Source organism: Lysinibacillus sp. NPDC093692, assembly GCF_050280125.1.
GTDB lineage: Bacteria > Bacillota > Bacilli > Bacillales_A > Planococcaceae > Lysinibacillus.
Window position 1 is genome coordinate 57,672 of the sequence record NZ_JBNNUW010000014.1, and the last position, 57,671, is coordinate 115,342.

Annotated in this window: 51 protein-coding genes, 8 pseudogenes and 1 riboswitch (2 of these 60 cut by a window edge); of the genes and pseudogenes, 53 read left to right on the plus strand and 6 right to left on the minus strand. The window is 36.6% G+C overall.

All coding sequences use genetic code 11. The features are described from left to right. The 15 genes and pseudogenes from ACQKN4_RS15565 to ACQKN4_RS15635 form a co-directional block, all read left to right on the plus strand. Nucleotides 1–263: the 3' end of a hypothetical protein gene (locus tag ACQKN4_RS15565; protein WP_427484137.1), read on the plus strand. Its footprint begins 604 nt before the window's first position; the window shows 263 of its 867 coding nt (coding positions 605–867); the start codon falls outside the window, past its left edge; it ends in the stop codon at nucleotides 261–263. A 435-nt stretch (nucleotides 264–698) separates the two neighbouring features. Continuing rightward, complete coding sequence (locus ACQKN4_RS15570; protein WP_427484138.1) at nucleotides 699–905, plus strand: DUF7716 domain-containing protein; 207 nt, start codon at nucleotides 699–701, stop codon at nucleotides 903–905. An 87-nt stretch (nucleotides 906–992) separates the two neighbouring features. Beyond that, a complete protein-coding gene (locus ACQKN4_RS15575) occupies nucleotides 993–1,400 on the plus strand; it encodes a hypothetical protein (protein WP_427484139.1) in 408 nt (135 codons plus the stop codon). Nucleotides 1,401–1,789: 389 nt separating this feature from the next. After that, nucleotides 1,790–1,948 (plus strand): competence pheromone ComX, encoded by a 159-nt coding sequence (comX, locus tag ACQKN4_RS15580; protein ID WP_079562919.1) that lies wholly within the window; start codon nucleotides 1,790–1,792, stop codon nucleotides 1,946–1,948. Nucleotides 1,949–1,998: 50 nt separating this feature from the next. Beyond that, on the plus strand, nucleotides 1,999–4,275 hold the full coding sequence (locus tag ACQKN4_RS15585; RefSeq protein WP_427484140.1) for an ATP-binding protein: 2,277 nt from the start codon (nucleotides 1,999–2,001) through the stop codon (nucleotides 4,273–4,275). 306 nt (nucleotides 4,276–4,581) lie between these two features. Further along, on the plus strand, nucleotides 4,582–4,872 hold the full coding sequence (locus ACQKN4_RS15590; RefSeq protein WP_427484141.1) for a serine hydrolase: 291 nt from the start codon (nucleotides 4,582–4,584) through the stop codon (nucleotides 4,870–4,872). 119 nt (nucleotides 4,873–4,991) lie between these two features. Further along, a complete protein-coding gene (locus ACQKN4_RS15595) occupies nucleotides 4,992–5,372 on the plus strand; it encodes a hypothetical protein (protein ID WP_427484142.1) in 381 nt (126 codons plus the stop codon). Nucleotides 5,373–5,759: 387 nt separating this feature from the next. Then, complete coding sequence (locus tag ACQKN4_RS15600; RefSeq protein WP_427484143.1) at nucleotides 5,760–6,449, plus strand: endonuclease V; 690 nt, start codon at nucleotides 5,760–5,762, stop codon at nucleotides 6,447–6,449. A gap of 77 nt (nucleotides 6,450–6,526) precedes the next feature. After that, nucleotides 6,527–7,006, plus strand: coding sequence for an SMI1/KNR4 family protein (locus ACQKN4_RS15605; protein WP_427484167.1), 480 nt, complete (start codon nucleotides 6,527–6,529; stop codon nucleotides 7,004–7,006). A gap of 224 nt (nucleotides 7,007–7,230) precedes the next feature. Continuing rightward, entirely contained in the window at nucleotides 7,231–10,095 is a 2,865-nt protein-coding gene (locus ACQKN4_RS15610; RefSeq protein WP_427484144.1) for a hypothetical protein, read from the plus strand. A gap of 525 nt (nucleotides 10,096–10,620) precedes the next feature. Next, nucleotides 10,621–11,925 carry a hypothetical protein gene (locus ACQKN4_RS15615; RefSeq protein WP_427484145.1) on the plus strand — a complete coding sequence of 435 codons (1,305 nt, stop codon included), beginning with the start codon at nucleotides 10,621–10,623 and terminating at the stop codon, nucleotides 11,923–11,925. A 450-nt stretch (nucleotides 11,926–12,375) separates the two neighbouring features. Beyond that, on the plus strand, nucleotides 12,376–13,602 hold the full coding sequence (locus ACQKN4_RS15620; protein WP_427484146.1) for an MFS transporter: 1,227 nt from the start codon (nucleotides 12,376–12,378) through the stop codon (nucleotides 13,600–13,602). A gap of 16 nt (nucleotides 13,603–13,618) precedes the next feature. Then, nucleotides 13,619–14,275, plus strand: a pseudogene (locus tag ACQKN4_RS15625) (amidohydrolase); the annotation flags it as partial. Nucleotides 14,276–15,215: 940 nt separating this feature from the next. Further along, nucleotides 15,216–15,974, plus strand: a pseudogene (locus tag ACQKN4_RS15630) (amidohydrolase); the annotation flags it as partial. Nucleotides 15,975–16,114: 140 nt separating this feature from the next. Continuing rightward, entirely contained in the window at nucleotides 16,115–17,086 is a 972-nt protein-coding gene (locus ACQKN4_RS15635; protein ID WP_079562968.1) for a glutaminase, read from the plus strand. Between the two features lie 166 nt (nucleotides 17,087–17,252). Here ACQKN4_RS15635 and ACQKN4_RS15640 read toward each other — a convergent pair whose 3' ends face one another. Next, a complete protein-coding gene (locus ACQKN4_RS15640; protein WP_427484147.1) occupies nucleotides 17,253–18,593 on the minus strand; it encodes an amino acid permease in 1,341 nt (446 codons plus the stop codon). Nucleotides 18,594–18,754: 161 nt separating this feature from the next. Beyond that, nucleotides 18,755–18,831: riboswitch (glycine riboswitch) on the minus strand. A 533-nt stretch (nucleotides 18,832–19,364) separates the two neighbouring features. Further along, the gene (locus ACQKN4_RS15645) at nucleotides 19,365–19,751 is read right to left on the minus strand and encodes a rhodanese-like domain-containing protein (RefSeq protein WP_079562970.1); all 387 of its coding nucleotides are present in this window, start codon (nucleotides 19,749–19,751) and stop codon (nucleotides 19,365–19,367) included. A 613-nt stretch (nucleotides 19,752–20,364) separates the two neighbouring features. Between ACQKN4_RS15645 and ACQKN4_RS15650 the strand changes: the two genes are divergently transcribed. The 5 genes and pseudogenes from ACQKN4_RS15650 to ACQKN4_RS15670 all read left to right on the plus strand — a co-directional run. Next, nucleotides 20,365–21,195: a lipoate--protein ligase family protein gene (locus ACQKN4_RS15650; protein WP_170939020.1), complete on the plus strand. Its 831-nt coding sequence runs from the start codon at nucleotides 20,365–20,367 to the stop codon at nucleotides 21,193–21,195. Nucleotides 21,196–21,397: 202 nt separating this feature from the next. Beyond that, nucleotides 21,398–22,189: pseudogene (locus tag ACQKN4_RS15655) on the plus strand (ribonucleotide reductase N-terminal alpha domain-containing protein); the annotation flags it as partial. 345 nt (nucleotides 22,190–22,534) lie between these two features. Then, nucleotides 22,535–23,188 (plus strand): annotated as a pseudogene (locus tag ACQKN4_RS15660) (vitamin B12-dependent ribonucleotide reductase); the annotation flags it as partial. Between the two features lie 198 nt (nucleotides 23,189–23,386). Further along, nucleotides 23,387–24,322: a restriction endonuclease gene (locus ACQKN4_RS15665; protein ID WP_427484148.1), complete on the plus strand. Its 936-nt coding sequence runs from the start codon at nucleotides 23,387–23,389 to the stop codon at nucleotides 24,320–24,322. A gap of 61 nt (nucleotides 24,323–24,383) precedes the next feature. After that, nucleotides 24,384–25,511 (plus strand): annotated as a pseudogene (locus ACQKN4_RS15670) (hypothetical protein); the annotation flags it as partial. A 158-nt stretch (nucleotides 25,512–25,669) separates the two neighbouring features. On the opposite strand, the gene ACQKN4_RS15675 reads toward ACQKN4_RS15670, so the two are convergent. Beyond that, nucleotides 25,670–26,581, minus strand: a complete 912-nt coding sequence (locus ACQKN4_RS15675; protein ID WP_427484149.1) for a DNA-3-methyladenine glycosylase family protein — start codon at nucleotides 26,579–26,581, stop codon at nucleotides 25,670–25,672. A gap of 191 nt (nucleotides 26,582–26,772) precedes the next feature. On the opposite strand from ACQKN4_RS15675, the pseudogene ACQKN4_RS15680 reads away from it, so the two are divergent. From ACQKN4_RS15680 to ACQKN4_RS15710, 7 genes and pseudogenes are all read left to right on the plus strand, one after another. Next, nucleotides 26,773–27,204: pseudogene (locus ACQKN4_RS15680) on the plus strand (2OG-Fe(II) oxygenase); the annotation flags it as partial. Nucleotides 27,205–27,394: 190 nt separating this feature from the next. Continuing rightward, nucleotides 27,395–27,676, plus strand: a pseudogene (locus ACQKN4_RS15685) (2OG-Fe(II) oxygenase); the annotation flags it as partial. A gap of 88 nt (nucleotides 27,677–27,764) precedes the next feature. After that, nucleotides 27,765–28,385, plus strand: coding sequence for a bifunctional transcriptional activator/DNA repair enzyme AdaA (locus ACQKN4_RS15690; RefSeq protein ID WP_427484150.1), 621 nt, complete (start codon nucleotides 27,765–27,767; stop codon nucleotides 28,383–28,385). Beyond that, a pseudogene (gene adaB / locus ACQKN4_RS15695) lies at nucleotides 28,369–28,903 on the plus strand (methylated-DNA--[protein]-cysteine S-methyltransferase). The gene ACQKN4_RS15690 and the pseudogene adaB overlap by 17 nt, the downstream one beginning before the upstream one ends. 31 nt (nucleotides 28,904–28,934) lie before the next feature. Continuing rightward, nucleotides 28,935–29,753: a radical SAM protein gene (locus ACQKN4_RS15700; protein ID WP_427484151.1), complete on the plus strand. Its 819-nt coding sequence runs from the start codon at nucleotides 28,935–28,937 to the stop codon at nucleotides 29,751–29,753. Nucleotides 29,754–30,129: 376 nt separating this feature from the next. Next, nucleotides 30,130–30,441 (plus strand): hypothetical protein, encoded by a 312-nt coding sequence (locus ACQKN4_RS15705; RefSeq protein WP_427484152.1) that lies wholly within the window; start codon nucleotides 30,130–30,132, stop codon nucleotides 30,439–30,441. A 70-nt stretch (nucleotides 30,442–30,511) separates the two neighbouring features. Then, nucleotides 30,512–31,420: an NAD(P)H-dependent flavin oxidoreductase gene (locus tag ACQKN4_RS15710; RefSeq protein ID WP_079561824.1), complete on the plus strand. Its 909-nt coding sequence runs from the start codon at nucleotides 30,512–30,514 to the stop codon at nucleotides 31,418–31,420. 80 nt (nucleotides 31,421–31,500) lie between these two features. Here the strand turns inward: ACQKN4_RS15710 and ACQKN4_RS15715 are convergent, their stop codons facing one another. Together ACQKN4_RS15715 and ACQKN4_RS15720 are read right to left on the minus strand one after the other, a co-directional pair. Beyond that, nucleotides 31,501–31,698 (minus strand): hypothetical protein, encoded by a 198-nt coding sequence (locus ACQKN4_RS15715; protein ID WP_079561823.1) that lies wholly within the window; start codon nucleotides 31,696–31,698, stop codon nucleotides 31,501–31,503. A gap of 140 nt (nucleotides 31,699–31,838) precedes the next feature. After that, complete coding sequence (locus ACQKN4_RS15720) at nucleotides 31,839–32,810, minus strand: DUF1385 domain-containing protein (RefSeq protein WP_170938974.1); 972 nt, start codon at nucleotides 32,808–32,810, stop codon at nucleotides 31,839–31,841. A 131-nt stretch (nucleotides 32,811–32,941) separates the two neighbouring features. Between ACQKN4_RS15720 and ACQKN4_RS15725 the strand changes: the two genes are divergently transcribed. From ACQKN4_RS15725 to ACQKN4_RS15795, 15 genes are all read left to right on the plus strand, one after another. Then, the gene (locus ACQKN4_RS15725) at nucleotides 32,942–33,367 is read left to right on the plus strand and encodes a hypothetical protein (protein WP_079561821.1); all 426 of its coding nucleotides are present in this window, start codon (nucleotides 32,942–32,944) and stop codon (nucleotides 33,365–33,367) included. A gap of 60 nt (nucleotides 33,368–33,427) precedes the next feature. After that, the gene (aroQ, locus tag ACQKN4_RS15730; protein ID WP_079561820.1) at nucleotides 33,428–33,862 is read left to right on the plus strand and encodes a type II 3-dehydroquinate dehydratase; all 435 of its coding nucleotides are present in this window, start codon (nucleotides 33,428–33,430) and stop codon (nucleotides 33,860–33,862) included. A 2-nt stretch (nucleotides 33,863–33,864) separates the two neighbouring features. Next, nucleotides 33,865–34,926 carry a M24 family metallopeptidase gene (locus tag ACQKN4_RS15735; RefSeq protein WP_079561819.1) on the plus strand — a complete coding sequence of 354 codons (1,062 nt, stop codon included), beginning with the start codon at nucleotides 33,865–33,867 and terminating at the stop codon, nucleotides 34,924–34,926. A gap of 17 nt (nucleotides 34,927–34,943) precedes the next feature. After that, nucleotides 34,944–35,501, plus strand: coding sequence for an elongation factor P (gene efp / locus ACQKN4_RS15740; protein WP_079561818.1), 558 nt, complete (start codon nucleotides 34,944–34,946; stop codon nucleotides 35,499–35,501). A gap of 164 nt (nucleotides 35,502–35,665) precedes the next feature. Beyond that, the gene (locus ACQKN4_RS15745; RefSeq protein ID WP_427484153.1) at nucleotides 35,666–36,670 is read left to right on the plus strand and encodes an NAD(P)H-dependent flavin oxidoreductase; all 1,005 of its coding nucleotides are present in this window, start codon (nucleotides 35,666–35,668) and stop codon (nucleotides 36,668–36,670) included. Between the two features lie 292 nt (nucleotides 36,671–36,962). Further along, nucleotides 36,963–37,172, plus strand: coding sequence for a hypothetical protein (locus ACQKN4_RS15750; protein WP_012295089.1), 210 nt, complete (start codon nucleotides 36,963–36,965; stop codon nucleotides 37,170–37,172). 4 nt (nucleotides 37,173–37,176) lie between these two features. Next, nucleotides 37,177–37,554 (plus strand): hypothetical protein, encoded by a 378-nt coding sequence (locus ACQKN4_RS15755; RefSeq protein ID WP_079561815.1) that lies wholly within the window; start codon nucleotides 37,177–37,179, stop codon nucleotides 37,552–37,554. A gap of 12 nt (nucleotides 37,555–37,566) precedes the next feature. Beyond that, nucleotides 37,567–38,478 (plus strand): stage III sporulation protein AE, encoded by a 912-nt coding sequence (locus ACQKN4_RS15760; protein WP_079561814.1) that lies wholly within the window; start codon nucleotides 37,567–37,569, stop codon nucleotides 38,476–38,478. Nucleotide 38,479: 1 nt separating this feature from the next. Further along, nucleotides 38,480–38,623: a hypothetical protein gene (locus tag ACQKN4_RS15765; RefSeq protein ID WP_170938973.1), complete on the plus strand. Its 144-nt coding sequence runs from the start codon at nucleotides 38,480–38,482 to the stop codon at nucleotides 38,621–38,623. A gap of 64 nt (nucleotides 38,624–38,687) precedes the next feature. Further along, nucleotides 38,688–39,107 (plus strand): hypothetical protein, encoded by a 420-nt coding sequence (locus tag ACQKN4_RS15770; protein WP_079561813.1) that lies wholly within the window; start codon nucleotides 38,688–38,690, stop codon nucleotides 39,105–39,107. Continuing rightward, a complete protein-coding gene (locus tag ACQKN4_RS15775) occupies nucleotides 39,108–39,668 on the plus strand; it encodes a SpoIIIAH-like family protein (protein ID WP_079561812.1) in 561 nt (186 codons plus the stop codon). Nucleotides 39,669–39,870: 202 nt separating this feature from the next. Further along, the gene (gene accB / locus ACQKN4_RS15780; RefSeq protein WP_427484154.1) at nucleotides 39,871–40,371 is read left to right on the plus strand and encodes an acetyl-CoA carboxylase biotin carboxyl carrier protein; all 501 of its coding nucleotides are present in this window, start codon (nucleotides 39,871–39,873) and stop codon (nucleotides 40,369–40,371) included. 13 nt (nucleotides 40,372–40,384) lie between these two features. Further along, nucleotides 40,385–41,743 carry an acetyl-CoA carboxylase biotin carboxylase subunit gene (accC, locus tag ACQKN4_RS15785; protein ID WP_427484155.1) on the plus strand — a complete coding sequence of 453 codons (1,359 nt, stop codon included), beginning with the start codon at nucleotides 40,385–40,387 and terminating at the stop codon, nucleotides 41,741–41,743. Nucleotides 41,744–42,487: 744 nt separating this feature from the next. Beyond that, nucleotides 42,488–43,210: a hypothetical protein gene (locus ACQKN4_RS15790; RefSeq protein WP_427484156.1), complete on the plus strand. Its 723-nt coding sequence runs from the start codon at nucleotides 42,488–42,490 to the stop codon at nucleotides 43,208–43,210. A 921-nt stretch (nucleotides 43,211–44,131) separates the two neighbouring features. Further along, a complete protein-coding gene (locus ACQKN4_RS15795) occupies nucleotides 44,132–44,542 on the plus strand; it encodes an Asp23/Gls24 family envelope stress response protein (RefSeq protein ID WP_079561806.1) in 411 nt (136 codons plus the stop codon). A gap of 86 nt (nucleotides 44,543–44,628) precedes the next feature. Here the strand turns inward: ACQKN4_RS15795 and ACQKN4_RS15800 are convergent, their stop codons facing one another. Further along, nucleotides 44,629–45,798 (minus strand): MFS transporter, encoded by a 1,170-nt coding sequence (locus ACQKN4_RS15800; RefSeq protein ID WP_079561805.1) that lies wholly within the window; start codon nucleotides 45,796–45,798, stop codon nucleotides 44,629–44,631. 667 nt (nucleotides 45,799–46,465) lie between these two features. Between ACQKN4_RS15800 and nusB the strand changes: the two genes are divergently transcribed. From nusB to ACQKN4_RS15855, 11 genes are all read left to right on the plus strand, one after another. After that, nucleotides 46,466–46,846, plus strand: coding sequence for a transcription antitermination factor NusB (nusB, locus tag ACQKN4_RS15805; RefSeq protein WP_053483714.1), 381 nt, complete (start codon nucleotides 46,466–46,468; stop codon nucleotides 46,844–46,846). A gap of 33 nt (nucleotides 46,847–46,879) precedes the next feature. Further along, the gene (gene folD, locus ACQKN4_RS15810; RefSeq protein WP_427484157.1) at nucleotides 46,880–47,746 is read left to right on the plus strand and encodes a bifunctional methylenetetrahydrofolate dehydrogenase/methenyltetrahydrofolate cyclohydrolase FolD; all 867 of its coding nucleotides are present in this window, start codon (nucleotides 46,880–46,882) and stop codon (nucleotides 47,744–47,746) included. A 139-nt stretch (nucleotides 47,747–47,885) separates the two neighbouring features. Then, on the plus strand, nucleotides 47,886–48,701 hold the full coding sequence (locus tag ACQKN4_RS15815; protein ID WP_427484158.1) for an undecaprenyl-diphosphate phosphatase: 816 nt from the start codon (nucleotides 47,886–47,888) through the stop codon (nucleotides 48,699–48,701). A gap of 472 nt (nucleotides 48,702–49,173) precedes the next feature. After that, the gene (xseA, locus tag ACQKN4_RS15820; protein ID WP_427484159.1) at nucleotides 49,174–50,526 is read left to right on the plus strand and encodes an exodeoxyribonuclease VII large subunit; all 1,353 of its coding nucleotides are present in this window, start codon (nucleotides 49,174–49,176) and stop codon (nucleotides 50,524–50,526) included. Nucleotides 50,527–50,528: 2 nt separating this feature from the next. Further along, nucleotides 50,529–50,762 carry an exodeoxyribonuclease VII small subunit gene (xseB, locus tag ACQKN4_RS15825; RefSeq protein WP_427484160.1) on the plus strand — a complete coding sequence of 78 codons (234 nt, stop codon included), beginning with the start codon at nucleotides 50,529–50,531 and terminating at the stop codon, nucleotides 50,760–50,762. A gap of 3 nt (nucleotides 50,763–50,765) precedes the next feature. Beyond that, nucleotides 50,766–51,647: a polyprenyl synthetase family protein gene (locus ACQKN4_RS15830; protein WP_079561800.1), complete on the plus strand. Its 882-nt coding sequence runs from the start codon at nucleotides 50,766–50,768 to the stop codon at nucleotides 51,645–51,647. A 164-nt stretch (nucleotides 51,648–51,811) separates the two neighbouring features. Further along, nucleotides 51,812–53,713 (plus strand): 1-deoxy-D-xylulose-5-phosphate synthase, encoded by a 1,902-nt coding sequence (gene dxs / locus ACQKN4_RS15835; protein WP_427484161.1) that lies wholly within the window; start codon nucleotides 51,812–51,814, stop codon nucleotides 53,711–53,713. Continuing rightward, entirely contained in the window at nucleotides 53,713–54,531 is an 819-nt protein-coding gene (locus tag ACQKN4_RS15840) for a TlyA family RNA methyltransferase (protein WP_427484162.1), read from the plus strand. The genes dxs and ACQKN4_RS15840 overlap by 1 nt, the downstream gene beginning before the upstream one ends. Nucleotides 54,532–54,631: 100 nt before the next feature. Continuing rightward, nucleotides 54,632–55,081, plus strand: coding sequence for a transcriptional regulator AhrC/ArgR (gene ahrC, locus ACQKN4_RS15845; protein WP_427484163.1), 450 nt, complete (start codon nucleotides 54,632–54,634; stop codon nucleotides 55,079–55,081). A 35-nt stretch (nucleotides 55,082–55,116) separates the two neighbouring features. Continuing rightward, entirely contained in the window at nucleotides 55,117–56,808 is a 1,692-nt protein-coding gene (gene recN / locus ACQKN4_RS15850) for a DNA repair protein RecN (protein ID WP_427484164.1), read from the plus strand. A gap of 121 nt (nucleotides 56,809–56,929) precedes the next feature. Next, nucleotides 56,930–57,671, plus strand: the 5' portion of a protein-coding gene (locus ACQKN4_RS15855) for a SpoIVB peptidase S55 domain-containing protein (RefSeq protein WP_079561795.1). Its footprint extends 206 nt past the window's final position; 742 of the gene's 948 nt are visible here — the first part of the coding sequence; its start codon is at nucleotides 56,930–56,932; its stop codon lies beyond the right edge, outside the window.

Genomic DNA, 57,671 nt, shown 5'->3' on the forward strand with positions numbered 1-57,671 from the left:
ATAATGAAAAAGGACTGTTAATTCAACTAGCTTTTAATTGTAAAGAGGAAGTTTTTATTGATAATAAATTGGTATCAAAGCTCGGATCTAAATTGGATAGTTTAAAAAATGAAGAGTATTTTATAAACAGAAACTATAAAATATATTTCAAGTTTGGAATTGCATTAGATAATTTAGGAAACCTATCTTCTAATGATTTTATTTATATTTTTTCAGAAGAGATGATTCCTTATTGGAAAGATATATATCGCCCTTTAATCTAACGAATCATCAGAAGTGATGTGATTACTTTTTTATGTGCCTGGTAATTGTAACAAATGCCACATTTTTAGAAATCGATATACAAAACTTGATAGGAAAGTTGGATGCCAATCGAGTCGAGAACTTAACGACTTGGTAGAAAAGGGGAGCAATGTGTCTGCTCTTTTATTTTTGCTTGGAGAGATGGGCGACGTCATTAGATTAGTAAATAGAAAGTGGCTAGAAGAAAATATTGAGAATTATATAGAGCAGATTCCTATTTAGAATCAGATGATGAAGAATGGAAATATAGAAGAGTTGCCGAATTATATGTTCATTTAGGATTAAAAAAGTTATTAATTAGTCATTTATCTTTTTGTAATAAGCATGATTCACTGGAAATAAAGGAGATTGCTAGGGATTATGGATTTTCAATTTAAAAAAATTAATAGTTGATATTGGATCTCAATCCAACGATTACAGATGATGACGAGGAAGTATACCCGGATTGTGTAATTAATGAATCACTAGAATTCTTTTATGACGGACAACAATTTGAAGATGTGATAATGAATGTCTTACACCAGAAAAAACAAGCTTCAATTGATGACTTTATAATGGGGATAAATTATTATATGGAACAAGATACGTTTATGGATTTTTAGTCTACTGTATTTCAACATTTTCAATGATTAGCTCAACGGTTGCAAGAAGGATTTCATTGGATTGTAGGTATAAAAGGAGATTTCGTTATGGAAATATACATAAAAGTTTTTGAGAATATGGAGTTTTTTTGTAATACTAAATTGATTGAGATAATTAAAGGTGTTTCGCAAGAAGAATGCGATGATATCCTTGATAGCAGAAATAGTGATGAGTTTTCAAATAAGTGGATGGAGGTATATGCTGAGGTAAGAAAGAAGTTAAAAAATAGTACAGTCGATACTTGGTATATACAAAAAATTGAAAGCTTAAGGGAGAGAACTTTTAAAGCAATATTTGAGCACTCAAAGTCATCCGATCTTGCGGCTTATTTATCAGATGATATTGCATTATTATTAGAGGCAGTGCTTTGTGATATTAATAATAGTTGGTTAAATGGACTCTGGAAAGAATATTGTGCAGGAATAATCCCTTGTGGGAAAATACTCTTAGGATAAATCCATAAGACAAATTGAATCATTGGGGGAAATTGGACAAGTACTAAAAGTAGTTCCTTTTAATAAAGATAAATTATAAAAACATTGGCTTATTCCAACTTTAAAAGAGTAGAAGGAATACGCTTTTTTATTTTGAAATAATATCAAGTTATGGAAGGTTAAAATAGTGTTAAAACAAAATATTCGGAAAATTAGTACATTTTGTGAAAATGATACATAATCTATCGTTTATTTAGCGAATTGTAGAAAATATTGTTGATTAAACGTAAAGAGATAGTATAATGGGGGTATAGTTACATTTATGGTTATTAATCCCTTGGTAAAAGATTGGCAAAAGGTGTATTCCAGAAAGTGTAGCTATAAAAAAACTAATGAAATGAGGAGATTTTATGATTAATACGATCCAATATTTAGAGCAAAATCCGTCGATGGTAACTTTATTAAAAGAAAAAAAGGCTTCTCTACTTGGTGTTACAGAAATTGAACAAAAGGCAATTCTGGATTCTTTTGATGAAGAGCTGTGTGTTGAAAATCGCCTTTGGTATTAAGTAATATTAAAAGTATGTGGTTTTGGCTTGCTATAGGTATTTATTTAATAATGGGTTTTTACTTATTATATGTAACTTATAGCAAGCCTTTTATAAATATCGAGCTTAAGGAAGAAAATGGAGAATGGTTAGTGGTAGATTCATATTACAAAGATTGGGCTACTGAACAACAAATAGAACCCGGAGATATTATTATAAATGTAGATGGAACAGAGATTAATAATATTTCTAATATCAAATATGATTTCGTATTACGAGCAGCCAATGATTTAACGATAAAGAAATCTAATAGTAGTTTAATCCATATACACATAAAACCACTAGATATTCCCCAACAATTTTATTATGTACTAATAGCACCAACTTTTTATTTTTTTCTTACTCTTCTAATTTCTTTATTTTTGTATTTTAAACAAAAGAATAACCCTTTAGTGAATATACTAATATTTTTTATACTCACTGTTTCATTAGCATATGTTAGTATAGGCGCGTCAGGCAAGATGGATAATGTTGGTATTATAATAAATCGTAGTAGTATGATACTTTGCTTAGTCTTATTAATTCATTTTCTTAGGAAATACTTTTTATTTATGAATTTAAAATGGATTTTTATTGACAATATTAAAGTATTTTACTTACTGCCTTTAATTGCTTTTTTTTCAAGCATTTACAGTGTTTTATATCCTTTCATCAATCCTATATTCTCTAGTTTAACCCTTTGGATATTTTTTATTTTGCTAACCGTAATTCTAGGTATATTGGGAATAAGTTACTTGAAATTTAAAACACCACAATTAAAAATATTTTTAAGTAGTATCATCATCCCGTTTCTACCGTTTTTGTTGCTATATGCGTTGCCAGAAATAATCTTCAATAAACAAGTGCTCTCTGCGGATATTAGTTCTTTATTTCTAATGTTAATACCTTATAGTTTTATTTGCACACAGCTCACTGAACGTATATTTGATATGGAGTACTTTATTACCCGTTTACGCCATTACTTTAATTTTTCATTTGTTTTTACTAGTTGGCTGTTAATGGGTCTTTATTGGCTTACTGATTTGTCTATGTCAAGAATGACGGAAATTTTCTTTTTTACATTCTTTTCTTTAATAGCACTTTTCTACATTAAAGAGAAAATAGATTATCATAAGCGAAAAATTCTTTTTTCAACAAAAGGGGATTATATCCATCGATTGTATACGACAGTTGATAGTATCGGAAGGGTCGTAAAAATTGAAGACTTACTTGAGAAATTTGTTCGAGAAATCGCGGTACACCTTGAGATTAAACATGTTTACATATTAACCTACGATTTGCAAACACATCAAATTACTTCCACAAGGACATCCAAAGAATATACTCAAAATCAAATGAACGAAATAGAGCTTGAGCAACTCCGCTTGGGAGATATAAAGAAGACAGAGCATTTTTATATTGCTTTTATCCACCAAGATATGAATTATAAAAGAATACTAGTCGTAGACCACAATAAATCTATTCATCTAAAGGATGAGGAATTATTATGGCTTGAATTATTGCTTTTATATGTAAATAATTTTATTGAAAATACGAAAATGGTGGAAGATCTATTAGAGCAGTTAAAGCATATGAAAGAGGCTGATAGAAGTCAGTTACCGTGGCTTAATAAGTTACTTTGGCTACGATTTGAACAAGAAAAATATCAATTAGCACAAGAGCTTCATGATACGGTTTTACAAGAGCAACTCCATATTGCTAGGGAGATGGATGTATTTATCCACGCGAAGAAAAAGACGGATATTCAATCGGGTCTTGGTAAGATCCATGAACATATGATTACATCTTTAAATGATTTAAGAGGCTACTGTGAAAATTTGAAGCCGCCATTATTAGATACATTAGGCTTAAATGCTGCGCTTGAGAAGCTTATTCAAAAAGTTCATAAACGTTCTGATTTTGTTTTAATTTATACAATTGATCGTCTATATTTAGAGGATGAGCGTTTAAACTTAATGATTTATCGGCTTTTCCAAGAGTTGTTAAATAATGCTTTAAAACATTCGTATGCCAACACTGTCGAAATTCATCTATTAGAAACAGAACAGGGCTTTGAAATTATTTATGCTGATGATGGTGTAGGATGTAAAATGGAGGAAATCATAATTGCTGATTCAATGGGCATCCGGGGAATGCAAGATAGGGTACAGGCCTTTAATGGTCAGTTTTCTATCAACACCAATGTAGGAGAGGGAATGTCCATTCGAATTAAAGTAATTGAAGCGGATCATACCCATTCTTATGACTACGATACTTATAATAGAAGACCAATTCCTAGTAGAGGATAATATATGAATAGAAAGAAAGACATGAGCTATTTTCGTACCTCCTAATCTTTTCGTAATGTGTAAAATTCACAGTATGAATATGGATTAGGAGGTTTTGCTTTGAAGTATATTTATATAGAGAGGATTTAATATCTTCACGGATATAGAAGAAATGATCCTAAGGTATACATCACAACAAATGAAATTGATTTGAAAAGGATAGCCGTTTACTAATCTATACAAGATATGCGGATTTAGTAACTCTTCAGGTAAGGAAAATCCATCAATATAAAGAAAGATTAATTATTCTAGTAAGGAGAAACTCACATGCTTTTAGAGGAACGGTTAAATAATTGGATAGATTCTTATAATCGAAACGGTTATTTGAATGGTACTTTATTAATTGCATCCAATGAGAATATTCTTTTAAACAGAGGTTTTGGTATTGCGAATTGGGAGCATAGCGTTCCGAATGTGCCAACAACTAAATTTCGTATTGGGTCACTTACGAAAGCATTTACAGCGTTGGCTATATTTCAATTGCATGAAAAGCAAAAATTGTATATGGATGATTACGTAGGAAAATTTCTACTTGATTATCCGAATGGCAACAAATAACAATCTATCATTGTTTAACTAATAGTTCCGGAATACATCATTTTGGAGATATTAGCGGTTTTTCAAGTGATTTCCTTAGATTTATTGATGATCAAGTTACGATTATCTTTTTAAGTAATATGAATGTTACACCTGTCATGCATTTAAGTAGAGAGATTGCAAAAATTGTTTTTGATAAAAATGTATCTTCACCAGCACCTGCAGTTCCGATAGCATTCATAAAGAAAGATTCAATCGTTGGGCAATATGTAATAGAAAATGAAGACAAAGTACTTACCATTACTATTAAAAATAAAGAACTTTATCTAACAGTCCCCAAGATGTATGGAGCTTTATATAAATTTAAGCTTATACCATTTAGTCATGACGCTACGAAAACGGCTTTTTTAACCGAGATGATTTATGAACGATTGATATTTACTTATTCATTATCAGGCGAAATAGAGCGTGTGCAATACGTCGATTGTTATGAAAAAACTTATATGCTTTATAAGCAATAGATGGAGCATCAATATTATATTTTGAAACTTAGAATGAGGCATCCCAACTCATTAGTTGAGATGCCTCATTGAATTTATTCATTAAATACGCTTGGCGTGAACACGAAGATACTTTTCGACATCATTGTAAAGTCCTGCTTGGTTTGCGTATTTCACGTGGTTTTTTGCGGTTCTTATGACTTCGATGCGTATCATAGAAGGCCAACTTACTCATAGAAAAAAGACATGAGCTATTTTCATACCTCCTAATCTTTTCGTAATGTGCAAAATTCACAGTACGTGTATAGATTGGAGGCTTTTGCTTTGAGGTGCAACATTTCCATTAACAAATACCCCATTATTTGTATGTCGTGATAGTATATTTATATTAGAGGAGATGAAATCTTCATGGAAATGGAAGACATGATCTTGAATTATACTTCGCAACAAAATGAATTAAGGAAGCGTATTTCACTACAAAACAATTTTTCAGCCGATCAAATTAAACTCGTTGCAGGAGTAGATATTGCCTATTGGGATGAAAATAATAAAGAATATGGAGCTTGTTGCATTCAAGTTATTGATTTTAATTCCAAAAAGATAGTTGAACAAATTGAGTACATAAATGAAATTACAATTCCGTATATTTCTGGTTTTTTAGCCTTTCGTGAATTGCCTCTTGTATTAGAGGCTGTTAAAAAATTGAGTACGAACCCAGACCTTTATATGTTTGATGGAAATGGGTATTTGCATAGTCGTCATATGGGCATTGCTACCCATGCCTCATTCTTCTTGGAAAAACCTACAATTGGTGTTGCCAAAACTTATTATAAAATAGAGAACACTGATTTTATAATGCCGGAAAATATAGCTGGAGCGTTTACTGATATTGTGATTGATGGGGTAGTGTATGGTCGTGCTCTAAGAAGTAGAAAGGATGTTAAACCGATATTTGTTTCATGTGGTAACGAGATTGATTTAGATACGGCAACTAATATAACGATGCATTTTATTGAAAAAGATAGCCGTTTACCAATCCCCACAAGATATGCTGATTTAGCAACTCATCAGGCAAGAAAGCTACAACGAGATTATTAAAATGAGAGGGATAAAATTTGAAAAGTGAAGCCGAAATTCTATGGAATCGTATCATTGAAAAAAATTCGAAGTTAGAAATGAATGGTAGAGAAGCATTAAACCTTCAGCCTGGTGCAACAGCTGAAGAATTTCAACTAATCGAAACTACATTAGGTATTACTCTCACTGAAGAGATGAAAAGTTTTTATAGTATATTTAATGGGCAAGACTGGTCGCAAGGAGTACTGCCCTTTGCTAGAAATTTAACACTTTCTCCTATTTCTGAAATTATTGATAATTGGGAGTTTCTACAGGAGGAGATTGATCCAGATGATTTGTTTCCAGATATAGAGTATGGTGTTGAGGTTAAACCAACGCTTTGGAATAAAAAATGGATTCCGATTGCTGAAAATGGTGGAGGTGATTATCTTTGTCTTGATACAGATCCAACAAAAGAAGGAGTAGTGGGTCAGGTCTTGTATTTTTGGCATGATTGGGGAAATCGAACAATTGAGGCAAAGGGTCTTTTTGAATTTATAGAAATCTGTTTAAATGAAAAAAATGATTCTGATATTTAATAAGGAGATAAACGACGATGATTCAGTTGATGAAGCGGCAATAGATTCTTCAGTATATAGAGAGTGAAATAAATAGTGTGAAAATCAATGTGAAATCAAAATAGTATTATTTTCTGTTTTGGAATAGGAGGAAATACACTTTTTAGAATTAATCTATAAAATGAAGAGAATTATTAAAAATGTAGCCGATATAATTCAATAGATGATAGAGGAGGTATGGAAATTTGAATAAAAAATTACTTTTTACAGCAGCAGCTATTCCAGCGGCTCTATTTGTACCAACAGTTGCAGGAGCGGCGGGAACCGATACAGTTACAGTTACAGGGAAAAATACAGTAAATGAAACGTTAAAAGCTTCTATCGAAAACTTACCAGCAAGTTCAATTGTTAAAGGTTATCAATGGTACTATGTAGGTGGCTCTAATGATTCAACGAATAAACCAATCTCTGGTGCCACAACAGCGTCATTTACAGTACCAGTAGAAGCAGCAGGCAAAGCAGTTTTCGTGGAAGCGACTACAACAGAAGGCAATAAGTATAAGAGTGAACCCCGTTCGATTAATGAACTAAAACTTTCAATAACTAAACCTAGAATTGAAAGTAGTTCAAAATATGCAGTACCTGGTGAATCGGTACAAGTAGGAGGAGCAATTGTAACCGATGATGCTGGGGCAAAGTTACAAAGCAATCAAATTACATATAGCTATCAATGGTTTTATAAAGTTGGTGAATCCTTCACAATAATTGATGGAGCTACTAAAGACACATACAGAATTCCTAATAATGCTTTAACAGATGGCATTACAGATATAATGGTCAAAGTCCAGGCAAAGGTAGGCATTTCTTTGGTAGAATCTGCCGAGTCTGATGTGATAACAATATCTAATGAACCATCCGATTCAATGATTGAAGAAATTAAAACTTTATTAGTAAATGACAACACATATAATGTAACAAGTTTAGAATCTTTTAAGGCTAAAGTAACGGAATTAGAAAGTAAATATGAGGCACTATCGGCTGCAGCAAAGGCGAATGTGAAAAATTATGATGTATTAAAGAGAGCTGCTGTAGATGTAGATGTAATAAGCAAGTTAAATGAGAAAGTAGATAAGGTAAAAGAGATTAATGAAAAAGACCTACCGAAGTATTTAAAAGAAATCGATGAGGCCTATGACAAGTTGGATTTATTACAACGCAGCTTAGATCTAAACGATGCCTTATACAATAGCATTAAAAACATTTTGAAAGATCCTACAGATATCGAAGAATTTAAAGAAGTTAGAAGACTAAATCAGGCAATTGTTGCATTATTAGACTATAAAAGTTCTTTTGTTACGTATGTACCTACTAGCATCGAATCTTTAAAATCAGCAGTAGAAACAATAGAAAAGGATATAGCAAAATTATCTCAAAATTACCGAGCAACTGTTCAAAATCAAGTGATTTTAAGTGATGCTAAATCGGATATCAAAAAGGTCGAACAATTTATTAAACTTTTCGATAAGCTGTCACCTAAAGATTCACCTAGCAAACAGGTGACTACAGCAAAATCAATACGTACGGCTTATGAAAAACTAACTTATAAACAGCTACAACTAGTACCAACGGAATATAAGCATACATTACTTCAAGCTGAAAACGCAGAAAACAATCAAATAGACAACTTAAATAGAGAGATTGACAGTTATGTAGGCGATGTGGATGACAGTTACCCAATAGATCCATCAAAAGATTCTTGGCAAGGACATGTCAATAATGTAAACCGTATTATTAATGAGTATAAAGGTTTAACGAAAAATTCAGCGGCTAAAATTGTCGGGTATGATAGCTTGATAACTTTACAAAAGGATTTTAAAGCAGCTGAAAAAATTATTAAAGACATGGACGCTTACCAAAAGCTTTCAGAAACACCGGGGGTAGCTGAGAGTAAGTTAAAAACGAACTACACAAATGTATTGAAAGCTTATAATAAGTTAACTAGTTTACAACAGTCACTTGTTTATAATGCAAACGATTTTTTATTAAATACGCCAACAATTACAGTTAACGTAAATGGTAAGGAACCTGCTGATAAAGCGGCTGCATTGGCTTTAAAAGCCGAAGTTGAGAAGCTTGCTAATGTAACGAAATATACATTTGCACAATTCGAAAGTGCTGTAAATGTAGCAACAACAAAATATAAAAACCTATCTTCGGGTGGACGAAAGTATGTTACAAACTATTATTTATTAACAGCCGCCAGTAAAGATCTTTCTGGTGTTAAGTCATTCCATAAAAAAGTGCAAGCAGCACGACAAGAAACAGATGCTGCGAAACAAGCGAAAAAAATTCAAACCGTACAAACTGCATATGCTAAGCTACCAGCAAATCAACAGCATTTAGCCAAACAGCAATATGAAGATTTGCTCAATAATCGTCTAGAAGACGCACCAGATGTCACAACATTAAATAATGAGATTGCAAAAATTGTCTCAAATGATAATGAGACGTATACAGTTTCAATAGAAAAGATTAATGAGCTTTCAATTGAATATAAAAAGCTGAGCTCTAGTGATAAAAAACGTATTACGAATGCGTCGATCTTAACAACAGCGGTTTCTGATGTGAAAAAAGTAGAATCATTTATGAAGACGTATGACAAATCATTTACGAGTAACCCAACAACTGTTATTAAAGCTTTTAATAAGCTAACTTCAAAACAAATGAGTTTAGTTAGTCCAGAAATACGACAATCCATTATCGATAAGGATAAAGGTCAACAACAGTCTAATGAAAGTGCTTTGAAATTAGTTGAATCAATTAATTCACTGCTCGTAAATGGTGAATATATTGATGACTTGGAAACGAAAGTAAAAGAAATTCGTACAGCATATGATGCCCTTAGTTCTTCAGAAAAGAGTGTCGTGAAAAATTATTCTAAACTAACACAGGCCGAGAGTGACTTGAAAAAGGTAGCTGATGTACATGCGCTTTACGTACCTTCGACAGACGATAATGCAGCAGCTCGTAAAGCTTGGCAAACTGCGTACGGTAAGCTCTCGAAAAAATTAGAAATTTTATATAATAAAATGTATGTAAACGATTTATAAAACTGTTTAAGCCTAAACCCCGAATAACGAAATTATTCGGGGTTTTAGTATGCGCGATTGGCTTAGTTAGGTGATAAAGCATAAAAGTTTATCGATAAAAATCAAAAGTTAGGCGATAAAACGTGAAAGTTTATCGATAAAAATCAAAAGTTGGGCGATAAAACGTGAAAGTTTATCGATAAAAATCAAAAGTTGGGAGATAAAATATGAAAGTATTCCGATAAAATTAAAAGTTGGATGACGAAACGTAAAAATGTTTGCTACCGCTACGCTTCGGGCAAAAACCATCTGCCACTACCGCTACGCTTTCGCGCAAAAAAACATCTGCCGCCCAACGCCCCACAAAAGCAACCCGCTTAATTTGACACACTTAATTCATTGATATAAAGTCCACTGGTTAAATTTATCTTATTTATTTGTGTAGAATATCAATTCTTCGATATACTATTTATAGTTAATCTGTATAATAATTAAGAATTGTTTGTCATAACGAAAGTAGTTTGACATAGAAGGTAGGTACTAAAGATGTATAAAATAGGTGTTGTTGGCCCAATAAAATCCGTAAAAAAAATTATCGAATTAGCACATGAAATCGAAGAGGATATGGAGTTTATCCCATATATTTATACGATTGCTACAGAAACGCAACATCTTGTGGAAACCTACAATCAAGATGTTGATTTTTGGCTATTTTCGGGATACATACCTTATAAAATTGCTAGCCAGACAAGTGTTTCACAGGATAAGCTGGCACATATCATCTTTTCTGAGGCGGCTATTTACAAAGGCTTTTTTGAGCAATCCTATAAAGTAGGGAAAGTTATTGAGAATGTCAGTATTGATATTGTTTCATCACCTGCACAAATGTTGTTAGAAGGGGTAGCAGAGATCGAGAAAAATGTAAGGGACATGTATGTAAAGGAATTTGATGTGGCCATTGATCCGAAAGAATTATTTGATTTCCATTATGACCTATGGCTGAAGGGGAAAATCGATTTTGCGATCACATGTTACCCGTCTGTCGATGAAGAGCTGAAAAAGAGGGGAGTTCCCTCCTATTGGGTATCCCCTACAAAAACAGAAATTTACCATACCGTTCAGCTATTTACCGAAAAAATTAAAACGTCGTATTATAAAGAAACGCAAATAGGTGCTGTCATGCTCGAAATAAAAGAATTCGATTCATTGAAGGAAAGAATGAAACAAGGATATCGTATTCAATATTTAGAATTGCGCATGAAGGAAAACTTACTGCAATTATGCGAACAGATTGATGGTTCCTTAATCGAGGAAGGGAATGGGAGATATACTATTTTCAGTACGAGGGGAGCAATCGAAGGGCAGATTCAATTCATCAAGGAAAAGATGTACCAGCTGTCCATTGAAATGGAGGCAAAGGTTACAGCAGGAATAGGCTTTGCGCAAACGGTATTTAATGCCGAAGTAAATGCGCATAGAGCTTTACGTCAAACGAAAGAACATGAATCGATTGATATTGTCATGATTCAAGATGATGGTACAATGATTGAATCTGTCGGAAATAGCGAGGAGCTATCATATTCCTATCGAGCTGATGATCCTACTATCCTTGAAAAATTAAAAAAAGGCAATGTTAGCATTAAAAACTATACAAGAATACAAGCGCTAGTTCAAAAAATGAGTTGGAAGCATTTTACGACAAAGGATTTAGCCGCACAGCTTCAAATGAGTGAACGAAATGCACAGCGCATCGTGGCAGATTTATGTAGTGTAGGTTTAGCGGAAATTTGTGGAGAAGAATTACAGCATACACGTGGTAGACCAATAAAAATATACCAGCTTGTGATGTAGGTCAAGCGTATAAAATGTCCTAAACCAATGAATGGTTTAAGGGCATTTTTTGTTTGGCGGAAATTTGCGAAATAGAAAATACAGAATTTTTTTAGTTATTATTTGCTTTTGATGAATGTTTAAAAAGTGTAGACAAATCAACAGTTTCCAAGTTTCTATGACGTATGTTAGACACCTTTTTTTGTGCGATTATTTATTAAAAATTTTCAAAATAATATTGTCAATTCATAAAAAGTCGATTATTATACGAATATATAACGAAAATGTCGCTATATATAGGGGCCGATTTTAATAGGGAGAGATAAAAAATAGTATAGGAAAGTTGCAATAGGTATCGAGATGGAAGAATAAGAATTTTAGTTGTCGCAATATTCGAGTAAGTAACTGAATGTCTTTTTCCTTTAATACGATCAATTGCAGCAACGCAGTTTAAACATGGGAGGGATAGTAATGACAACGAATGAAGTAACCAAAAAATCCAGAAATTTAATCCTTGCACTCTTATTTTTAGGATGGTCATTAGGAAATCTAGATCGTTACATCATGAACTATGCAGTGGTATCGATTACGGGTGATTTAAATTTAGATGCTTCTTCCACTGGAATTATTTTAAGTGCTTTCTTTTTAGGTTATGCGATTATGCAAATACCTGGCGGCTGGTTGGCTGATAAATTTGGCGCTAAAAAGATCTTACTTTTTTCAGTAATTATGTGGTCGATATTCACAGGTTTGACGGCAATAGCTTGGTCTTTAGTTGCGATGATTATCATTCGATTTTTATTTGGTATTGGGGAAGGTGGGTTCCAACCATCGAGCTCTAAAATTATTGCGACGATTTATCCGAGGGAAGAACGAGGGCGAGCGATGTCAATTATGCTTTCCTCTGGAGGCATTGTTTCGTTAATCGTACCTTTACTCGCAGCTTATTTGTTAGGAACAATCGGCTGGCGTACGATGTTTGTTGTCATTGGTGCGATCGGAGCCATTATTGCATTTTTATATTGGAAATATATAAAACTTCCACAAGAGGAAGTAGTGGAAAGTAGTAATGGTAAAGAAAATACTTCTACGAAAGTAAACTTTAAGGAACTTTTTAAGACGCCGCTTATGTGGAATTTAATGATTGCTTATTTCTGTATTTATGCGGTGAACTGGGGATTAGTTTCTTGGATTCCAACATACCTTCAAAAAAATCGTGGACTCGATTTAATGTCTATTGGTTGGGCGCAAACAATTCCAGCTATCACTACTATTATCGGTATTTATGGAAGTGGTTATCTCATTGATAAGTTACCACGAGGAATGGACAAAATCTTAGGTTCAATTTCTTGTGGATTAATTGGTATTTTATTGTACTTCATGTTTACAGCGGAGTCGGTAACGATGTTTATTACGTATCAAACGGTCGTTACTTTATTTATTGCATTTGTTATTACATTACTACCTGCCATTGTGTTAAAGAAATTACCTTCTTCTATTACAGGTTCCGCAATGGGAGTTGCTAATACAGGCGGGCAATTAGCTGGATTTGTAACACCGATGGCAATCGGCTTTATGGTAGATGCTTTTAACGGTTCCTTCGATGCAGCATTTTGGATGTTAATTGGATTTGCAGTTATTTGTATTATTTCGCTTTTAACGTTAAATGATCAAAAAGGAAGTCTTTTGAATTCATAATAGGGGGTATAAAAAGATGAGTGTACATGAAAAAATTTCTTCATTAGTCGAGTCAAAAAGGGATGCTAGTATTCAATTAAGTGATGCTATTTGGGCAGTACCTGAACTTCACTTTCAAGAAAAGAAATCTGTTCAATATATGAAGGCAGCTTTAGAAAAAGAGGGCTTTGCAACAGAACTTGGCATTGCAGGCCTTGATACAGCACTAGTAGGAACGTATGGATCTGGAAAGCCGGTTATTGCCTTTCTCGGTGAATATGATGCACTGCCTGGTTTGAGTCAAAAAGGTGGGGCTACTCATTTCGAACCATTAGAGGACGGAGAAAGTGGCCATGGTTGTGGGCATAACTTATTAGGTACAGGAGCGTTCTCCGCGGCTGTTGCGGTGAAAGATTATTTAGAGCAAAATAATCAATCAGCGACAATTCGTTTCTACGGTTGTCCTGCAGAGGAGAATGGTTCAGGGAAAGCTTATATGGCGAAGGCTGGTATTTTTGATGATGTCGATATTGCAATATCCTGGCATCCTGGTACTTTTACGACTGTAATGACTTGCACCTCTCTTGCAAACTATGCAGTTACGTTTAAGTTTACGGGAAAAAGTGCACATGCAGCAGCAGCGCCACATTTAGGACGAAGTGCATTAGATGCAGTTGAACTTATGAATGTTGGGTAACTAAACTGTTACGATAAATTCAGACAAAACTATACAAATCTGTATAGAAGCATAAATTTATAACAGAATACCCTTCGTATCAAGCAATTGGTGCGAACTCCACGTTAATTGCTTTTAACTCCTAAAGCCTTGTGACCAACGCGGAGCTGGAAACGGCAGACGTAACGGTGCGAAAGCAGAAAAAACAACAAGGATGGCATAAGCTGAAAAAAAATCACTCAGTGTCCGTAAAAGATCATCGTGACAACGGAAAACGGTGGCGCTAAGTGCTTTGGCAATGGATGTTTAGCAGCGAAAGTCCTAAGTCTCTTATGAGACATGGAAGACGTTCAACGACTATCTCCTTGAGGGAGAGTAAAACCGCAAGCGAATGGCGGAAGAAAAATGTGGCTCTTATTAGAAGATAAGATGAAGATATAGTCTGCGCTTATGTGAAAGCATAAGAGGTCTACTCGTGAGAGAAAGACTGCATGAAGGGTTGCGCCTTCGTGTGAACAAGAAAAATATATACAACTATAAAAATGTTAACAACCTCTCTAAACAGGGTAATGTGATTTTATCATAGTGAAAGAGAGGTGGTACACATGGAGTTAATGTCCATTGAGAAATTTGCTAAACAAAAGTTGGTAATTGGTTATTGTCGAGTCAGTACACCATGTCAAGATGAAAAACAATGATCTGGATAAAGATTTGAATGCAAGCATTAATTTAGCAAATTATTCAATCTAAGGAGTTTAACTAAAAACTAAACCTTAGATGTGTACGCTACGATACTGCGGAATTTAAGCCTTTGGAGAGTCATACCAAATGGCAGTAGCTTTTTTGCGAAACCAGACTCGGAGAATAAGGAAGACACAAAACGAAATTCGAAAGATATAAGTTGTGTCACAGTAGAGCTGTTTACATTTTTTAGAAATGTATATGTTTTTCGTATCGGGTGAACTATTTACGCGAACATATCATTCCAGAAGCGCGTGTGCATTATGCGGTTACAAACACAGGGGGATCATCTCCAAATGTCGTTCAACCGTATGCAGAGGTGACATACTTAATTAGAGCACCTAAAAAGCATCAAGTACAAGAGATTTATCAACGTGTTGAAAATATTGCTAAAGGTGCAACATTGATGACTGAAACATCGTTAGAAATCGCCTTTGAGGGAGCAGCGTCCAATCTTATTCCAAATAAAACACTTTATGGTGCGATGCAAAAACAAATAATTGATTTAGGAATGCCTACTTATACAGGAGAAGATGAACAGCATGCCCAAGCTATTTTTAATACATTTACGCCTGAAATTCAGGCATCAGCATTAGTAGGTCTAAAAAAAGATGATGCTATGCAGTTACAAGGTAAAGTTATTGCTGACCACATCCCAAGTGTCCTACCTGAATTTATATTAGGTGGATCAACGGACGTTGGAGATGTAAGCTGGAATGTCCCAACTGTTCAATGTACAACTGTATGTATGGCACTAGGTACACCACTTCATACTTGGCAGGTTGTATCACAGGGTGTTATGCCAATAGCACATAAGGGGATGTTGCAGGCAGCAAAAATTATGGCTTGCACTGCTGTGGATCTAATTGATAATCCAGCACTGATTGAAGAAGCTAAAAAAGAATGGAAGGAACGTCTGGATGGGGAGACTTATGTTTCACTAATTCCAGAAGGTAAAATGCCTCCAAAATTTTAAAAAAGTTATACCAAAAAGAGTCTTCGTAGGGTAAACTATGGAGACTCTGTTTTTGCCTATTATTAAGTTTTTTCTTAGTTAAGTGTACTTATTGAGTAGTTATTGGCGTAAAATGCCGTTTTTTGAAAGGAGATTAGAAAATGCCGACAGAACATAACAATCATAATAATAATCAACTTGCGGCAGAATGGGTGGAACAGTTTCGTCCTTTTGCTAAAGAGGGGCAATGTGCAAGTTATATTCCTGCTTTAGCTGAAAAAGATCCAAATCAATTGGCGATTTCGATTATCGGTACTAATAATGACGAAATGAAAGCCGGAGAGACAACTGAACTATTTACGCTGCAAAGTGTTTCAAAGGTCGTTACATTTATTTTAGCGTGTATGGAACGAGGATTACCTTATGTTTTAGAACGAGTTGATGTTGAACCTACAGGTGACACCTTCAATTCAATCATTCGTCTAGAAAGCCATCAGCCTGGGAAACCTTTTAATCCAATGATTAATGCTGGAGCCATTACAGTATCCTCTATGCTTGACGGAAATTCTCCGCAAGAAAAGGTTTCAAAAATCCTTAATTTTTTAGAGCAAATGGTTGGCAAGGAATTAAAGGTGAATGAAGAGGTTTATCAATCTGAGTGGCAAACAGCAAATCGAAATCGGTCATTAGCCTATTATTTAATGGATTCTGGCTTTTTAGACTGTCCTGTAGAGGAAGCATTGGAGGTTTATTTAAAACAATGTGCGATTGAAGTAAATGTTTCAGATTTAGCAATGATTGGTTTAGTAATTGCCAATGATGGCTATCATCCTCTAACAAAAACACAACTTTTTCCTAAGCAAGTAGCAAAATTAGCAAAGGCATTGATGGTTACTTGTGGTATGTATAATGCTTCTGGTAAATTTGCTGCATTTATCGGGTTACCCGCTAAAAGTGGTGTTTCCGGAGCGATATTGGCGGCTGTACCAAGTCATGCAGGCTTAGATTCACCTTTTCCTGCTGGGAGCGGTATTGGCATATATGGACCAGCAATTGATGACATCGGGAACAGCGTAGCTGGCGTGAATTTACTTAAGCATATCGCTACCGAATGGAATATGAATATTTTTTAATCAATAAAAGAAAGATGACTTCAGTAAATGAAGTCATCTTTTTTACTTCTTTCCGCGGCTTTCTAAACATCCGCCAAGAAAATGCCGTTAATTTGTAATAAAAAAAGCCCTGAATAGCTTCACTTTGCTTAAAGTGTCACTATCCAGGACAATATAATTTAGCGTATTACTTTCTTTTTTTCTTATAAAGAATTAGCAGCAATATAAACCAAATTGGTGTCAATAGTAATGCCGTACGAGTTGCCTCTGAAATGAACATTACTACTAATAGAAATGCAAAGAAGGCAAGTACTAAATAGTTCACGAACGGTGTGAAAGGTGCCTTGAAAATTGATGCTTCATGAAGAGCACGATTTTTACGTTTATAGATGATATGAGAGATTAATATAATACTCCATACCCAGATAAAGCAAATGGCACTAATCGTTGTCACAACACTAAAGGCGTTTTCAGGCATTAATTTACTTAGTAATGCACCTACGGATACAACAATTGCAGATACAACAAGTGCGTTACTTGGTACACTGTTTTTATTGAGCTTTGCAAATGTTGGTGAAGCTTGCTTGTTGTTTCCAAGATTAAAGAGCATGCGGCTTGTAGAAAATAAACCACTATTACCAGCCGAGGCAGCAGATGTTAGAACGACAAAATTAATAATCCCTGCAGCAATTGGAATACCAGCTAGTGTAAATACTTGTACAAATGGACTACTAGAGGCAGACATTTCATGCCAAGGATTAATGCATAAAATAACAAATAGCGCCCCTACGTAGAATAATAAAATGCGTAATGGAATTTTGTTAATGGCAGAAGGAATATTCTTTTTAGGATCGGCCGTTTCAGCAGCGGAAACCCCTACTAGCTCGACACCAACAAAAGCGAAAACAACCATTTGGAATGCCATTAGGAACCCGTGTAGACCATTCGGGAATAACCCGCCATATGCCCAAAGATTTTCAACGGAAACTGTGCCAGCGCCTGTTTGAAAGCCTGTAAATATCATGAATAGTCCAATCACAATCAGTGCAACAATTGTAATGACTTTTATAAGTGCAAACCAAAATTCTAGTTCGCCAAATAGTTTTACAGTTAATAGATTCAACATTAGCAACAGGACTAAACAGCCAATTGCAGGCACCCATTGTGGAATGTCAAACCAATATTGTACATAAACGCCGACAGCAATAATATCTGCCATAGCGGTCATAATCCAGCAGAACCAGTATGTCCAACCGGTAATGTAACCTGCCCAAGGTCCTATGTATTCGGATGCAAAATCAGTAAATGATGTATAGCCAGCATTCGATAATAACAGTTCACCTAACGCCCGCATGACGAAAAATAAGGCAGTTCCGACAATTAGATAGGCGAAGATGATGGAAGGTCCTGCTAAAGCAATGGCTTTACCGGAGCCTAAAAATAAACCAGTACCGATTGTTCCGCCAATCGCAATGAGCTGCACATGGCGATTTTTTAATTCGCGTTTTAATTGTTGTTGTTGTTCCACGTTGCTCCCCCTCAAAGATACGTAAAAACTATGACTGGAAATAAAAAAGAGACTAGTAGTGACACTAGTCTCGTAAACGACAGAATAACAAATACCCATAGCGAATGTTGTATGTAAAAAAGAAAACATTCGTGTGGTATAGCTTTCATGATGAAAGTTAATATTACTCCTCTGTCCTTTTGCCTGAGATAGTGAACCCTTCGGCGACGCAAAATGCGCTCTCTCCAGAACTGCTCCTGCTATAGTTTTATCCATAGCATTCATAGCTTGTATTGTATGTCTTGATGACATTATTTTAAGATATTATACATCCTATCAGTGCTACCATAAATATTCAAGGGTAAATTTCTGTCTTTTTCAGAAAAAAAGAAGATTGGAGTTCGTCTAGGTAAAAATTACACGAAAAATAGTATTTTTAGACATACGTTAAAATAGGGATAATATTTAATGTTTGGTATAAAGGTTAAAAAAGGCGAGGGGCGAGTGAGGGAAGCAGCTAGAACTTTGATAAAGGAAGTTGAATGTGATGTGAGCAGTATATTGCCGCACGCGCTACTTTTTTCTGTTCAATAAGTTGTCAGACGTTAAACAATAAATATAATATAGTAGAAACTCAGAATTTTTTGCAAAAAGTAAACCATCTCATAGTCATTTGAGATGGTTTCTTCCTGTTTAAAACAAAGTGAGATAGGTATATATAAATAAATTACCTTAGATTTCGCGAGTATATTTATTTATAGTAGTCACTTATGCCTTAACGATTTTTTGAAATTATTTTTTAGACTTTATTTTACCTGTCCAAGTACGGAAGCCGCCTTGAAGTTGGTAAATTTGGTTGTAGCCACGTTTTTTAAGAAATAGAGCAGCACGTGCGCTACGGCCTGTATTTTGACAGTATAAATATACTGGTAAATCTGGGCGAATTTCTTTGTGACGTTGACGTAGAGTTGTTGAAGGAACATTACGTGCACCAAGAATGTGACCTGCATCAAATTCTTTTTGCTCACGTACGTCGATAAGCTGCGCTTTACGATAGCCCTCAATAAATTGTTCTTGTGTTAGGTTTGTTACGGCTTTTTTTAGTCGTAGGGCATTGATACCGATATATGCAATTACGACTACTAAAATAACACCGATTGTGATAAGTATGTTTAACAAAATGTCTTACCCCTTTCTATCTTCTTTATTATTATAAAAGATGCGCTAGCGATAGTCCAATGAGTTTGATAAAATTAATTAGATTGTGGCTAGAATTAATCTATCTATATGTATGGATGTTATTAGTGAAAGGTCACAGAATCATTCTACTCCATTTATAGATTTGGGTGGATGATACTTCAATAAAGAATAGAACTAAACGCAGAGTGTCAAAATTTTGAGAAACACTAATTTTTGGCTCATCACCATGAGTAGGATGGCATTTGCTAAAACGTATGCGATATATAGGTTGATTGGAGTGAAGGCAGGGCGACTCCTCGGGGATTAGCGATAGGGGAACGAAGGCTAAGAGCATCACATCCTGTGATAACGCCTTCGTGACCAACATCCTGTTGGCCCAAGCGGCTCATCGGTCGTCCCCAGAGAAAGAGCCCGGCCGGAACGGAAATCAACCACTCGCTATAGGGATGAGCCTTATTTTGTACACATTCGCAAAAGGTAAAGCCTCCGGCGGATGTCACGGAATCGAAAAGGATTTCTTTGTGCAAGCACAAAGCCGATTCCCGACGCATTTATGCCGAGGCATAAATGATTAATTGTAGGAGATGAAAATATGACAACTTGGTATTTTCTAAATTCAGGGAAATGTAGCCCATCTTTTAATATGGCATTAGACGAAGCATTACTTGATTGGCATAGTGAAGGTTTAATTCCACCGGTTATTCGTTTTTATGAGTGGGAGCCAGCAACTCTTTCGATTGGCTATTTTCAACAAGCGAAAAGAGATATCAATTTAGAGGCGGTGCGAGAACAAGGGCTAGGCTTTGTTCGTCGTCCAACAGGTGGTAGAGCCGTTTTACATGAACATGAATTGACATATAGTGTCATTGTTTCAGAAAGCTATCCAGATATGCCTGAATCAGTGACAGAGGCATATAGAGTGTTAAGTGAAGGGATATTGCAAGGGTTTCATAATCTAGGTATGGATGCTTATTTTAGTGTTCCTAATACTGAAGAACAAAGAGCGGACTTAAAGAAACCTAAAAGTGCAGTTTGCTTTGATGCGCCAAGCTGGTATGAGCTTGTAGTAGAAGGTAAAAAAGTGGCAGGTAGTGCACAAACTCGTCAAAAAGGTGTTATTTTACAGCACGGAGCTATTTTACTTGATTTAGATCAAGAAAAATTATTATCTGTCTTCAATTTTTCAAGTGAAGAGGCGAAGGCACGTATGCGTAGAAAGATGCCTGAAAAAGCGGTTGCTATCAATAACCTTGTTAAAGAACCTGTGACTATTGCACAATGTGTGACAGCTTTTAGAGATGGTTTTGCAAAATCGTTGCAAATTGATTTAAAACCATTTACACTTTCTGAGGAGCAATTAGAATATGTACATGCACTAGAAGAAAAAAAATATGCATGTGATGATTGGAACTTCAAAAAATAAAAAATGGTATAAGAAAAATATTTTTTTAGCGTTCAACCCTTGTAGTAACAAGCAGTTCGCATTCTGTTCGAAATTGCAAGAGTTGAATTAAAAAACTAGATATAGTATCTTTTTTTAAGAAACATACACAATATGTAGTGTTTAACGACACATGATATTGTGTATTTATATTTGTAAAGCAGAAAATAAGGGAGGCAAAACGATGGTACTCACAAATCATCAACCCGAAGTAAACAAATTTGAACAGTTAAACAAAGATATTGAACAATTTCCACAGGTTCATCCCGTAACACCTGATATGCACATTACGCATAAAGGTGTATCAAGACTTGTAATGATCGATCGCTACTCGTTTAAAGATACGGAAAAGAAAACGTTAAAAGCCGGTGATTTCGTCGTATTAACAGTGAAGGCAGATCCAAAATTCCCTGCACGTGGTTTAGGGACAATCCAAAAGCTTGATATGTCTACAAAAACAGCAGAAATTTTGATTGAGGAAGATTACCGTAGTGCTATAGATGATCCGAAAGAGCAAGAAACGGGTGTGATTACGCGTTCAATTGACGTGCTAGAAAAGCCTCTTGAAATATTTTATGAACAAATCGCAAAACGAAATGCAACAGGGCTTGCTGCTGTTGAAAAAACACAAGAGAAACGCCAAGAATGGTTTGAGAAGTTTTATGAGCAACTAGTTTCATTAAAATTCATTCCAGCTGGACGAGTTATTTATGGAGCTGGATCTGAAACGGATGTAACTTTCTTCAACTGTTACGTAATGCCATTTGTAGCAGATTCACGTGAAGGAATAAGTGATCACCGTAAGCAAGTGATGGAAATTATGAGCCGCGGTGGTGGTGTAGGGACAAATGGTTCAACATTGCGTCCACGTAACACTTTAGCTCGTGGTGTAAATGGTAAATCATCTGGCTCTGTATCATGGTTAGATGATATTGCGAAACTGACTCATCTTGTCGAACAAGGTGGTTCCCGTCGTTAAGACTCGGCGACGTAATCTCGTGAATTGCTGGAACACCCTGAGAGCTTTTCTTGCTACAACGTAAACTGTGAAGTTAGGCGTGAATGCTTGAAAAAAGAAAAGATTGGGCAATCAGCAGCGAAGCGTCTATGGAAACGTAGATGAACGTTCAACGACTATTGAAACTTTCTAAGCTTGGCAAAGTATGAAAGAAGTAAATCATATTAGGCGGTGACGCTCTTATGAGGCACGAGACAAAGAACAGTATTCTTTGATGATATAGTCTGATCTTATGTGAAAGCATAAGAGTATGGCAGAAATGACCATACCAGAAAAATTAAATTCATTATTTTTCTGTAACAAAAAATGGGAGCACAAATGATTATGCTGGCAGATTGGCATCCTGATATCGTGGAATTTATTATTTCGAAAATGCAAAATCCACGTATTCTACGATACCTAATCGAAAATACAACGGATAGAACAATTATTCGTCTAGCAAAAGAAAAATTAAACTTTAAACCTCTTTCAACTCAAGAGGAAGCTATGTACCAAGGTATTGTTAACTATAAAGGTATCGAAGGCTTAGGTGGTTTTGATACAGCTATTATTCGCGAAGCGGAAAACAAACTACGCGATGGCGGTACTTATACTGTTCACAATCCAGAGTTTTTAACTGGTGCAAATATTTCTGTAACATTAACAAAAGAATTTATGGAAGCAGTTGAAAATGACGCTGAATTCGAGCTTCGTTTCCCAGCTGTTGAAGAATATACAAAAGAAGAAATGGCTATTTACAACAGTGAGTGGCATAAAGTTGGAGACGTGCGCGAATGGGAGAAAATGGGCTATAAAGTACGCACATACCGTACGATTAAAGCGCAGGAATTATGGAATTTAATCAACGTTTGTGCAACGTACTCTGCAGAGCCAGGTATTTTCTTCATCGACAACGCCAATGACATGACTAACGCAAAAGCTTATGGTCAAAGCGTTGTAGCGACTAATCCGTGTGGTGGACTTCGCCTCACGTTAAAAATTGCGGGATAAAGCGGGAAGGCTGAGATGCTAATCCGAACCGAAGGCTAAAGGTAAAACTTCAGTCAGGGGCAACGCATACCCGGTGATCCTACTTAGTAGACTATAACCCGGGCACGAGACCGCAACATTACACATAACAATAGACTGGCCTAATTAGAGAAAGGCTGTAATCAAATGAACAGAGGTTATGCAGGTTTTTATAAATCATACTATTTAAGAAGTTCATATGAGTATGCATATGCCAAATTTCTAGATTATCATTCAATTTCTTGGGGCTATGAAGACAAAGTATTTAATATTGGATTCAAATTTTATAAACCTGATTTTTTCTTCTATAATGATAACGGTGATATTATAAAGATTGTTGAAATTAAGTCTCGCGATATTACGGCGAAAGAAAAAGCTCTAGAAGCTTTAAAGGTTATTGAGACAACTTATGATATTAATTGCGAATTAATTTCTTATGAAGAATTGCTCGAAATGTATAAACTTGTACCATTTTCGTTAACTTCAACGATAACAGAATGGATAGAATCAAAAAATACAACAATAAACAAAGCTAATTATGGTAAGTTCAAAGCTCATTTCAATCAACAACATAATGAGCATACTAAAAAAATAATTGGACAGCATACAAAGCGATTGTGGGAATCTAATAGTCCGGCGAAAGCAAGAATGATTGAAGGTTTAAGAAAATCTGGCTTGGCTCAAAAGGGTAAGCAAAAGAAACCTAGGGAACAAAGAATCTGTAAAAGTTGTGGGAGCAAGTTTGAAGTTATTGTTTCTTCATCCAAATGGTTTTGTACTCAATCATGCGCTGAAAGTTCAAATATTCAAGTTGCCACACAAACTTATGTTGAAAAGCGAGCAAAAATTCATCAAGAAATTAAACAGACAGTAATTAAATGGGCAATCGACAATCAAGAAATTATAACTGCAACCCCCTTTAATCAAATAAAATCAACTCTCCAACCATTAATCGAAAGCATTTATCAAGAATTTGGAGTTAAAGATTTTAGAGTAATTTCGAAATCAATCTTTGGGGAAGATAGAGGAAGAAAAGAACTACTTAGGTTTATGAAAAAAGTGTGTAATGAAAATGTATGCTGAACTTACAGGAATTGAACTGTAAGAACTAGAGGATAAAAAGCCTTTAGGATAACAATAATTGGAACAACCACTCGCACCATATTCTGTGTGTAACTTAGCAGCTGTGAACTTAGCACAGTTTGCGAATAAAGAAGATCAAACGATTGATTTCGAAGCACTACGTGAAACAGTTCGTGTTGGTGTTCGTATGCAAGATAATGTTATTGATGCTACACCATACTTCTTAGAAGAAAACCGTGTACAAGCTCTAGGAGAGCGTCGTGTTGGCTTAGGCGTAATGGGCTTAGCGGACTTACTAATTTATTGTGAGAAAGAATATGGCTCAGAAGCGGGTAATGAGCTAGTTGATGAAATCTTTAAAACGATTGCTGAGACTGCTTATGAAGCTTCCACAGAACTTGCTAAAGAACGCGGCAGCTTCCCATTCCTTGTAGGAGCAACAGAGGAAGAGACAGCACGTTTACGTAAAGCATTCACTGAAACTGGCTTTATGCAAAAAATGCCTGCGCATATTAAAGAGCAAATTTTAGCAACAGGTATTCGCAACTCACATTTACTAACAGTAGCTCCAACTGGTTCGACTGGTACAATGGTTGGCGTGGCAACAGGTCTTGAGCCATACTTCTCATTCACATATTACCGTTCTGGTCGCCTAGGTAAATTCATCGAGGTAAAAGCAGAAATCGTACATGAATATTTAGAACGTCATCCGGAAGTAGATGAGAATAACCTTCCTGATTGGTTCGTTACGGCGATGGAGTTAAAACCAGAGGCACATGCTGATGTACAATGTATCATCCAAAAATGGATTGATTCATCTATTTCAAAAACTGTAAACGCACCAAAAGGTTATACAGTACAACAGGTTGAAAAAGTATACGAGCGTTTATATAATGGTGGCGCTAAAGGTGGTACGGTCTATGTAGATGGTAGCCGTGATTCACAAGTACTGACACTAAAGGCTGAAGAAAATGATATGGATCAACTGTCATTTGAGGAAGATTTAGTAGAAGTACCAACGAAGCGTCCAGTTGTATTAGTAGATACGATTCAAGCATTAGAATCGACAACAGTTATTGGTTCGGATGTAGGGAATACTTGTCCTGTATGCCGTAAAGGAACTGTAGAAGAAATCGGTGGCTGTAATACATGTACAAACTGTGCAGCACAGTTAAAATGTGGCCTATAAACCGTTTATAAAAAAGATGCGGTGTTTAAAATAAACTCGCGAAGCTTTGCCCCTTTGGATATGATTATCTAAAGGGGCGTTTTTGTGTCGAGTTGGTTTAAAGAGGGTCAAGGAACAGTCAGTGGGGCAGATGATCCGCCTTGGTTTAAAATTAAAGATCAATAAAGGACACGCCATAAATAAAAGGTAGCGTATGATTCCCAGTTTTCCCATGGAAGCGATAATTCTAAGATTTCAACTTTCGTAGGCTTTCGCTCCATATTACGTAATATTTTTATCGAATTAATAAGGCCTACATCATCGATTGGAAAAGCTGTCTGGAACCTGAGGCAGCGCATTAAAACATAATTGGCTGTCCAAGGACCGATTCCTCGTATTTTAATTAAGTTTTTTTCAGCATCTTTAAAGTTCATTTTTATTAGTTTTTCCCTCGATAATTCTCCACTTGCCATTAATTTAGCAATTCCAATAATATATTCACTTTTTTTTACCGTCATTTTAATATGTGCTAGGTCGGTAGGTGTTAATTGTGCAATTCGTTCGTACGTTGGGAACACCCAATACTTTTTACCATTCCAATCGATGGAATCGCCAAATCTTTCTACAAATTGCTTCTTTAAGGAGTACGCGAAGGCTAAGTTAATTTGTTGCCCTAAAACGCCCCAACATAAAGCTTCAAATAAATCGGGAATGCCGATAACTCGCAATCCATAGAATTTTTTGGCAGGCATTTTAAGTAATGGGTCTACTTTTGCCATTTCATAAAATGGCGTTAAATCGTTATCAAGATCAAACCATTCATAAATATATTTTACAATCTCTTCCCGTTTCCACTTTTCAATAGGTCTCGTATCATTTAGGAATTGAACAACCATTTGTTTATTATTGATTACGCTTACCTGTACTAAGGATCGAATTTCCCCAATGGCTATAACTTTTGTAATGATATCGTTCTCTATTTCATACATGCATTCATTGTTTTCTCTTGTTAGATAGCCTACGTTAGCATTCATGTCGAAGTTTTCAGGTAATGCAATTACAATAACATCATTGATTTCATGCCATATCACTTTTCATTCTCCTCATCTTATTCCGATTTTTTTATACTGTAGAAAACTCACACTGACTGTAATTTTACTTTATCACATAATAATCTTCCCTAATTTTGTTATCTTGCTATTACATTCTAAACACCTTATTTTTTTTTATTTATGAGGTTATAGTGTTAGTTATCAAGAATGCAAAATAGGAGTTGATAAAAATGGTCCAACATATAAAAACACGTGTCGAGAGCTTAAATTGGGATTCAATTCAACATGAATTAGATGAGCAAGGATTTGCAAAGCTTCCAGTGATTTTAACGAAAGAGGAATGTGAATTCTTCAAAGGATTGTATTGTGAGGAAGAGCCATACAGAACGACAATCAATATGACGAGATATCGCTTTGGAAATGGGGAGTACAAATATTTTTCCTATCCATTACCTGAAATCCTCCAAAGTTTAAGAGAGTCCTTTTATGTAGAGTTGGCCAAAACAGCTAATCGCTGGTTAGGTTATTTAAAGAAAACAGAACAGTTTCCAGATCATCTTCAAGATTTTTTGAACACCTGTGAAAAATATGATCAAACTAGACCGACACCTTTACTATTAAAGTATGAAACAGGCGGGTTTAATTGTTTGCATCAAGATTTATCTTTATTCAGCAGAATACTCCCACCTCTATAGGTGGTGAGATAAATGCGATTTTGGTACCTATTCAGTGGGTGTCCAAACACCTACTGAATAAAGATAAATGCCTCCGGCGGATGTCACGGATTTTCAAAGGAATGAATTGTGATGGCACAATTCAAAATCCGGACGCAATTACGCCAAGCGTAATTGATATGGAGACATATTTTTCCCGTTTCAAGTAGTATTTGTATTAAATCAACGTGAAAAGGACTTTTGCGGTGGAGAATCTCTGTTAGTGGAACAAATTCCTCGTGCTCAGAGTAGGGGACATGTCATTACTTTAGAACAAGGTAGTGCGCTGATTTTTCCTACTAACTATAGACCTGTTCTAGGTAAAAAAGGATATTATAAAAATACGGTTCGTCACGGAATAAGCACGGTTACTTCTGGAGAACGATACGGTCTTGGAATTATTTTTCACGATTCTAAATAAAAAATAAACTTCAATATATTGCTATCCCATTCCCAGAACTATACATTCTGAATTTATAGGGAGTATATTGTAAGGAGAGGTGAGCTCAATGCCGGAAAGTATTAATAACGGACATAGAATTTCAAATGATGTAGAAATGATAACAGATGAAAAGTGGCAAGCAATTATAAATAATGATGCAGCGTTCAATAATCAATTTTTCTACGCTGTAAAGTCGACAGGGATATTTTGTAAACCATCCTGTAAATCTCGCGTTCCGAAAAAAGAAAATGTATGCATTTTTGCAAACGCAGAACAAGCTCTCCGCGCAAATTTTCGTCCTTGTAAACGTTGCAAGCCCACTAATGAAAATCTACCTGATAGCGAGTGGGTTGATTTAATTACTGAATACATTAATAAAAATTTCACAGAAAAATTAACGCTAGAATCGATAGCAACTATTTGTCATGGGAGTCCGTATCATTTGCATCGAACATTTAAAAGGATTAAAGGCATTACGCCGGTTGAGTATATACAACAAGTTAGAGTACACGCGGCTAAAAAGTATTTGATTCAAACAAATAAAGCGATTGGAGATATCGGCATATGTGTGGGTATGACTAACACACCTTATTTTATAACTTTATTTAAAAAGAAAACAGGACAGACACCAGCGCAATTTCGACAAATGAGTAAAACGGAGGAAGAGTACTATGGAAACAAAGAATAAAGCAACCCTTTATTGGTCTTTACTAAAGTTTAAGGATTGGAATTTTTATATTGCTTCAACTTCAAAGGGGCTTGTGTTTGTAGGTTCACAGAACAAACCATTCGAGGAATTGTTCGAATGGGCTAAGAAACGCCTTCCAGGAAGTCCTCTTGTTGAAGATGATGCAAAGCTTGAACCCTATGTCGTTGAAATCACTCAGTATCTAGAAGGGAAGCGGAAAACCTTTACTGTTCCATTTGAGTACGTAGGTACGCAATTTCAGCTAGCAGTCTGGAATGCACTTTGTGAAATTCCTTATGGACAGACGAAATCTTATTCCGACATTGCACATGATATAAATAAACCAGCAGCTGTTCGTGCTGTAGGAGCGGCTATTGGGGCTAATCCGGGTATTAATTACTGTACCATGCCATCGTGTAATAGGGAAGAATGGCTCATTAACTGGCTATCGGGGAGGAATAGAAATGAAGACATTGCTACAGGATCTAGAAAAGCAAGCTTCATCAAGCAATGAGTAATTATTGCCGTACAATGAATGGAGGTTTCGTCATGAAAAGTGAATTATTCTATAAAAATCCTAAAACGATTCTGAATAAAGGAACTGGCTTCCTTTCTGAATATACGCATTCACTAAATCCTTATACAGGCTGTTCATTTGGATGTTCCTATTGTTATGTACGCGAAATGCCTGTATCTCTTTTTCGAGAAGGGGAATGGGGAAATTGGCTCGATGTTAAAAACGGAGCTGCGAATTTATTAAAAAAGGAGCTTCGTCGCGCCAAAGCCAAAGGGAATGTAACCATTTTTATGTCATCAAGTACAGACCCGTATCAACCAATAGAGCATAAGGAGAAAGTGACGCGATCTTTATTAGAAGTTATGGTAGAAGATCCTCCTGACTTCCTATTAGTACAGACTAGAAGCCCACTTGTAAGTCGAGATATCGATTTGCTGCAACATTTTAAAGATAAAGTTCGAGTAAGTATGACTATTGAGACAGATTCGGAAACAATCCGTAAACATTTTACGCCAAAGGCACCTCCAATCCAGGCGCGCTTTAAGACATTGGAACAATTAGCGGCTGCTGAAATACCGACCCAAGTTGCTATAGCCCCCATCTTACCGAGTGGAGAATATCTCCCTATGAAATTAAAGCCATTCGTCGATCGGATTTGTATTGATGACTACTTCATGGGCGATGGTAGTGGTGGCAGACGCACAAGAAAACTAGGTCTTGAAAAAAAATATGCCCAACTTGGTTTAGAAGAATGGTATGGACCACATGTGATTAAAAAAGTATATAACCGATTTATTGAAATCTTTCCGGAAAATAACGTTTATGTGAGCCAGGCTGGGTTTGAGCCGTGAAAAAATTTGTTTTCGGCCCTCAATATGACAAATCTCTACTTTCATGATCAGGCACGATTATAAAGTGGATACGGATTATATGCCGCAGCAAAACTTCAGGATGTTTCATAGTTAGGAAGGTCCGCTTGTTTAAAGATTTTAAAACAAATAGACAGCATGAATTTATATCAATTTAATAAAAAACCATTTGATTATGCATTTAACAGGCCTAAGTATCAGCATCTTGCTGGTGCTTTTTTTAGTGATGTGCGTAGCTTGCGCATGAACTTTAGGGTGCAGGTTCCAATCTCTGAAGGAAGTAACACATCTGTCCGAGGAACACTACTACATATATAAGGCTAGATCCGATTGAGTAAGAGAGAGGAGGGGTCCCAAATTGTATATTGGTTTTGGTTTATTACTAGGCACGATTTTTACGGACAAACAGGTAGGGGGTATCTTTGTGCTATTTGTCAATTTATCAACTTGGTTTAGTGGTACATGGTTTAAGCCTGACATGATAGGTGGTACATTTCAATCTATCACGCAATTTTTGCCATTTGTCCATGCTGTTCATGCGGCGCGTGCAGTACTAGGTGGAGCATATTCAGATGTTTTCGTGCCACTTGCTATCGTTTTAGGGTATACGGTCATTATTTTTATGATCGCTACTCTGTTATTTCAACGGAAGATGCGAGGTCAAATCTGAAATTTGAATTTAAATAGTAGGATTTTCAGGAAATCTCTCGAAATATTATAAGTATAAAGGGGGAGGGTGTATGTCTAGTTTACCAATTATGGTTGCTCCGATGTTTTTAGTTTCTAATCCTAAGATGGTTATTGAGGCTAGTAGAGCAGGGGCTATCGGTTCATTTCCGTTATTAAATGCAAGACCGGCTTCAACTTGTGCAGAGTGGCTTGAAGAAATAAAAAAGGCGCTACCTGCTGAGCTATGGGCAGTCAATTTTATTTGTCATCCTGTAGCGAATACACGTTTTGAAGAAGATTTACAGTTAATTGAACAATTTCAGCCACCAATTGTCATTACTTCACTCGGTAATCCAAAGAGAGTTATGGACATTGTGCACGGCTATGGTGGGAAGGTCTATGCAGATGTTGCGAACGTCAAGCATGCCGAAAAGTCTGCTGCAACGGGTGTAGATGGTCTAATTCTTGTATGTGCAGGTGCTGGCGGTCATGGTGGGCAACTAAATCCATTTGGCTTTGTATCTGCGGTTAAGAAATTCTTTACGGGAACGATCATTTTATCTGGCTCCATCTCTAGCGGTGCGGACGTACTAGCTACTCAAATAATGGGAGCAGACTATGCCTATATGGGTACTCGATTTTTAGCTTGTGATGAAGGAGATGCACCTGAGGCGTACAAAAACATGGTAATTGAAAGTGGCACTTCAGATATTTTATATACCGATGCTTTTAGCGGTGTCCATGTCAATGTGTTAATTCCATCCTTATTAAAGGAGGGAATTGATCCAGCGACATTGAAGCCAAGAGAAGATGTTGATTTAACACATCTTGTTAATATCAAGGCATGGCGAGATATTTGGTCAGCTGGACATGGCATTACCAATATTGACAAACGAGAGTCCGTTCGTGAAATACTCATAACATTGGAGGCGGAGTACGAGAAAGCAAAGCAACAAATAATTTCTGTACAACCATTATAATAACGAATCTCTAACATAAAAGGGCAAGTCCAACGAAAAATATCTGTTGGACTTGCCCTTTAACTTCTTTCAGCGGTTGTTCAAACATCCGCTGAAATAGAGGAACTCAGTCTAAAAGCGCCACGTCCTGTGGCATTACCGAAATGACCGACTTCGTGTCGGCCCTCGTGTTGTTGCTGACGCTTCGCTTTCACACAGACAATAACATGTTGCTGTCGCTCCGCTTTCGCACAGACAAAAACATGTTGCTGACGCTTCGCTTTCGCAAACAAAAACATGTTGCTGACGCTTCGCTTTCGCACAAACAAAAACATGTTGCTGACGCTACGTTAGCACTGCGCTTTCGCACAAAAAACATCTGCAGGCCTAAGCACAAAGCCGATTCCAGAATCAATTATTCCGAGGCATAATTGATTTGTTAATCATGATTCAAAGTAGCTGCGATTTCTGGTTGTTGCTCTACTTGAAGTAGCATATTGAATGATGCGATGGCTACTTCTACTTGGTCGTCTTTCGGCTCACGTGTTGTCAGTAATTGTAGCCATAAGCCTGGATAGCCAAGGAAGCGTAACACGGGAATATTGCGGCACGCATTTGTAGCTTGAAGTACTTCAAATGAAATCCCAAGAACTACTGGAATTAATAGAATACGGTCCAAAATGCGTAACCAAAGTGGATCAGTTGGCACGAAGAAATATAAAAACATGCCGACAAACACGGTAAACAGCATAAAACTACTACCGCAACGATAGTGTAAGCGTGATTGTGCTTGTACATTTTCCACTGTAATTTCCATACCAGCTTCATAGCAGTTAATCACTTTATGTTCTGCACCATGATATTGGAATACGCGTTTAATAAGTGGTGTTAAAGATATAAAATATAAATAGGTAAGTAGTAAAAGTAGCTTTATGCCACTTTCAAGTAAAATTTGGCCAGTTTTTCCTTCAATCCATTTAGAGAAAAAATCTGCAATAAATACTGGAATTAAAGTAAAGGCAAATTTACCAAATAAAAAGGAAAGGATACCTACAACTGCAACCCCTAAAATCATTTGCAATCTTGAGCCTTCCTCTTTATGCTCTTCTTCTTCGCCAGGTGTAACGTCGTAACGGTCCCCTGAAAATTGCATATGACGAGAGCCTAAACCAGCTGATTCAATCAGTGCTACTACGCCTCGTATCAATGGAATTTTTTTAAGCTTTTGTAAAATAGGGTTTTGAACTTTTTTAAAATGATAATAATCGATGGAATCATCGTTACGGCGAATGGCAGTAATCGTATGTTCCTTTCCTCCGAACATTACACCCTCTAATTGTGCTTGTCCCCCGTATACAGGTGAATTGCTCAAGGCTAACACCACTCTCTTTATATATTTCAACTGTACCATTGTACTAAATTTAGTGAAAAACCTCTAGAGTTACGCATAGTAAAATTTCTATATGGATACACTAATCGTACAGTTTAGGGAATGATTAACGTTTAAAAATTAACTCGTAGTACAAGTTAGGAGGATTTTACTTGAGAGTAGCTAGTATAACATCGCTAGTCGGTGCGCTTGTTTTAGCATTGTGTTTAAAGGGGCTTCATTACTTTCATCTTATTAAATGGAATCCAATAGGTTTTTATAAGAAGTGGGATTTATTCGAAGGCAGTTCAAAACTATTTCAATGGAGCTTTTTCATTTTAGTCTTATTCATGATTGGGTTTTTATTATACATTACGTTGAGATATGTTTATATTATCCCAGCTGTGCTTTCATCTTTTATGCTCGGCCTTATCGTGTCAATCACATTAGAATGGATTGTTCTTGATTTACCTTTACAATCTTCTTCCTTTAAAAAATTATCGATTCCTTTTATGGTCATTGTTATTTGTCTATTACGTTTCTTGCTTGAAACTGCAAACTTTCATCAGAAGGAGCATACAGCACAAAAAGGAAATTAGTTGCTGTATGCTCCTTGTATGATAAAATAATGGCAAGTACATAGAAAGAGGCGAATATGCGTGAAGTTATTATGTTTGAATGGACCTAACTTAAATCGACTAGGTAAAAGAGAGCCACATATTTATGGTTATGAGACGTTGGAAGATGTGAAAAACAATATTCAGAATCTTGCGGCGTCTTTAGGTGCTACTGTCGAGTTTCGTCAATCTAATCATGAAGGGGTACTTGTTGATTGGGTGCATGAGGCGGAGGATGGAAAATATGATGGTATTATCTTTAATCCCGGTGCATATACCCATACAAGCATAGCTTTACATGATGCAATTGCAGGGATTTCTGTGCCGGTCATAGAAGTACATATTTCAAATATCCATAAACGTGAGGCTTTCCGTCATCATTCTTATCTCGCTCCGGCATGCCTTGGTCAAATCTCTGGACTAGGTACGAAAGGCTATGAACTGGCACTACGCACATTTATTGAGAGGGAGAATTGATTATGTTGAAATTGCAAAAGCTACGTAAGACACTTCAAGAACAAAATCTCGATGGCATTTTAATTACGAACGGATACAACCGTCGTTATATGACTGGTTTTACAGGGACAGCGGGCGTAGCAATCGTGTCTCAAAATGATGCTGTGTTTATCACGGATTTTCGTTACACAGAGCAAGCAGCCGCGCAAATACAGGATTTCCACATTGTCAAACATGAGGCGACAATCATTGAAGAAATTGCAACGCAAGTAAAAAACATGGGTATCAAATTATTGGGCTTTGAGAAAGATACTGTTAGCTATGGCACATATGAGCTATATAAAAATAATATTCAAGCTGATTTAGTACCGATTTCTGGGCTAATTGAAAAAATTCGCTTGATTAAGACGCAACAAGAGATTAATATTATTAAGGTTGCGTGTGAAATTGCTGATCACGCATTTACACATATCTTAAACTTCATCAAGCCAGGTAAAACAGAGCTTGAGGTTTCGAATGAATTAGAATTTTTCATGCGTAAACAAGGAGCAACTCAGTCCTCGTTTGATACAATTGTTGCGTCTGGTCTTCGCTCAGCCTTACCACATGGTGTAGCAACGAATAAAGTGATTGAAAAAGGCGACTTTGTCACATTAGACTATGGAGCACTGTACAATGGCTATATCTCGGATATTACACGTACTGTTGCAGTAGGCGAGCCATCTGAAAAATTAGTGGATATGTACAACGCAGTACTTGCTTCCCAGCTTTTAGCACTTGAAAAGGTTGGCCCTGGCTTAACAGGGATCCAAGCAGATGCGATTGCACGTAACTACTTAAAAGAAAAGGGATATGGCGAGGCATTTGGTCATTCATTAGGACATGGGATTGGTCTTGAAGTACATGAAGGCCCTGGCTTATCAATGCGTTCAGAAGCGGTGCTAGAGCCAGGTATGGCCGTAACGATTGAACCAGGAGTGTATTTACCAGGAATCGGTGGTGTTCGTATCGAGGACGATATTTTAATCACAGAGACAGGTAATGAACTGCTAACTCATTCGTCAAAAGAACTTATTATTTTGTAAACTATGGAGGAACACAAATGATTTCAGTAAACGATTTCCGTACAGGCCTAACTATTATTGTAGATGGCCAATTATATCGCGTGTTAGATTTCCAACACGTTAAACCAGGTAAAGGTGCTGCGTTCGTACGCTCTAAATTACGTAACCTACGTAACGGTTCAGTAAATGAAAAAACTTTCCGTGCTGGTGAGAAAGTTGAAAAAGCACAAATCGATAACCGTAAAATGCAATACCTTTATGCACAAGGTGATGAGCATGTTTTCATGGACTTAGAATCATATGAGCAAACTGAACTTGCTTCAGCTGCCATTGAATATGAATTAAAATTCTTAAAAGAAAACATGGAAGTTCATATTCAATCATACCAAAGTGAAATGTTAGGTGTTGAATTACCAAACACTGTTACGCTAGAAGTAACAGAAACAGAGCCTGGTATTAAAGGTGATACAGCTTCAGGTGGTACAAAACCTGCAACTCTTGAAACAGGTCTTATTGTACAAGTGCCATTCTTCGTAAACCAAGGTGACATGTTAATTATCAATACTGAAGAAGGTTCTTACGTTTCTCGTGGGTAATGAATAAAAATATCCGACCTACTCTTTTTTAAGGGTAGGTTTTTTATTTTACATATAAAGTACAGATAGCTCCCTTTTTTACTAATAGAAAAATTTGTTTCTATTATTTAAAATGTGGTCATAATTGGAAGATTTGTTTACAATAATAGTAAGGAGTGAATGCTATGCTACAAACTTTTGAAATATCATATCCAATAATACAGGCGCCAATGGCTGGTGTAACTACGCCAAAATTTGTGGCTGCCTGTGTAGAACAAGGTGTTTTAGGCTCGATTGGAGCGGGCTATTTAGATGGTGAGCAAACAAAAAGCTTTATTCAGGAAGTTAAAAAGCTAACGAAAAAGCCATTTGCGATTAATTTATTTGTACAAGAAGAACCACGAATTGATATAGATGTTCTTCAAAAAGCTCGAATGGCTCTACAGCCGTTTTATGATGAACTTGGACTATCACCTGTACAAAGTGTCATGTCCAAGGAAGTATTTGAAGAACAAGTACAAGCTGTTCTTGATGAAAACGTAGCCATTTGTTCCTTTACATTTGGTATTCCTTCAGCAGATGTCATTCATCGTTTAAAGGACAACCAAGTTTATGTTATTGGTACAGCTACTACACTAGAGGAAGCGAAGCGTGTAGAACAAGCAGGGATGCAAGCGGTTGTTCTTCAGGGTGGCGAAGCTGGTGGTCATCGTGGTTCCTTCACGGAACCTATGCAATTAATTGATTTGCATGATTTACTGCAGCAGGTTGTAGGGCAAATTTCCATACCAATTATTGCTGCTGGAGGCATTGTTACAAAGGAAGATGTAAGCAAAGCACTAGCAATGGGTGCACAAGCGGTTCAAATTGGTACAGCCTTACTTGTAGCAGATGAGTGTGAAATTTCACCTCTTTATAAAAATGCCTTGCTTCAATCGGAAGCACAACAAACGACGATTACACGTGCTTTTTCTGGGAAACCAGCAAGAGGCTTAGCAAATGGTTTTACCGAACGTATGAAGAATGCTACTGTAGCCCCTTATCCATTGCAAAATGATCTAACTACAACTATTCGTAAAGAAGGCGCAAAACAGGGTAAAGCCGACTATTTATCGATGTGGATGGGCGAAAAGAGTTATTTAGTGAAACAACCAGGTACTGTGAAAAGCATCATTGAAAAGCTACTTTAACTTCTTTCAGCAATTGTTTTCGTAGTGAAAGCGAGGCGTCAGCTACAATTGTTTTCGTAGCGAAACTATAGGTGGTAGCAAATGCAAGGTGTCTAACATCCACTGAAAGAAGTTCAGCTCCCGGCGTTACGCAAGCAAGAAGGGGGCTTTGGGCTGCGCAAAGCCGACCCCGAACGCAATGATGCCGAGGCGTCATTAATTTCATAAAAATACTAAGATCTCTATACGTAAGTATGGAGGTCTTTTTTGTGTGGTAGCGACATATATTGCTGTACACGAGGGGGCGTATGAAATGGAATTACAAGACGTATTAAGAGTCGCTGGAGTGGGACTAGTAGTTGCGCTTCTTCATGTCTTCTTTGATCAAACAGGAAAGAAAGAATTTTCATTTTTCCTATTTTTCATTGCCTATTTATATATGACAGCGGAATTACTGCGATTTTTACGTCTATTTTTTAATGAGATCCTCACATTCTTTCAATGGCTGACCTCATCAGGGTAGGTAAATGGAAATTGTCATCGTTGCTGTTGTCATGCTGCTTTTATTATTGCTTATAAAAGAAGTCATACAGCCACTCCATGCGCTAATTAGTGTAATGTTTTCGTTTTTGCTTTTCGGTATGTTGTTTTCGACACTCTTATTGCCATTCATCAAGCAATTACTTGAGACATTAGCATTTTTGCCTTATGCAAAAGCCATTGTGGTAAGTGCTAGCCTTTTTTATATCGGGCAATGGGTGTCGATGTTACTGGTAGAACAAAACTATAAAGTACTCGGGCACATCGTCTATGATGGCGTCAAAATTGTTATTTTGTTGTACTGGTTTAAGGAGTTTTTGGCTGTTTTACAGGAGGTGTCGGCCATTTTACAACGGCTAAACTAAGGGGCGAAGACATTGCTAGAGCAAATATTTTCGTTTTTAATTGATCCATTCTTTCTATTGCTGAAGATGACGCTTATTTTATGTGGCTATGTCATTATTATTTTGATTATCAATATGATTTTACCAGAATTTGAAAAAGGGACAAGGATACTTTTTTTTCTTATAGTCCTTGCAACAATAGGACCTGTCGTTGTGAATTCATTTAATTTAATAGACGATATCGCAAAGGGACTTGCTCATATTTTTACTGCATTTTATCCCATTCTTACTTCAAGTTTTCTTTTATCAAGCAGCATTACAGCGATTGCTTCTTGGCAGCCTTTTTTACTTTTTTTTGTACAAGTATTAACGATTATTAGTAGTAAATGGCTTATTCCGGGAGTGCTTCTTGCCATTGTTTTTGATGTTTGCAGTGTCATCGTTAAAGAAATTTCGTTTACGAGAATTGCTGAATTGATTCGTTTTACCATTATGAGTATCGTCTCTGCATCAGTTATTTGTTACATCATTTTAATGTCGGCGAGTGGTGTTGCTGCTTTTAGTGTCAACGCAGCTGTTGCAGAGCCTGTGAAAAAATTAATAGAGGAAAATATTCCAGTTGTCGGTTCCTTTATAGTAGATAGTTTTTCAATGTTCCAGCATATGACACAATTTGCTTCTTCTATTAGTAGTATTACTGCGTTTATAGCGGTTATTACCGTGTCGTTCATTCCTACAGTGCAGCTTGTTGTTGCTGCCTATTCGTTGAAAATGTTAGCTGCTATTTTAGAGCCAATCGCCTTTGATGATATTTGTAGACTTCTAGATCATGTTAGTAAATCTCTATTTACATTATGTGCTGTATCATTTCTAATTGCTTTTTCGTTTATGTTTTCTTGTTTATTCCTCATTGTTTTTGTGCAAGTTATGGCTGGAGGGAGATAAATTGATTCTTTTATTAGCAATTCTCTTTATCTGTCAGATATTCGTGTTTCTAACAGACGATAAAGAAATAATTTTACTTACAAAGCTTGTCATTACGTTAGTATTTTTGCAATTGCTATTAAAGATTCCATTTATCAATTCATAGGAGGAAACAAGCGTACATACACTTGAAAAAGAGAAGAGATGAAAGGAGGCAATGTACAAGTGATGTGGAAAAGAAACCAAAAAAAACAACGTCATTTTTAGTCTTAATGCTGATCGCTGCCTCCGTGGGAATTTTCATCATTTTACCAATGTATCAAACGAATACAACGAATGGGCAAGTATCACCGAAAACCAATGAAGAAAAACTTGAACAGACATTGAAGGCTATGAAAGGTGTTGGGGAGGTAAAAGTCTATTTTTATTACGGAGATATGACAGATGAGAAGGATGACAATCAACTTTTCAGTCAATATTTTCGAGGAACTGAACAAGGCACGAAAGAAGTAACAGGGATACTAATTGTTTCAAAAGGAGCATCAGATATCTTTGTTAAAAATGAAATTCGTGCGGTTGTTAGTCAAGTAATGCAATTACCGATTCATCGAATTATTATCGTTCCAATGGAAAATAAGGAGGAAAAGTAAATGCGCGTACGTAGAAGAACAGTTTGGTTTATGACATTATTAAGTCTAGTAGCGGTTATTTCAGTGTATTATTTGGTTGATCCAGCAAAACAATTTAATGGACTAACTATTTTCACAGATGACGCATTACAGCAAACTGCAGTATCAGGTGTGACTGATCAAGAAGCAACGAAAGAGGGAGAGACGAAGGAAGTATCTTCTCCAAGCCATTTATTTGAAGAGATGCGCATGCAAGTTAGTGATGAAAGAAGCCAGCTTCGTTCGCAATTAGAGCAGAAAATCGGTTCACAAGATTATTCAGCAGAAGATAAAAGTAAAGCTTATAATGAGATGGATAGCCTTATAAAACAAGAATCCTCTGAAGCAATGTTAGAAATGCTTATTAAATCTTTAGGATACTCCGATGCATTTGTACGAGCAGACGGTGATAAAGTACAGGTAACTGTTATGGCGGAGGAGCTATCAAAAGCTCAAGCGAATGAAATTATTTATTTAGTGAGAACAGAAATGGAAGGCGCGAATGACGTCCTAGTAAAATTCAGTGCAAATAGTAACAATTAAAAATAACAAGAAAAATACTAATATTCTGTTTATTTGAAATCGTTGTTATATATCAGTATCATGAAAAGGCTTTCGTTTAGTAAAAGAAAGCCTTTTGTTTTGTTCATATTTACTTAATTTGCATTAAAGTATTTCAAATTGTTCGAAAAAAATATAGAATAGTGCTTGTAGTAGATTTTATTTCATAAGGAGAGTTAGGAAAATGTTCAAAATTCAAGAAATTCGTGAAATCATTAAATTGGTAGATTCTTCTTCAATTGACGAGTTCGTTTATGAAGCAGATGGGGCAAAAGTTAAATTAAAAAAGAATGGTGTTGTTGTTACTGAAACTGTAGCACCTAAAAAAGAAGTAGTGGCACCTGTTGTACAACAATCTGCACCAGCAGCGGCTCCTGTAGCACCAGCTGCTCCAGCAAAAGCTGAAGAAGCACCAGCTGCAGCACCAGTAAATAACGACCCATCGTTACATAAAATTGTATCTCCGATGGTCGGTACTTTTTATCAATCTCCAAACCCAGATTCACCAGCTTACGTTAAAGTGGGGGACAAAGTTGGTAATGAAACAATCGTATGTATCGTAGAAGCTATGAAACTTTTCAACGAAATTGAAGCAGAAGTTCAAGGGGAAATCGTTGAAGTACTTGTTAAAGACGGTGAATTAGTAGAATACGGACAACCATTATTCCTTGTAAAAGCTGAGTAAGGAGTGCACAACTATGAAAAAAGTTTTAATTGCAAACCGCGGCGAAATCGCTGTGCGTATCATTCGTGCTTGTAAAGAGTTAGGCATTCAATCTGTTGCCGTATATTCAGAAGCAGACGCAGACGCATTACATGTGAAATTAGCAGACGAAGCATATTGCATCGGACCAAAGTTATCAAAGGATTCATATCTTAGCTTCCCAGCTTTACTGAGCGTAGCAGAAAAAACAGGTGCAGACGGTATCCATCCAGGTTACGGTTTCGTATCTGAAAACGCTGACTTCGCTGAAGCTTGTGAAAACGCAGGCATTAAATTCATTGGACCTTCATCAGATTCAATTAAAATTATGGGTATTAAAGATGTTGCACGTACAACAATGGAAGCAGCAGATGTTCCACTTGTTCCGGGTACTGGTATTGTTCCAGATATCGAAACAGGTAAAGAATGGGCTGCTAAAATTGGGTACCCAGTTATCATCAAAGCAACTGCTGGTGGTGGCGGTAAAGGTATCCGTGTAGCACGTACAGAAGAAGACCTTGTAAAAGGCATTGAAATTACGCAAAAAGAGGCTGCTGCAGCATTCGGTAACCCTGGCGTATATTTAGAAAAATTCATCGAGTACTTCCGTCACTGTGAAATCCAAGTATTAGCGGATGGCTATGGTAACGTTGTACATTTAGGTGAACGTGACTGTACAGTTCAACGTCGTATGCAGAAATTAGTAGAGGAAGCTCCGTCTCCAGCACTATCTTCAGAGCGTCGTGCTGAGATGGGTGCGGCTGCCGTTAAAGCTGCACAAGCTTGTAACTATGAAGGTGCTGGAACAATCGAGTTTATTTATGACTATAGAGAAGATAAATTCTACTTCATGGAAATGAATACTCGTATCCAAGTAGAACACCCAGTAACAGAAATGATTTCTGGTGTTGATCTTGTGCAACAACAATTAAAAATTGCATCTGGTGAAAAACTTCCTTTCACTCAAGATGATATTCAATTAAATGGATGGGCAATTGAATGCCGTATTAACGCAGAAAATGCTTATAAAAACTTCATGCCATCAGCTGGTACTGTAGATACTTATGTAACTCCAGGTGGCTACGGTGTACGTATTGACTCTGCAGTTTATGCTGGTTATACAATCCCGCCATATTATGATTCTATGGTTGCAAAACTAATTGTTCATGCAAATACACGTGAAGAAGCGATTGCGAAAATGAATCGTGCGCTTAGCGAATTCGAAGTATCTGGTCCTGGGATCAATACAACAATTCCATTCCACCAAGCATTGATGAACAATGATGTTTTCAAATCAGCACAATTCAATACGAAGTTCCTTGAAGAGAATGATGTATTGGGGACAAGCAAGTAATTGATTTGATTTAAGGAATAGAACACATTCCAAATATCCAATAAAAATACCTTCTAACTTTTATTAGTTAGGAGGTTTTTTATGGCTAAAAATAAGCAAAGAACAGGCATATTTGATTTGAATAACATTTCAGTAATTATATAGCTTCCGACCTTTAATGGAGCATTTCAACAGGATGACACAGAGCTAATTGCACCACCGGAAATTTTAGTGGATGTAACTGAGGTGAAAGTAGGGAATCAAAGTCGCTAATGCACTACTAATCATAGTGGTGTTGCAGTTGAACATGACATACAAAACCTATGAGCAACGATAGCGATAGAAACGACTGTAAGGGATAATCATGTTTAGGGTGTTCGTGAGGCTTGAACATATGTAGCTACCGTAGTTCGTTTGATTATAACCAACAAATTCAGAGGGCTTCATATCAAGTGCATAAGCTAATAAAAAAGTAGTGATGGTTGGTTACTTAATGTTTCGCTCAAAGGTTCTATCTAAACTACTTCTACGAGCGAAGTCTTCTTGTGAAATCTTTAGAGTTTTGCGAACTCGCTTTACTACAGTACCATTCAATTTTATTCAAGAGAAAAGTCTCCTTTTTAAATCAATGACAATGGTACTTAAGGTGACAAACCGTGTACTATGGTCTGTAAAATTAGCTTTGTATTTAAAAATATACTAATATAGTCATAAGTGTAGTAAAATAGTTTTATAGACTGTAGTATTAGTTTTGGGGGAATCAAGATGCAGAAAAAAGAAATCAATGTTGTGAAAGTGAGCAATCAGTACAAAAAGTTCCTAATGTCAACATTATGTTTATTAACTCTTGTCGGTTGTACTAATCAAGAAACTACGAAAAAGTTAAATGAAAATGGAAAATTACATGAAACAAAGCAAACAGAAGAAAAATCAGTTGAAGACCAAAAGCGTCAAGAAAAAGCTAAAAATATTGAAAAACATATAATTAAGCTTATAGATGAAGAAAGTTACTGGGATGTAATTCCCTATTATAAAGAATCGTTTATTGAAAGTCCTGATTTAGAAATCAAACCAACAGATAAAACAATTGAACTTTATAATCTTGCTGTTCAAAGGTATTTTGAAGGAGAGGAAACGTTTAGTATCTATGATTACGAAATTTTACCTTTAGATAATGGAGATTTAAGTGAAAATGTTAAATCATTTATATATCAAAAATTTTCAACAGATATTGAAGAACTTGAAGCATCTATAAAAAAAGAAAAAGCTGAAAATCTTGAAAGATATGCAAACGTTAAAGCAGAACGTGAAGCAAATCGTATTTACATAGGAATGACAAAAGAGCAAGTTCTCAATACCAATTGGGGTGAACCTGACGATATTAACCGAACGATTACTTCTAACCATACGTCAGAGCAATGGGTTTATTCAGATTACGGGAAATATTTGTATTTTGAAGATGGAATATTGGTAACAATACAAGATTAATGATTTACCATAGTAAAATAATTTGAAGATAGAGTGAATCGCTCTATCTTTTTATTGCCGTGCCAAAAGCTTACAGTCACTCTAAAAGACACATTGCCGAAGCCATGAAAATTTGGCCGACTGCTTTAATGGAGCGTCATGTGCATTTCCTAATTATTAATGTGAAAAATAAATAATTGAAATCTTGAATATCCTGCATTGTCTGCATATCGGATTGTAACGTATTTGGAAAGTTGTGCGGGATGAAAGTGTGAGGTGCAACAAATACACATCACTGTTATTTACTATTTTATTTAATAGAAGGTGATAGTATTCCGTTATAAAATCATTCTATTCTTAAATATCCGTATAATTCTTGCTCTGTAAGGGTTTCTCGTCGTTTAAGATCAAATGCGATTGGCTGGATAGAGACAATGGACTATTGAGGAATATATCAACACATTCTATCGCCTCATGAGCTTCTCGATGAAATTACGTTAGAAGTTATCTTCAATTGTATGGAGGGATTTGAACTTTCGTTTAAAAACAAAGCAGTACGAGTTTGGTTTTTTACATGCTACCTGCGATTATTTTAACTATTGTTCTTAATATTGTTTTACCTAATGAAAGTAGATATGTTTCATAAGGTTTATCACTAGTTACAATCTTATACTTTGTCTGGTTTGTGATTTATTCTAAAAAGAAACGTAAATAAAATGGCGAAGAAATCTTTATAGTCTTCGCTTATAGTTTTTATCGATAAACTTCGTTAATTTATCGCCTAACTTTTTATATTTATCACCCAATTTCTTGAATTTATCGACATAAACCAGATCCAAATAAATTAAAGCGTCTTTACGAAGCCAAACCTTCCTTTTTATAGTATAATAAGCATAAGTACAGCATTTGTTTGTGATGTGTAAGGGAAAGGATGATATTTGTATGGCAGAGAAAGTAGGACAATCTTTCGTACAACCAACGCCTTCTGGTAAAGAAGAACTTGGGAAAATTGAAGTAGCAGCTGAAGTAATCGAGGTTGTTGCTGGAATCGCAGTGAACGAGGTAGAAGGGGTTGCTGCAACTCGCGGTAATATTGCTACGGGCGTAGTTGAACGCTTCGGTAAAAAAGTTCACAATAAAGGCATTAAATCGGGTGTTACTGAAACTGGTGAGATTGCCATTGATGTATTTTGCTCTGTAAAATACGGCTATACAATCCCAAAAGTGGCGAAGGAAGTTCAAACTCAAATTCGCCAAGCGATTTTTAATATGACTGCACTTGAAACAGCTGAAGTGAATGTCCATATTACTGGCATTCTCTTTGAAAAAGAAGAAGTAGCTGTACAAGAATAAAAAGAAGGGTTGCCTTATACAGGGCAATCCTTCTTTTTACGTTGTTTACGGAAATTGTTTAGCAGTGATTAAGTATAGCTACTTTATTATATTTCAATATGCTTTGGCTTTCTCCAGAACAAAGCAAGGATAACGCCGAGTGTTAAAACAATTGTTGCAAAGTAATACGGATAGTTCAAATTGATATCGAATAATACCCCACCTAAAATAGGACCGAATATATTTCCGAGACTTGTAAACATGGAGTTCATGCCACCAACGAATCCTTGTTCATTACCAGCAATTTTAGATAAATAAGAGGTAACGGCAGGACGAATTAAATCGAAGCCGACGAAAATAAAGAATGTGACAAATAATATTGCGAAATAGTGGCTTACAAATGTCATAGCCAATGTTAAAACAGCAGATAGGACGAGTGAATAACGGATAAGATTAATCTCGCCCATTTTCTTTGTCAGCCAATCAAATAATATTAGCTGAGCAAGAGCCCCAACTACTCCGCTTCCCGTAATAATAATCGCGATATCTGAAGGTGTAAATGCGAATTTATGATCTACAAATAAACTAAATAACGATTCAAATGCAGCTAAACCAAATGATAGTACGAAAATAAGCACGAATGGAATAAGGTATAGTGGGCTAAAAATACGCTTCATGCTGCCTAAAATTGATGGTGCAGACTGTTCATCATCATCAGCACGTGTCGGTTCTTTTAGTAAAATAAATGACAAGAGCGCTGCTAAAAATCCGAGTATACCAGCAGCATAAAATGGTATGCGCGTTCCGAATTCGGCTAAAAATCCACCGATACCAGGTCCGATAATGAAGCCCGTACTAATCGCTGCACTCATATAACCCAAAGCCTTTGGACGTTGTGACAAGGTTGTAATATCAGCGATATATGCAGTTACCGCAGGCATGATGAAAGCAGCACTGATACCGCCTAACATACGTGAGATAAAGAGTATTTCAACTGAGCGTCCAAGACCAAATAATAGCTCTGAAAAACCAAATATAAATAGACCCGCAACGATCATAATTTTACGGCCAATGTTATCCACCATTTTACCAGAAATCGGTGAGAAGATAAGCTGAGTGATAGCAAATGCGGCCACCATATAGCCAACGACAGAGCCTGAAATTTTCAGCTCATTCATGAGTGTCGGTAGCACAGGTATAACTAAACCAATACCTAAAAAGGCAATGAATAAATTCGATAATAAAATACTTAAGGTTAAAAGTTGTTTCTTATTCATATTGTTCTCCTTCAATCTTTCACGATACATGAATCAAAATCTACTAGAATATTTCCACGTAATACAATAAACCCTATAGTAACTATAGGGTCAAAAGATTTGTTTTAACTTCTTTCGGCCTGTTACGGACACAATTATGCCTATGCTTAATTGATTTTTATAGTGTGGAAGTATTCGTCGCGGTTATACAAAGTGTTTTATATTTCTATAATGCTCCGAAGGTAATGGGGCAGGCATAGTTATTTTTCTAAGTTCATTCATAAAATGCCTTTACTAGTAAGAGCTAAAGAAGTTTCGTATCGCATCAAAACGAATTTTATGTTTACAATCATCGCAATAAAATAGGTGCGATTTGCGTTCTTTGAATTGTTTATATTGTTCCTTCCCTTCATATAATTTGAAAGTTCTTTTGCAGCTTGTACTGTAATAAACACCTCAAAAGATGATAATTAATTTCCTTAATTATAACATTCTTGGTATTTAAATAATAAAGGATGATTTTTTAATTTCAATATATTTCTTAGTAAAGTTAATTGCAGGGTGTTAAAATAAGCAAAAAGTTGCTTGAAAAAGGTATCAGATTATTGAAAACTTGCTTGAATTCGTGTTTCTCTTACGAATTTATGCTATTATAAACCTTAATGCCACTTAAGAAGGAGAGCTTTACATGAAACGACATGAAGCACGCGAAAAAGCGTTGCAAGTTTTGTTTCAGCTAGACAATACCGATCTAACAGTAGAAGAAGCAATGGGTCATATTAAAGGCCAACCAACAAATGTCTTCTATGAAAAGATTGTTACTGGAACAGTTGAACATTTGGAGGAAATCGATGCTGCTTTAGAACAGCATCTTGAAAAGTGGTCGCTTGCCCGTTTACCTAAAATTGAAAGAACGGTTTTACGTCTAGCTGTATACGAAATTTTATACATGCCAGAAACACCAAAAAGAGTAGTACTTAATGAAGCAATCGAGTTATGCAAAACATTTGGCGACGATGGTTCGTCTAAATTTGTTAATGGCGTACTTTCTAAATTTACAGAACAATAACATGTGTTGAATTGGAAGGAGTAACTAAGGTCTATGTCAAGTGCAATTATTAATGGTAAAGAAATTGGTCAAGAAATTCGTAATTCAGTAGCAGAGCGAGTAACGCGTTTAAAAGAGCAAGGATTAACACCAGGCTTAGCGGTTGTTTTAGTAGGAGACAACCAAGCCTCGGCTACATATGTGAGAAATAAGCAAAAATCTTGTGAAGCCATCGGTATGTTTTCAGAGCTAATCAAACTACCAGAAGAAACTACACAAGAATCATTATTAGCACAAATTGAATTATTAAATAATCGTGAAGATATTCATGGTATTTTAGTACAATTACCACTCCCAAAACATATTGATGAGGATATTGTTATTGCCACAATTGCTGTTGAAAAAGACGTTGATGGCTTCTCACCGGTAAGTGTTGGGAAAATGATGCTTGGCCAAGTAACATTTTTGCCTTGTACACCGTTTGGCGTAATGAAGCTTCTTGAATTTTCAGGAATCGAAATAGCAGGAAAGCATGCGGTCATCGTAGGGCGTAGTCATATCGTTGGGAAGCCAATGGGACAACTTCTACTACAAAAGGATGCAACTGTGACATATACGCATTCCAAAACACCAAATTTACCTTCGTTCACTAAACAAGCAGATATTTTAATTGCGGCAGTTGGACGTGCGAACTTTATTACAAAAGAGCATGTTAAAGAAGGCGCAGTTGTGATAGATGTTGGAATCAATCGTGATGAAAACAACAAGCTTTGCGGTGACGTAAACTTCAATGAGGTTGATGGAATTGCGTCTCATATAACACCTGTACCAGGCGGTGTAGGACCAATGACAATTACGATGTTACTATTCAACACTGTTCAAGCAGCAGAAAATAAGCTTGAACATATAGTTAAGCTATAATTTTGAATGACTCTTTATAAAAAGCTATCTCAATTTTTTGAGATAGCTTTTTTGTATGATTAAGTATTTCGAGAACTTTCACGTTGTTTTTAACGTCTAATATAACGTTTGGGTCATACATATGAATAGGGAGGTTTTTATGGAAAACATAGATTTAATACTGATTATCAAACATATTATTATCGGTCTTGTCCAAGGATTTACCGAGCCAATTCCTGTATCATCAAGCGGGCATGTTATGATTGCAAGTGAAATTCTTGGTCTTGGTGAGCAAGGATTTACTTTTGCTATTTTAACGAACACAGCATCTTTACTAGCTATTGTCTATATTTATCGAAAGGATATTATCCGACTCATCACAAATTTTTTCCTTTATCTTAAAACAGGAGAGAATCGTTATAAAGCGGATTTTCGTTTTTCCATATTCATTGTGATTGGTTCTATTCCAGCGGGCATTTTAGGTGTTTTATTAAGTGATGTTATTGCGGATAATGTTAGTATGACAACGATTGCACTTATGCTATTTGTGACAGGTATTGCCCTATGGCTAATTCGTAATATGCGTGGTACGAAAAGGGATGCGGATTTGACTGCGAAAGACGCCATCATCGTAGGTCTTGGTCAAGCTGTAGCATTAACTCCTGGTATTAGTCGTTCAGGAGCAACGATTATTTCAGCCATTGCAGTTGGTATGAAACAGGAAACCGCTTTACGATTTTCCTTCATGCTTTATATTCCTGTAAGTCTTGGAGGGGTTGTCCTTGGAATTTCAGATTTTTTAGATGAGCCAAATAAAAGTGCATTAGCAATTCCTTATGCTGCGACATTTATTGCGACATTATTTATGACTTATTTTGCAATGCGTTGGTTTATGGGAATCATGAAAAGTGGCAAGCTTAGCTACTTTACATATTATTGCTTTCTTGTAGGTACGCTTCTTTTAATATTTTATTAATTTAAAATGCCTCATAACTTTAAATAGTTATGAGGTTTTCTTGTTAGTTGAAAAAATGAAATGGTAGGTTTTTGACTTCTATCCATCATTTCGACGATTCTATCCGTCGTTCTGGCGGTTCATACCGTCACTAGGCCAGTTTTATCCGTCGTTTCAATCCGTCACTTCGCCTGTTTTATCCGTCGTCGAAGCTGTTTTTTCCCTCACTCCGTCTTCTTACCGTCACTCGGACTCTTCTATTCGCTCCCCAGCAAAGCACTCAGTAGAAACGCAACTCCACCCCTTATTTCGTCGAAAAGACATACTTTATCTAATACGAGATCTTAAGATATGTTATAGTAAGGTTTTCATTTCTATAAAAGACAGTCGTTTTTTCAAGCGAAACTGTATTTTGGCACGTCAGGCACAATAAAAAATGTTATGATAGGTGTAGTTTTGTGAAAAACTTGATTTTAGTAAAGGAGCCGGAAAAATGACATCTGCTTCTTATTTAACTGTAAAAGCATTAACAAAATATATTAAACGGAAATTTGATGCTGATCCGCATTTACGTGAAGTCTATGTAAAGGGAGAGTTATCCAATGTCAAGATTCATCAATCGGGGCATATTTACTTTACATTAAAGGATGATGGAGCACGGATTGCGGCTACAATGTTTAAATCAGCAGCCGGAAAGTTGGCGTTTGAACCTAAGGAAGGTATGCAAGTATTTATTCGTGGAGATGTAAACGTTTACGAAGGCTACGGTACATATCAACTATATGTACAGGAAATGCAACCAGATGGAATCGGTAGCTTGTTTGTTGCCTTTAACCAGCTGAAAGAGCAGTTACAAAAAGAAGGGCTTTTTAAACCTGAATGGAAACAACCAATTCCGAGATTTCCTGAAAAAATCGGGGTTTTAACGTCGACAACAGGTGCAGCCATTCGAGATATCTGTACAACATTAAAGAGACGTTATCCACTTGCTGAAATTTTTATTTATCCTACCCTTGTACAGGGAGCGCAAGCAGCGCCAAATATTGTTCGCAATATTGAGAGCGCAAATATTGATGCGAGTTGTGATGTACTGATTGTTGGGCGTGGTGGAGGATCGATTGAGGATTTATGGGCATTTAATGAGGAAGTTGTCGCAAGAGCGATTTTTGAAAGTCGTATCCCTATTATTAGTGCAGTAGGTCATGAAACAGATACAACTATAGCGGATTATGTAGCTGATTTGCGTGCACCGACACCAACAGCAGCGGCTGAGATGGCTGTACCTGATCAACAGGATTTATTTCAGCGGGTACTTACACAAAAATCACAGCTCCACCAAATTGTAAGAGCGCAACTTATTGCAGAACGGCAACGTCTAAATAAGCTCCAACAGTCTTATCCGCTGTCAATGCCAGAACGTCTATATCGACCATTTACGGAAAGGCTAGCACAACTTGAGTCGGGATTGCAAAAAGCAATGCAGGTCGATTTAATGAAGAAAACAGCGCAGTTTCAACAATTACGTAGTGCAGTAGAGCAGCACTCACCGAAAAAAGCATTAGCTTTCCATCAACGAGAGCTAGAAGCACATGTCCAACAATTAACTCGTGCTACAACACATTATGTAACGAAGCAAAAACAACAATTTGAGGCAACCGTCAGAACTTTAGAAGCATTGAATCCGCTTGCCATATTAACAAGGGGCTTTACGGTAGCTTATAAAGATCAACAAATGTTGAAATCAGCAGCTGATGTTAAGCCACAGGATCAATTAACACTTTCTTTCCATGATGGAAAGGTAATTGCTGATGTGGTAAAGATCTTGCCTAAAAATGAGGGGGAATAATTGTGGCAGAGAAACAACAAACTTTCGCAGAAGCAATGACGGCACTTGAGGAAATTGTCCGCCAGCTAGAGCAAGGTGATGTGCCGCTAGAAAATGCGATTGATTTATATAAACAAGGCATGGAGCTTTCGCAATTTTGCCATAGCAAGCTACAAAATGCTGAAGAGCAGTTAATTTCAATTGTCCAAGAGACAGGTGAAACGACAGCATTTGATCCACTAAAGGGAGAGAAATAAGAAATGAACGAGCAATTAAAGCATTTTATTGAAAGCAACATACCACAAGTTGAAGCTGAAATGTTTACACTAGTTGAGAAAATTGACGCACCAGCCAATTTAAAAGAGTCAATGCTTTATTCATTAAAAGCTGGAGGTAAACGTATTCGCCCTCTTTTCGTTTTGGCTGTTCTTGAACTATACAAACAAAATTTAAAGAATGGTTTAACTGTAGGATCAGTCATTGAAATCATCCATACGTATTCGTTAATCCATGATGATTTACCAAGTATGGATAATGACGATTTCCGTCGAGGTAAGCCGACAAACCATAAAGTTTATGGCGATGCATTAGCGACACTTGCAGGTGATGCATTGAATACACTTGCGTTTGGCATTTTAGCACGCATGGAAGTATCAGCTGAAAAACGTATTGAACTTGTCGGTCTGTTAAGTAAAGCAGCTGGTGCAGAAGGTATGGTTGGGGGTCAAGTACTCGATATAGAAGGTGAAAAGCGTCAGCTGAACTTAGCTGAGCTTGAGCATGTCCATATTAATAAAACGGGTGCTTTACTACGATTTAGTATTGAAGCGGGAGCGGTGTTAGCTGATGTATCGCAAGAAGAGCGCGAAACTTTAAAAGAATATGCGCATCATATCGGCCTTGCCTTCCAAATTCAAGACGATATTTTAGATATTGAGGGAACTACAGAAGAACTAGGGAAAACTGCAGGTAAAGATGTAGCAAGTGATAAAAGCACATACCCAGCTCTGCTAACTTTAGATGGGGCAAAGGAAAAGCTTGCTGAGCATTATCAGCATGCCAATAACGCACTAGATAAATTGCAAGTGGATGCCAGCTTATTACGTGATTTTGCAGCCTATATTGTTCATCGTAAAAACTAGGATAAAAACGAGGCGTTAAAGGCATAGAGTATGCTAGAATAGGTGAGGGCGTTTGCCAATGTGCAAACAATAAAGTGTTCGTACTTTTAGCATATTGATAACACTGTTATAATGGTGGAAACACAATTACGGTGAATAATTTATTGAAAAGGTGTGTGAGAAAGGTGGATTTAAATAAGATAACTAGTCCAGCCTTTTTAAAAAACTTAGATAAGAAGGAGCTTGAGCGACTTGCACAAGAAATTCGTGCCTTCTTAATCGAAAAATGTTCTGTCACAGGTGGTCATATCGGGCCGAACCTGGGTGTTGTGGAGTTAACGATTATGCTCCATAAAATGTTTGACAGTCCACAAGATAAGTTTTTATGGGATGTTGGCCACCAAGCTTACGTGCACAAAATTTTGACAGGTCGTGCAAGTCAATTTGACACATTACGTCAGTTCAAAGGACTTTGTGGTTTTCCGAAGCATGTGGAGAGTGAACATGATGAGTGGGAGACGGGTCATAGCTCGACATCTTTGTCAGCAGCTATGGGTATGGCTGCAGCACGTGATATTAAAAATGAAAAGAACTTCGTGATACCAATTATTGGAGATGGAGCTTTAACAGGTGGTATGGCACTAGAGGCATTAAACCATATCGGTCATGCTGAAACGAATATGATTGTCATTTTAAATGATAATGAAATGTCAATCGCTCCAAACGTCGGAGCGTTACACAATGTACTGGGACGTCTTCGTACAGCCAAGGAATATTCAAAAGCAAAAGAAGAACTGGAATCCCTTATGAATAAGATTCCTGTGCTAGGCGGTAAGCTTGCTTCAACTGCTGAACGCTTAAAGGATAGCTTAAAATATTTAGTGGTATCAGGTGTGTTCTTTGAGGAGTTAGGCTTTAAATATCTAGGGCCGATTGATGGACATGATTTCGAAGCTCTTGAGGCAACTTTATCACAAGCTAAAAAAGTAAAAGGTCCAGTGCTTGTTCATGTGATTACGAAAAAGGGCAAAGGTTATAAACCAGCTGAAGATGATACAATCGGTAATTGGCATGGGACAGGCCCTTATAAAATTGAAAATGGTGCCTTTGTAAAATCAGAGACGAAAGGTCCAGCTTGGAGTAGTTTGGTTGCCGAGACTGTTCGTAAAATTGCACATGAAGATAAACGAATTGTCACAATTACACCTGCAATGCCGGTGGGCTCGAAACTACAAGGTATCCAAAAGGATTTCCCAGAGCGTTTCTTTGATGTGGGGATTGCCGAACAACATGCAGCCACGATGGCAGCAGGTCTAGCGACGCAAAAAATGAAACCATTTTTAGCCATTTACTCAACGTTCCTTCAACGTGCCTATGACCAAGTATTACATGATATCGCACGTCCAAACTTAAATGTCTTTATAGGAATTGACCGTGCAGGCTTAGTTGGCGCAGACGGTGAAACCCATCAAGGTGTATTTGATATTGCATTCCTTCGTCATATTCCAAATATGGCAATTATGATGCCAAAAGATGAAAATGAAGGCCAACATATGGTGAAAACAGCCATTGAATATGATGGTGGTCCAATTGCGTTACGTTATCCACGAGGTAATGGCATAGGCGTTCCGTTAGACGATGAGCTTAAGACGTTACCAATTGGTAGCTGGGAAGTTTTACGTGAAGGTAAGGATGCTACGATCTTAACCTTTGGTACAACGATTCCAATGGCAATGGAAGCAGCCGGTATTTTAGCACAGCAAGGTGTAGAGATAGAAGTAGTCAATGCTCGCTTCATTAAACCAATGGATGAGGATATGCTTCATCGTATATTATCAAGCCGTAAACCAATATTAACGATTGAAGAGGCGGTTCTAAAAGGTGGTTTTGGTAGTGGTGTATTAGAATTTGCCCATGACCATGGCTATTTAACTGCACTGATCGATCGTATGGGTATACCGGATCATTTTATTGAGCATGGTAATGTAGACCAGCTTCTCGCTGAAATTCATATGACGGCTGGAGATACAGTGGCACGAATGCATGTGTTACTTCAACAAAAACAGCAAGTAGGTTTGAATAAATAATGACAAAACATCCAAAAGAACGTGTAGACATTTTACTTGTAGAGCGTGGGCTTTGCGAAACGCGAGAAAAAGCAAAGCGCTCTATTATGGCAGGGCTTGTTTTTTCTAATGAAATTCGTATCGATAAGGCGGGGGAAAAAATCGCTATTGATGCACCGCTACAAGTAAAAGGCTCTGATTTAAAATATGTTAGCCGTGGCGGCTTGAAGCTAGAAAAAGCGCTACAAATTTTTGATATGTCTGTAGAGGGGAAGCTAATGCTAGATATTGGCTCCTCTACAGGAGGATTTACCGATTGTGCATTACAAAATGGTGCAAGACATTGCTATGCATTGGACGTTGGTTCCAACCAACTAGCATGGAAAATCCGTTCTGATGAACGTGTAACTGCCATGGAAAAAACAAATTTCCGTTATACGACAGCGCCAGATTTAACAGAGGGCTTACCAGACTTTGCAACAATTGATGTCAGCTTTATTTCATTATCACTTATTTTACCTGTCTTAAAAACATTGTTAATGCCAGGTGGCGATGTAATGGCACTTGTAAAGCCTCAGTTTGAGGCTGGGAAAGAGAATGTCGGTAAAAAAGGTATTGTTCGTGATAAAAAAGTACATTTAGATGTTTTAGAAAAGACAGCTGCAATGGCGACAGAGGTTGGCTTTGTCGTTAAGGATGCTTCGTTTTCGCCAATTACAGGAGGCGAGGGGAATATTGAATTTTTATTCCATTTAGTGAATCCTATTGGTGATGAAGATGTCTCTGCATATACAGCTTTTAATACACTCGTTGAAGAAGCGCATAGTGCACTAAAATAACACGTGCTCGTTTACAGAGCCGTGTTTTTTCTTGTGCTTTTATGTTTAAAATGGTAGTGTAAATATACAAATATTCAACTATTTATAAGAGGTGACCGAGATGAACAAAGGACAACGACATATACGAATTCGGGATATTATTGCCAATCATGAAATCGAAACGCAAGATGATTTAGTCGATTTTTTAAAAGATGCAGGCTATAATGTGACACAAGCAACAGTATCACGTGATATTAAAGAACTTCATCTTGTTAAAGTACCTTTACAAGATGGACGCTATAAATATAGCCTACCCGCAGACCAACGATTCAATCCTATACAAAAATTACATCGTGCGTTAGCTGATGCTTTTGTCAGTATTGACGGTGCAACACACTTTTTAGTTATGAAGGCTCTTCCTGGTAATGCCAATGCTATTGCATCATTACTAGACCATTTAGATTGGCCTGAAATTTTAGGGACTATTTCTGGAGACGATACTATATTAATTATTTGTCGTAATGAAGATGAGCGTGAAAATACTAAAAATCGCTTATTAGAAATGCTATAAAATAGCAGGGTAATTTGATACAGAGGTGACATTTTGTGTTAAGAGAGCTAAGTATAAGAAACTTTGCCATCATCGAGGATTTAACTGTTAGTTTTTCAGGTGGTTTAACTGTTTTAACAGGTGAAACAGGAGCAGGGAAATCCATTATTATCGATGCAGTGCATTTACTTGCTGGCGGACGAGGAAATACCGAATTTATTCGTCATGGAGCTAAAAAGGCAGAATTAGGTGGTTTATTTCAAATTTCAAGTTCTGGGCATCCTGTTCATAAGAAACTTGAAGAGGCAGGCATTGAAATTGAAGAAGATACCATTATTTTACGCCGTGATTTAAATGATTCTGGAAAAAGTGTTTGTCGAGTAAACGGTAAACTTGTGCCATTATCTGTTTTACGTGATATTGGGGCTAGCCTTATCGATATTCATGGTCAGCATGAAAATCAAGAATTAATGGATGAGAAGCAGCATATCTCTTTACTTGATCATTTTGCCGAGGAACAACTTACACCAATTCAAGAGGCATACAGTTCTCAATATGATGAATATCGTTCACTAAAAAAAGAATTAGCTTCGATTTCGATTGATGAGCAGTTAATGGCGCAACGTATTGATTTGTATCAATTCCAAATGAAAGAGCTGGAGGATGCCAATTTAAAGCTTGGCGAGGAAGATGAGCTTCTTGATGAACGCCGTCGTCTAATGAATTTCAATAAGATTTTTGAACGCTCCAGTGCAGCTTATGAAGCCATTCAAGGTGAATCGAAAGGCCTTGACTGGATTGGCAATGCAATGGGAGCCTTAGAGGATGCTGCCACTATTGACGAACAATTTAAAGAGGCATCCGAATCTGTTACTACTGCATTTTATGCGTTACAAGATGCTGCGTATCAGGTTAAAAATGTGTTGGACGAATTAGAATTCGATCCTGCCCGTTTAAATGAGGTTGAGCAACGTTTAGCCTTATTACAAAATTTGAAGCGCAAATATGGCTCAACAGTTGAAGAGATTTTAGCGTATTACGATAAAATTAAAACAGAGCTAAATGAACTATTAAATCGAGACGAAATTTTGCAAGTGAAAGAACGAAAAGTGCTGGAAATGGAGACGGTACTTGAGGAGCTTGCTGCAGAACTTTCTACTGTTCGAAAAGAAGCTGCACATAATTTAAGTGAAGCTATTATGGCCGAGCTGCGTGAATTACATATGGAAAAAGCAAAATTTATTGTTAATTTTGATGAATTATCTTTCTTTGATGCAAACGGAAAAGATCAAGTAATTTTTTATATTTCTACGAATGTAGGCGAGCCACCAAAATCTTTGCCGAAAATTGCTTCTGGGGGAGAATTATCGCGTATGATGCTTGCGTTAAAGACGATTTTCTCATCGTCAAATGGCATTACATCTATTATTTTTGATGAAGTAGATACAGGTGTAAGTGGTCGCGTAGCGCAAGCAATCGCAGAAAAAATTGCAGCAGTATCCATTAACTCTCAAGTTTTATGTATTTCGCATTTACCACAAGTAGCTGCGATGGCTGATCATCATTATTTTATTAAAAAAGAAGTCGAGCATGATCGAACATTTACGTCATTGCTGGAAATAGATACGAATGCTCGTATCGAAGAAGTCAGTCGCATGATATCTGGAGCGGAAATTACAGATTTAACATTGCAGCACGCAACAGAGCTTCTAAAAATGGCGAATGAACGAAAAAAACAAATGAGATAGCAAAAGAATCCAGAAACAGCTCGTTGTTTCTGGGTTTTTTCTTTTTGCACAAATATTTACCGCTTATAAGAACGCCACAACAACACATAGTATAAAGACAAAAATAAAAAGGAGGTGTCGTATGAATCGTCGTTGGCGTCAATTTGTCATTTTGCCTATGCTCATCGTTTTATTATTCATGCCCGTAAAGGCTTTTGCCGCAAAAAAGCTAATTCCGATGGGCGAAGCAATTGGTATTCAACTTCAGCTATCACATGTATTTGTAGCACATGATGTGCTATTAGCTTCCAATCAGTGGATGAAAGGAGGCGCTGTGATTGAAAAAATAAATGATATTACAGTAAAAACACTTGCAGATGCCAAAAAAGCTGTTGCTCGACAAGGACAACAGAAATGGACGATAAAAAATGAAGGAAAAGAAGTGACACTTGAGTTACAGGAGCAAGAAGCTGAACATGTTATTTCCTTTCTAAAAGATGAAACAGATGGAGTAGGAACATTGACATACATTGATCCAGAGACAAAAAATTACGGTGCGTTAGGCCACCAAATCGTTGATTCAACTTTACAAGAAGCCCCTAATTTCCATGCTGGCTCCATTTTTTTAGCTTCGATTCAACAAATTCGTAAAAGTATACCTGGGCAACCTGGCTATAAAATATCCTCCATTGAAAAACATCAGGATCGATTAGGGAGTATAGATAAAAATACAGTTTATGGAATTTTTGGCCGTTGGGAAGACGGTTATCAACAAAGTTTGCCTAAAGCAATTGAAATTATGCATGAAAAGGATATAAAAACAGGAAAAGCGGAAATCTCTACGGCGATCAAGGGCAGTAAGGTGGAAACTTTTTCAATTGAAA

Coding starts and splice junctions, on each gene's coding strand:
- ACQKN4_RS15575 (WP_427484139.1), top strand. CDS start 993: ATGGAAATATACATAAAAGTTTTTGAGAATATGGAGTTTTTTTGTAAT.
- comX (WP_079562919.1), top strand. CDS start 1,790: ATGATTAATACGATCCAATATTTAGAGCAAAATCCGTCGATGGTAACT.
- ACQKN4_RS15585 (WP_427484140.1), top strand. CDS start 1,999: ATGGGTTTTTACTTATTATATGTAACTTATAGCAAGCCTTTTATAAAT.
- ACQKN4_RS15590 (WP_427484141.1), top strand. CDS start 4,582: ATGCTTTTAGAGGAACGGTTAAATAATTGGATAGATTCTTATAATCGA.
- ACQKN4_RS15595 (WP_427484142.1), top strand. CDS start 4,992: ATGAATGTTACACCTGTCATGCATTTAAGTAGAGAGATTGCAAAAATT.
- ACQKN4_RS15600 (WP_427484143.1), top strand. CDS start 5,760: ATGGAAATGGAAGACATGATCTTGAATTATACTTCGCAACAAAATGAA.
- ACQKN4_RS15605 (WP_427484167.1), top strand. CDS start 6,527: ATGAATGGTAGAGAAGCATTAAACCTTCAGCCTGGTGCAACAGCTGAA.
- ACQKN4_RS15615 (WP_427484145.1), top strand. CDS start 10,621: ATGTATAAAATAGGTGTTGTTGGCCCAATAAAATCCGTAAAAAAAATT.
- ACQKN4_RS15620 (WP_427484146.1), top strand. CDS start 12,376: ATGACAACGAATGAAGTAACCAAAAAATCCAGAAATTTAATCCTTGCA.
- ACQKN4_RS15635 (WP_079562968.1), top strand. CDS start 16,115: ATGCCGACAGAACATAACAATCATAATAATAATCAACTTGCGGCAGAA.
- ACQKN4_RS15650 (WP_170939020.1), top strand. CDS start 20,365: ATGACAACTTGGTATTTTCTAAATTCAGGGAAATGTAGCCCATCTTTT.
- ACQKN4_RS15665 (WP_427484148.1), top strand. CDS start 23,387: ATGAACAGAGGTTATGCAGGTTTTTATAAATCATACTATTTAAGAAGT.
- ACQKN4_RS15690 (WP_427484150.1), top strand. CDS start 27,765: ATGCCGGAAAGTATTAATAACGGACATAGAATTTCAAATGATGTAGAA.
- ACQKN4_RS15700 (WP_427484151.1), top strand. CDS start 28,935: ATGAAAAGTGAATTATTCTATAAAAATCCTAAAACGATTCTGAATAAA.
- ACQKN4_RS15710 (WP_079561824.1), top strand. CDS start 30,512: ATGTCTAGTTTACCAATTATGGTTGCTCCGATGTTTTTAGTTTCTAAT.
- ACQKN4_RS15715 (WP_079561823.1), bottom strand. CDS start 31,698: ATGTTTTTGTTTGCGAAAGCGAAGCGTCAGCAACATGTTTTTGTCTGT.
- ACQKN4_RS15720 (WP_170938974.1), bottom strand. CDS start 32,810: ATGGTACAGTTGAAATATATAAAGAGAGTGGTGTTAGCCTTGAGCAAT.
- ACQKN4_RS15735 (WP_079561819.1), top strand. CDS start 33,865: ATGTTGAAATTGCAAAAGCTACGTAAGACACTTCAAGAACAAAATCTC.
- efp (WP_079561818.1), top strand. CDS start 34,944: ATGATTTCAGTAAACGATTTCCGTACAGGCCTAACTATTATTGTAGAT.
- ACQKN4_RS15745 (WP_427484153.1), top strand. CDS start 35,666: ATGCTACAAACTTTTGAAATATCATATCCAATAATACAGGCGCCAATG.
- ACQKN4_RS15750 (WP_012295089.1), top strand. CDS start 36,963: ATGGAATTACAAGACGTATTAAGAGTCGCTGGAGTGGGACTAGTAGTT.
- ACQKN4_RS15755 (WP_079561815.1), top strand. CDS start 37,177: ATGGAAATTGTCATCGTTGCTGTTGTCATGCTGCTTTTATTATTGCTT.
- ACQKN4_RS15775 (WP_079561812.1), top strand. CDS start 39,108: ATGCGCGTACGTAGAAGAACAGTTTGGTTTATGACATTATTAAGTCTA.
- accB (WP_427484154.1), top strand. CDS start 39,871: ATGTTCAAAATTCAAGAAATTCGTGAAATCATTAAATTGGTAGATTCT.
- accC (WP_427484155.1), top strand. CDS start 40,385: ATGAAAAAAGTTTTAATTGCAAACCGCGGCGAAATCGCTGTGCGTATC.
- ACQKN4_RS15790 (WP_427484156.1), top strand. CDS start 42,488: ATGCAGAAAAAAGAAATCAATGTTGTGAAAGTGAGCAATCAGTACAAA.
- ACQKN4_RS15795 (WP_079561806.1), top strand. CDS start 44,132: ATGGCAGAGAAAGTAGGACAATCTTTCGTACAACCAACGCCTTCTGGT.
- ACQKN4_RS15800 (WP_079561805.1), bottom strand. CDS start 45,798: ATGAATAAGAAACAACTTTTAACCTTAAGTATTTTATTATCGAATTTA.
- nusB (WP_053483714.1), top strand. CDS start 46,466: ATGAAACGACATGAAGCACGCGAAAAAGCGTTGCAAGTTTTGTTTCAG.
- folD (WP_427484157.1), top strand. CDS start 46,880: ATGTCAAGTGCAATTATTAATGGTAAAGAAATTGGTCAAGAAATTCGT.
- ACQKN4_RS15815 (WP_427484158.1), top strand. CDS start 47,886: ATGGAAAACATAGATTTAATACTGATTATCAAACATATTATTATCGGT.
- xseA (WP_427484159.1), top strand. CDS start 49,174: ATGACATCTGCTTCTTATTTAACTGTAAAAGCATTAACAAAATATATT.
- ACQKN4_RS15830 (WP_079561800.1), top strand. CDS start 50,766: ATGAACGAGCAATTAAAGCATTTTATTGAAAGCAACATACCACAAGTT.
- ACQKN4_RS15840 (WP_427484162.1), top strand. CDS start 53,713: ATGACAAAACATCCAAAAGAACGTGTAGACATTTTACTTGTAGAGCGT.
- ahrC (WP_427484163.1), top strand. CDS start 54,632: ATGAACAAAGGACAACGACATATACGAATTCGGGATATTATTGCCAAT.